Raw genomic sequence first — 57,671 nt, 5'->3', positions numbered from 1 at the left:
TCCCAGACCAGGTCGGCGCCGTGCCGCAGGTGGAACTCGGTCAGGCCGCCCTCACCGGTGTCGTGGGCGAAACCGCCGGCCGCCGCGCCCCGGTTCATCGCCAGCACCGCGTTCGCCGACAGCGCCCCGAAGCTCATCGCCGAGATGTTCAGCAGCGCCATGTCGTAGGGCTGGGTGCAGTCGGGCCCGCCGATCCGCACCCGCGGCGGCGGCGCGGCGGGGTCGACGGGCACCGGGGCGGTCGAATGCGGCAGGTACTCGTAGCCGACCTCGTTGACGTCCCGCTCGGTGCCGAACGCCTGGTCACCGTGGATGCCCTTGGCCCGCTGGTAGATCACCGTCCGGGTGTCGCGGTCGAACGGGCGCCCGTCGTAGTTGCGCTCGATGAAGTACTGCTGGATCTCCGGGCGGATCTTCTCCAGGGCGAACCGCAGATGCCCGAGCACCGGGTGGAAGCGCAGGATCGCGTGCCGCCGCTGGGTCACGTCATGCACGGCGAGCAGCAGCAGCGCGGCGGCGACCCCGACGCCGGCCCACCAGCCCGCCGACACGAACAACGCCAGCACCGACCCCACCGCGACCAGCGCGGCCAGGAGGAGAACCGTCGCAACCGGCAACATCGCGAACCGTGCCCTTCCTGCCCCGGATTCCGACCCGACGCCCCGTTGCGCCGATCGGTCTGATCGGGCCCGGTTCGCCAGTGTCCGCGGCAGGTCCGACGCTATCCCCGCTTTCCGCGGTTTCCGCCGGCCGGGCTGCGCCGACAGCGGACGGCCCGCCGCGATCAACATCCCTCGACGCACCATCGACACCGGTCGCCACCGGTCGCCACCCGTCGCCACCGAATCAACAGCGGCCGCCACCGGTCCGCTCTGCTCACGGCGAATCTGCCTCAGGCAGAGACCGCCCCGGGATGCGAGCGGCAGTGCCTACCGTGCCGCCATGGACGTCGTCGAGCTGGTCCCGGACCTCTACTTCCTGCGCTTTCCCGTCGGGCACGTCTACCTGTGGCGGGACCCGGACGGCCTCACCGTGATCGACGCGGGTCTACCCGGCTCCGGGCCGCACATCGCCGGGGCGATCCGCGGACTCGGCTGGCACCCGCGGGACGTCCGGCAGCTCGTCCTCACGCACGGTCACGTCGACCACGTCGGCGCGGCGGCCGAGATCGCGGCCTGGGGTGAGGTGACCGTGCTCGCCCACCAGGCGGACGTCCCCCTGGTCGAGGGGCGCGCCGCGGCCCCGCCGCCGGACCTCGCCGACTGGGAGCAGGCTCTGTACGACCAGGTCCAGGCCGGCCTGCCGGCCACCGATCCCGCTGGGGTGCGGGTCGACCGCCCGCTGGCCGACGGGGACGTCGTCGACATCGCCGACGGGGCACTGACCATCGCCACGCCGGGGCACACCGCCGGCAGCATCGCGCTCTACCTGCCCGGGCCGCGGGTGCTGTTCGCCGGCGACATCATGGCCCGCGACCCGCAGTCCGCCGACCCGCGGACGCCGGTCTTCCCAGGCGTGTTCAACGTCGACCGGGCCGAGGCCCTCGCATCCTTCGCCAGGCTGGCGGCGCTCGACGTCGAGACCGTCTGCTTCGGGCACGGCGAACCCCTCGCGGGTGATGCCGCAGCCTTCCTGCGCGCCGCCGCCGAACGCCTCTCCCGGCCCACATTGTGACCGCGGGCCTGGAAGGATCGGTCCCTGTGACGGAGCATTCTGCACCCTTACTCGACGTTCCCGGTGGCCCCGACTTCGGCCGGTTCGTGGAGAACCTGCGCGAGCTGCTCGACGTGGTGGCCGACACCCGCCCGCCCGCCGCGGTCGTGACCCAGGTCGCCGACCAGTTCGCGCAGCTCAGCGCACAGCTGCGGCAGTTCGCCGTCCCCGAGGCCGAGCGCGTCACCGGCATGCGGCTGGACCTCGACGGCCGCGGCCAGACGATGGTTCCCCCGGTGATCTGGGACGAACGGGGCGGCGACCGCGCGGTGGCCCGGGTGACGTTCGGGCGGCACTACCTCACCCTCGGCGGGGCGGTGCACGGCGGCGCCATCGGGCTGGTGTTCGACGAGGTGCTGGCCATGCTGGCCAACCACGGGCGGCCGTTCGCGCGGTCGCTGTACCTGAACGTCAACTACCGCGCGCTCACCCGGGTCGAGGTGGGGCTGCGGGTGGAGGCGACGGTCGACCGCGTCGAGGGCCGCAAGCTGTTCCTCAGCGGCCGGCTGTTCGACGGCGAAACCCTGTGCGCCGATGTTGAGAGCCTGTTCATCCAGCTCAGACCCACCGGGTAGTAGGCGGCGCGGCGCGCGCGGCGGCGCGGCATCCGCGCGAGACGGCGCCGCGCGCCGCGGTCAGGGACGGACGAGGACCTTCAGGGCGGCGCGGGAGTCCATGGCACGGTAGGCGTCGGCGACGTTGTCGAGGGTGACGGTGCGGTCGAACACCTTACCGGGGTTGATCGCGCCCTTCAGCACCTCGGGCAGCGCCTGCTCGAGGTAGGCACGCACCGGTGCCGGCCCGCCGGTGAGGTAGACGTTCTTGCCGAACAGGGAGCCGAAGCCGACCGGTGCCTCCTCGTACTGCGGCACGCCGACCCGGGAGATGATCCCGCCCGGACGGACCACGCCATAGGCCTGCTCGTAGGCCGGCATGTAGCCGACGGCCTCGATCACCACCGGGCTGCCCTCCCCACCGGTGAGGTCGAGCACCCTGGCGACGCCCTCCTCGCCACGCTCGGCGACGACGTCCGTGGCGCCGAACTCACGGCCCAGGTCGGTGCGGGAGGTGTGCCGCCCCATCAGGATGATCCGCTCGGCACCCAACTGCTTCGCGGCGAGAACCGCGGAAAGGCCCACCGCGCCGTCGCCGATCACCGTGACCGTCGAGCCGGGGGCCACCTTGCCCATGTGCGCGGCGTGCCAGCCGGTCAGGTAGACGTCCGACAGGGTGAGCAGGGAGGGCAGCAGTGCCTCGTCGACGTCACCCGGGATCTTCACGAGGGTGCCGGCGGCCTGGGGCACCCTCGCCAGCTCGGCCTGCACACCGCCCGCGCCGCCGCCGCCGAACCAGCCGACGTTGACGCACGAGGTGTGCAGGCCGTCACGGCAGAACGCACAGGTGTTGTCGGAGAAGGAGAACGGGGAGATGACAAGGTCGCCCACCGCCAGACCGGTGACCTCCGCGCCGATCTCCTCCACGACACCGATGAACTCGTGGCCCATCGGGACTCCCTGCTCGGCGGCGGGCATCGAGTGGAACGGGTGCAGGTCGGAGCCGCACACGCAGGCCAGCACCGTGCGGACGACGGCGTCGGTCGGTGCCTCGATCCGCGGATCCGGCACGTTCTCGACGCGGACGTCGCCTGCTCCGTACATGAACGTCGCTCGCATGTGCTGTCCGCCTCCTGGTCCGGGGCGCGGGCCGGGCCCGCGAGTCGCACCAATGTAAGAGTCCTCTAACATTGAGGTCAAAGCGGGATGGAACACATCAGCGCCAATGGATCAGCGCAGGTCAGGGCATGGGCAGCGGTCGAAGCAGAGGCAGGGGCAGGGGGCGTCAGCGGTGACCCGGCGAGCCGCCTATCACCACGGGGACCTGCGCGCCGCGCTCGTCCAGGCCGCGCTCGAGCTGGTCAGCGCGAAGGGGGTCACCGGGCTGTCGGTCGCCGCCGCGGCCCGGCGGGCCGAAGTCAGCGGGGCCGCGCCCTACCGGCACTTCGCCAACCGGGCCGAGCTGCTCTCCGCCGCCGCGACCTTCGCCGCCCGCCAGCTCTCCGAGCTGATGCGCGAGGCCACCGAGCGACCGGCGGAACCCGGCGACAGCGGCAGCGATCGCGACGGCGATGTTGGAGACGGCGCGGAGGTCGGGGTGGCACGCGCCGTCGAGGTGCTCGCCACGCTCACCCGGGTCTACGTCCACTTCACCCTCACCCACGGCGCCGGGTTCGAGCTGATCTTCGCCGACGAGCTCCAGGACGTACCCGACCCGCAGCGGCGCGAGGCCACCCGAGAGCTGCACGACCGCCTGCTGTTCCCCGCGCTGGCCGTCACCGGCGACCCCGACGCGGCCGGCCACCTGCTGCGGGCGCTGGTCGCCATCGCGCACGGCTACGCCTACCTGCCACGCGGCGGGTTCATGCGCGGCTTCGACACCAGCCCCGCCCGGGTGGCCGACGAGGCTGCCGCGGCCGTCCGCACGCTGGCCTGGTCGGCGGCCGCCGACCCGCCGGGAGGGCGCGGTGGGGACCGGTCGGTCCGCGGATACCGTTCACCGTAGGCATCCCACCTGACTTCGCGTCCCGAAAAGGAGAACCGGTGCCGACCATCTCCCCGAGCCACCGCGACCTGCTGGAGTCCGGCCACACGATCACCCTCGCGACGGTCGGAGTCGACGGGCTGCCGCAGGTCACCGCGATCTGGGCGATGCTGGACGGCGATCACGTCCGCACCTCGCTGCACCCCAGCCGGCAGAAGTACCGCAACCTCGTCGCCCGGCCGCAGGCGACCCTCTTCGTGATCGACCCGGCCAACCCGTACCGGACTCTGGAGGTCCGCGGAACCGTCGAGATCACCGAGGACACCGACCTGGCCTTCCTCAGGCGCCTGCTGGCGGTCTACGGCAGTGACCTGGAGCATTTCCCGGCGCCCGTCGACGGGCGGGTGGTGGTCACCCTCCGTCCCACCCGCGTCGTCGAGCTCGGTTAGCGAGCCCGGGCAGTCGACGGTGGGCGGTGCGTAGGCGGTGGGTAGGCGGTTCCGCGGAACCGCCCATCCCCCGCTGTCCGCCGACGCCCGCCGCCGGCTGGCTCACAGGACGATCGGCAGCTTGTGGTAGCCGCGGATGGTCGCGGTGTGGATCAGCTCCGCGCCGGACAGGTCGACATCCCAGCGTGGGAAGCGGTTCAGGATCTCCTCCAGTGCGATCCGGCCCTCGATCCGCGCCAGGGCGGCCCCGAAGCAGTAGTGCACGCCCTTGCCGAACGTCAGATGCGCGTCGATCTTCCGGTGGATGTCGAAGGTGTCCGCGTCGGGAAAGGCCCGCTCGTCCCGGTTCGCCGAGCCGGTCAGCAGGGTGACGATCTTCCCTTCCTCGACGCGCTGCCCGTACAGCTCGACCGGTTTCGCCGCCACCCTGATCTGGATCGGCGACGGCACCTCGTACCGCAGCGTCTCCTCGACCGCGTTCGGGACGAGCGACCTGTCGGCCACGACCTGGGCCCGCTGGTCGGGGTGCTCGGCGAGGACCTTCCCGAGCCAGCCGATCAGCCGGGCCGTCGTCTCGACCCCGGCCGCGTAGAGCATGCCGACGTAGTTGAGGATCTCGGCGTCGCTCAGCCCGCGTTCCTCGCCGGTGAAGACGTCGGTGAAGCGGGCCTGGATGAGGGTGGTGAGGAAGTCGTCCGCCGGGTTGGCGCGGCGGAACTCCAGGAACGGCGCGTACGGTGCGCCGATGCTGGGCAGCCGCTGCTCCTCCTGCGGCTTCTCCTCGGTGAGCCGGGCCGACTCCTCCACCTTGTCGCGCAGGCTCAGCAGGTACTCGTCGGGAATGCCGACGAGGGCGCCGATGACCCGCATCGGCAGGTGGCCGGCGAAGTCCTGCACCAGGTCGAAGCCACCGCTGCCGACCAGCGGGTCGAGGTACTCGGCGCACAGCTCCCGGATCCGCGTCTCCAGGACCTGGACGCGCCGCGGGGTGACGGCCCGGCTCAGGATGAGCCGGTGCATGTCGTGCTCGGGCGGGTCCTCGGCGATGAACAGCCCCGGCGGTGTCGGTAAGCCGGCCTTCACCATCTCCATCAGAATGCCCTTGGCCGAGGTGTAGGACTGCCAGTCGACGGAGGCGGCCTCGACGTCGGCGTACCGGGAGAGCGCGTAGAAGTCGTACCGCTCGTTGTAGTAAAGCGGCTGCTCATCCCGCATGCGCTTCCACACCGGGTAGGGGTCCTGGTCGATGTCGAAGTCGTACGGGTCGTAGTAGATCTCGGTCGCGGTGCTCACGCTGTGCTCCTGGCTCCTGTCGACGTGCGTCTGCGCAGGTGTGTGGGTGTGCGGTACCGGTCCCGGGGCCGTCACACGGGCTCGCACAGGGTCTTGATCTGGAGGTACTCCTCGAAGCCCAGCTGGCCCATCTCGCGGCCGATGCCGCTCTGCTTGTACCCGCCGAAGGGGACGTCCGGCCCGTAGTAGATGCCGCCGTCCACGATCATCGTGCCGGCGCGGATCCTGCGGGCGACCGCCTTGGAACGCTCGTGGTCGCCGGAGAAGACCGCGCCGGAGAGGCCGAAGATGCTGTCGTTGGCGATCCGTACGGCGTCGTCCTCGTCGTCGAACGGCAGCGCGACGAGCACCGGCCCGAAGATCTCGTTGCGGACGATCTCGGCGTCCTCGGGCATGTCGGCGAACAGGGTCGGCTCGAAGTAGTAGCCCTTGTCGAACCGGGACGGGCGCCGCCCGCCGAGGACAGGCGTGCCGCCGGCCGCCTTCGCCCGCTCGACGATGCCCTCGACCCGTTCGAGGTGGCGTGCGCTGTTCAGTGGGCCCATCACGTTCGCGGGGTCGAGCGGATCACCGTAGGGCACCATCGACAGCATCTGGGCGGCGAGCTGGACGCCCTCCTCGAACCGGGAGCGGGGCAGGAGCAGCCGGGTCAGCGTGGCGCACCCCTGGCCGGCGTGGACGCAGACCATGAAGGTGGACATCCCGATCGCGGTCGCGAAGTCGGCGTCGGCGAAGACGATGTTCGCCGACTTCCCGCCGAGTTCCAGGAAGCACTTCTTCACCGTCTCCGAGCCCAGCTTCATGATCCGTCGCCCGACCGCGGTGGAACCGGTGAAGCTGATCAGGTCGACGCGCGGATCGGTGATGAGCTCCTCACCCCGGTCGTTGACCGAGCTGGTGATGACGTTGAGGACGCCGGGTGGGATGTCGGTGTGCTCCGCGACGATCTTTCCCAGCGCGCTGGCGCACCACGGGGTCGTCGGCGCGGCCTTCAGGACGACGGTGTTCCCGGCGGCGAGCGCGGGGGCGACCTTCGCGAGGTTCACCTGGGTGGGCTGGTTCCACGGGGTGATCGCGCCGACCACGCCGTAGGGCTCCCGCTCCGTCCAGCGGCGGGAGCGGAACTGCTCGATCTGGCCGATGCCGTGCGCCTGCGTGAACTCGTACTTCTCCAGCAGGTCGGCTACCCAGCCGATCCCCTCGACCGGGCGGTCGAAGGTGGAGCCGGAGATCTTGCTCGGCAGGCCGACCTCGGCCGTCGACATCGCCTTGAACGGCTCGGCGTGCTTGGAAAGCGCATCCTGCAACTGGCGCAGGCAGCGCACCCGCAACGCCACGTCGGTGCTCCAGGCAGTCTCGTCGAAGGCCCTGCGAGCGGCCGTGACCGCCGCGTCCACATCGCCGGCGGAGGCGTCGGGCGCGACGCCGATCGCGGCCTCGGTGGCCGGGTTGATGTTGTCGTACGTGGCCCCGCCGTCCGCGTCGACGAGCCGGCCGTCGATGAGCAGTTTCGCGATGTCCAGGCCCGCGTAGGTCATGTCCTTGCTCCTGTCAGGTGAGGCGTGTGTCAGGCGAGCGGCGTGTGCTCGTGGCGGACGGCGTGTGCTCGTGGCGGACGACGTCGGAGACCGCCCATTCGGTCTGGCTCTTCACCGCGGCCGACGGCGGGCTCAGGCAGTCGGGCATCGCGACGGTTCGGCCGGGGCGGACGTCCGCCGACCAGGTGACCGCGTTTGTGCCCTCGGCCCAGGTCAGCTCGGCCCGCGTGCCGTGCACCGACCCGCTGCGTGGGCGATCCAGGACACTCCAGCCCTCCCGCCGCAGGACCTCCAGCTCGAGCGCCTGCACCTGCGGGTCCGCGAGGCCCGAGCAGCCCCGGTAGTGATCGGCGAGCCGCCCCGGGTCCCCGGACCGCCCCAGCACGGACTCGACGAGATCGAGATCGGCGAAGGCCCAGCCGGTGCCCTCCGGGAGAACCAGGCACACCGGCGCGAACCGGTGACCACCGAGGTGGCTGGCCCGCCACAGGTTCACCCCCGGCCGTGCCCCGGCCGCCTCCAGTTTCACGCCCAGCCCCGCGCCGAGCCGGCCGCAGCAGGCGTCACGGCGTCCGTGCCCGCACACCAGGACGTCGACCGCGGGGCTCTCCAGCGCCGACGGGGCCGGGTCCGCCGCCGCCGCGACCAGCTCGCCGACCGCGTCGTACAACGAGGACCCGACCGCGCTCTCGAACCTGCGGTAGCCGGTGAACCCGGACTCACCGGGCCTGCGGGCATGCAGAATCACCCGGCGTTCCTCCCCCACCGGGCGTTGCTGGGCGGGGACGACGGCCTGCAGCCGGTACCCGGGCGGGCCGACGATCGGCTCCAGGGCGGCGACCTGGGCGCTCTCGCCGACGTCCCGCGGCCAGGGCAGCGGGATCTCGACGAGCAGGAAACCCGGGTAGGTTCCGGCCGTGCCCGCCGGCGACATCGCCGCCACCCGCGCCCAGTCGGAGCATCTGATCTTCGCGTCGGGGTCGACGTCGGGTGGGCGGACCCCCGCGGTCACGTCCATGCCGTCAACCGACCGGGTGGGCGTTCGGTGCCGGAGCCATGACGAGGTTTCGGTGCGACGGCGGAACCGGCGGACTGGTTCGCCAGTCGGCGATCCCCTGGTCACCCGGCTGACCCACCGGCATTCCGCCCTCGTGCACCCAGGCCCAGTGGGAGTGGTTGAGCTCGTGGAGCGTGAAGCAGGCGTTCAGCGCGTTGTAGAAGCCCATGTTGTCCACGCTCTGGTTCACCGACTCCTTGATGAGCAGGGCTGCCATGGTGGGAATCGAGGCGATGCGCCGGGCGAACCTCAGCGCCGAGTCGTGCAGCTCGGCGCCAGGGAAGATCTTGGAGACCATCCCGAGGCGCCAGGCCTCCTCGGCGTCGATCGAGTCGCCGGTGAGCAGCAGTTCCTTGGCCCGGCGCGGGCCGAACTCCCAGGGGTGCGCGAAGTACTCCATGCCGCACATGCCGAGCCGGGTGCCCACCATGTCGGCGAACGTGGTGCCCTCCGCGGCCACGATGAGGTCGCATGCCCACATCAGCATCAGGCCCGCCGCGTAGACCTCGCCGTGCACGGCGGCAATGGTGATCTTCCGAAGGTTCCGCCAGCGGCGAGTGTTTTCGAAGAAGTGGTGCCACTCCTGCAGCATCAGCTTCTCGGCGCCGTTCCGGGTCCCTCCGTTCACCTTTGCCGAGGGATGCTGGTTCGGCCCCGCGAGCATGTCCTCACGGCCCTGGCGCGAGCCCATGTCGTGCCCCGTCGAGAACATGGGGCCGTGGCCGCCGAGAATGACGACACGGACGGTGTCGTCCGCCTCGGCGCGCAGAAACGCCTCCCCCAGCTCCACCAACAGGCCGCGATTCTGGGCGTTACGGGTCCCGGGACGGTTGAGCATGATCCGAACAATCGCCCCGTCGTCCAGCTCCTCGTAGGTGAGGTATTGGTAGCGCGAATCGACTACTGCGCGGCGTGAATCAGTAGCAGCACAGCTCGAATCGGTCACCGAGTATTGCGGCTCGCTCATGGATGCCCTTCTCTCCGGGCGGCGCAGTCCGCTCGTACCAGCCTGCCGACTCCAGAGGAGACAGGTCTCCCACCTGCCTCCTTACCGTCCATATTTACACTAGGTTCAAGTACATGTACTGTCAACCCGGTCGCGGGCAAGGTCGGCGTGGCCCCCATTTCCTACGGGCCATCGAGACGCCGACCCACCCCGGAGCAGACCTGGGCAGGAAGAATCGGAGGGCGCGGAGCATGACCGAGGCAGCAGCATTTCGCTACGACGGAAAGCGGGTTCTCGTAGTCGGGGGAGCCACCGGGATGGGCGCGGCGGCGGCCCGGGCGGTCACCGCGCTCGGCGCGGAGGTCGTGGTCATGGACCGCGCCCCGGTCGACTATCCGGTCGCCCGTCAGATCACCGTCGACCTCACCGACCCCGACGCACTGAACGCCGCGATCGACCAGGTCACCGGACCGCTGCACGCGGTGTTCTCCGCGGCCGGCATCGCCGGCGGGCCGGCTGTCATGCGGGTCAACTTCATCGCCCACCGCCACCTGGCCGAGCGGCTGGTCCGGGACGGAACACTGGTCCCCGGCTCGGCGATCTGCATGATCTCGTCGGTTGCGGGGCTCGGCTGGCAGAACCACCTGCCGCTGCTGGTCGATTTCCTCGAGACGCCCGACTACGCGTCCGCCGATGCGTGGGTTGACGGTCATGACGGCACCTGCACCTACATGTTCAGCAAGCAGGCGATCAACGCCTACGTCGCTCGCGAATCCTATCCGCTGCTGGCGAAGGGAATTCGGATCAACGCGGTCTGCCCGGGGCCGACGGACACCCCGCTCGCCCGTGCCAACACCTGGCTCGGTTTCGACGAGCAGTACCGCAAGGCGACCGGCACGGCGCCGTTGCGGGCGGAGGAGATCGCCGACGTGATGGCCTTTCTGAACAGTTCCGCGGCCGCCGGTGTCAGCGGCGTCAGCCTCCTGGTCGATTCCGGCCACGTGATGTCCTCGATCGGCGGATCGTGGGAGGCGGGCCGCCCGGTCATCGAGTTCCTGATGACCCAGCGGTCGGTCTGACCGACCCCGTTCAACAGAAGCGGCGGCCCACCGATTTCCGGTGAGCCGCCGCTTTCTTTTCTAAAGCCGCGGGGCGCTCGGATTTCTCGATGGGAACGGCGGCAGGTCGAGCAGCGACAGCACCCCCGGTTCGGCCGCGCAGACCCGGGGAACCGCGTTGACGACGCTCATCGCCGACGCCACGGCTACCGGGTCGCCCGCGTAACCGGCCGGTGAGGAGATCTTGAGGTCCAGTGTGATGCCGGGCAGGCCCTCGACGACCGCCCGGTAGCCGTCGCCGGAGAATCCCAGCTCCGCGAAGTCGTTCTCCCGCAGCTTCTCGACATGCTCGACAACCACCTTGGGCACGCCGCCGACCACGCCCTTGACCCGGTACCTGACCCCGGCGATGGTCCCGGCCGGGATGTGGCCTGACGCCACGTCGAAGGCCTCGTCGGCGTAGATGACCGTGTGGTCCTCGACGATCTCCTCGATCGTCACGCCGATGGCGTCGGCCAGCAGGTGCAACGTCGTCGCGTGGTAACGGGTGGTGACACCGGGCGCGAGGATGGGCGAGCGCGCCGCGTCCCGCTGGCCGAAGCCGAAGAACTTCGTGATGCCCTCCCCCTCCCAGTAGGCGTTGTTCATGAACTGGTACATGTGCACGCTGCTGACCTCACGGGCGAGTGCCAGCGCGGACAGCGCGAGGCCCGCGGTGCCGTAGCCGGGGTCCATCCCGACCGTGACGATCGACGACCCGCCGTCGAGGCAGGCCTGCTCCAGTTCCTTGTACAGGTCGTCGTCCTGCGCCTTCGGGTACACCAGGGTCGGCCACCACAGGTTCACGACGTTCTTGCCGGACCGAAGGATCCGCAGCAGGTCCCCGAACGTCTCGCTCGGGTCCTCCACCCAGTTCCGTCCGACGGTGAAGCAGACGCAGTCGGCGGGCGTGGCCAGCAGCGCGTCCTTGTCACGGGTCGCTGCCACGCCGAGCGGGCCTAATCCGCACAGTTCGCCGACATCCCGGCCGTCCTTGTGCTCGGAGTGGGCCCAGGCGCCCACCAGCTCCAGATCGGCGTGGCCGAGGATGCCCGCCACCGCCTCCCTGGCGACGGTGCCGGTTGTCCATTGGATGACGCGGTATGTCACGGTGTCCTCCGCTGTCCGAGGGGCTGGAGTGGTCCGAGGGGGCGCGCCGAGCTCACCGGTCAGGTGACGGCGCCGTCGATCTTCATCTGGATGATCTGCTCGTCGGTGTGCCCGAGCTCCCGGAGCAGGTCGTCGGTGTGCTCGGCGAACTGGGGGGCGCGCCGGGTGTCCGGCGGCTGGTTGTCGAACTGGACGGGGTTGGCGACCAGCCGACGCTCCTTGCCCTCGCTGTCGGGAAACGTGCTCAGGTAGCCGTTGGCGTGCATCTGCGGGTCGTCGAGGATGTCGAGTGGCCCCTGGACGGGGGCCCAGGGGCCTTCCATCGTCTGCAGATGGTCGATCCAGTGCGCGTATGGCTTCGCGGCGATCGCGTCGGCGATGTACTGGCCGGCCTCGGCGGAGTTGGCCATGAGCTTCTGCGCGGTCTCGAAACGTTCGTCGGTGACGAGATGCTCGATACCGAGGTGGTGGCAGACGTCCGCGAAATAGCGGAAGGCCTGTGGCATCGTGAAGTTGATCCATCGCCCGTCGGACGTCCGGAAGTGGCCCACCGTCGGGTTCAGCGCCACGTTCATCATGGTCTGGTTGAGCGGCACGGGCTCCTTCGCGGCACCGGTGAGTGCCGCGTTTCCCAGGTCGAGCGCGAAGGCCCAGGCCCCGACGCTCATGAGGGAGACGTCGACGACCGAGGGCTGGCCGGTGGTCGCGCGACCGTAGAGCGCGGCGGCGATGCCGCCGGCGATGGTCATGGCGCCCATCGAGTCGCCGTAGGCACCGGCGGGCATGCTGACGACCCGCGGGCTCTCCTGCGGGGTCACCCCCCAGGCGCTGCCCATCCGGCACCAGAAGGCGGAGCCGTCGTAGCCGCCCTTCTCCGCCCAAGGCCCACGCTGCCCGTGCGCGGACCCGCGGACGAAGATGATGTCCGGGTTCACCTTTCGGATGTCGTCGACCTCCAGCCGCAGCCGGCGGCGCGCGGCCGGGAGGAAATTGGTGAGGAAGATGTCCGCGTCACGGCACAGTTCGAGGAGGACGTCGTAGCCCGCGGGGGTGGCGAGGTCGAGGCCGATGCTGCGCTTCCCGCGGTTGGGATGATCCATGATCGGCTGGAATGTGCCGTCCTTCGGGTGGTTCACCATTCCCCGCTGGGCGTCACCTGCCACGGCATGCTCGACCTTGATCACATCGGCACCCCACTCGGCAAGAATTCCGCCTGCCGCAGGTGTGAACGTGAACTGGGCGACCTCAACCATCTTGACGCCCGCCATCGGCTGATGCACTGGCTCGAACTCCCTTCCCTAACGGCCTGAAAGCCTGCTGGACGCTGGTCGCCCCGGCCGCTCCCTCGACACCATAGTTAGACTGAGTCAAAGTATGCAAGGGTCGGCCGCACCCCGGGACGGGCGCGACGCCAGCTCGGCACCGGACCCCCGAGCTGCACCGGGCCCACCCGCCGACGACGGGGAGGCCCACGAGCCAGCCCTCGCGACCACGGCATCCAGGCCGAACCGGGTCGCACCTCGGAAGCAGGCGGACGCCGCCAGCCCTCCCCGCATATCGGACCTGGACAGAGGGTTGTGCGACCCGCGCCCACCTGTTAAAAAGTAGATCTCGCAAAATTTGACTCAGTTCAAAACTGAGATTCCTCCAGAGACGGAAACGGACAAACCGCGCCCGACGGGCCGGAGTGACCCGCAGCGTGCGGTGGGTCAGTGCGCGACGGGAACCCTGCCGTGGCCGATGAGCGCTGCCCAGAAAACACCGATGAGCCTGCGCCTGGCGTGTCCCGGGCCAGGCCAGCCGGAAACGAAGGAAACCGGCCGAAACGCCGGTTGGAGTGCTGCCGTCACACGAGTCTCCCGTTTCTTTTCTCAGGGAGAACACCGGGAAGGGAAGTCCGATCATGAAGAATCGCAGGGCACTCGCGGTGATCGCCGCGACCGGGCTGTTATCGGCCGCACTCGCCGCCTGCGGTGGTGGCTCCGACGACGGGGCCGCGGCGGACACCGCGGGCCTGACCGGTGACCCGATCGTCGTCGAAGTGATCACGCCGCTGTCGAGCGTCAGCCCGCCCGTCGAGGTCTACCACGGAGCGCTGGCCGCGGCCTCCGCGGTGAACGCCTCCGGCGGCATCAACGGCCGGCCGCTCACCGTCAAGGTCTGCGACGCCGGCGGCACCGACGGACCGGCGAAGGCCGTCGAATGCGCCCGCAACCTGGTCGCCGACAAGACGATCATCGCCGAGGTGGGCGACTACGAGGCCTACCAGGAGCAGGTCAACACGATCCTGGCCGCTGCCGGTGTTCCCAACATCGGCCCGCCGCCGCAGAGCCAGTCGGTACTGAACTCCAAGAACTCCTTCCCGCTCGCCGGGTCCGAGGGCGCGGCGCTGGGCACCGTCCTGGCCGACGCCGGAGCCAAGAAGATCCAGGTCGCCTACACCAACATCGCGCAGGCCGCCTCCGCGGTGCAGTTCAACGAGGTCTCCCTGGAACGCGGCCGCGGCTTGAAGATCACGGGCAGCATCCCGATCGACCTGACAGCCACCGACCTCACCCCCGCGGTGACCCGGGGAGCCGAAGGTGACGCTGTCGCCCTCGCCGCGATGCCCACGCACTTCGCCGCCTGGCTCACCGTGGCCCGCGGGGGCGACTTCGACCAGAAGATCTCCTCCAGCGCGTCCGCGCTCGTGCCCAGCGCGCTGTCCGCGCTCGGAGACAAGGCCGACGGCGTCCTCGTCTCCGCCGGGCTGCCCATCGTCACCAGCGACGAGCCGGGCATCGTCCGGTTCCGCGACGAGATGGCCAAATACCAGCCCGGCAAGATCATCGACCAGGTCAGCCTCTACGGCTGGCTCGACACCTGGGCGTTCGCGCAGGTGGCCCGCACGATCGACGGCCCCGTCACCCGCGAGTCCACGTTGAAGGCGTTCAGCAACCTCAACGACTTCAACGTCTTCGGCCTGCTGCCGGACGGCTTCTCCACCACCAAGCCCTTCGACGCCCTGCCCGGGATGCCCCGTCTGTTCAACCAGCAGATCGTCGAAGGCGTCGTCAAGGACGGCAAGCTCCAGCAGACCTCCGAGGGCTACGTCCCGATTTTCACGAAGCCATGACCGCGACCAGCGCGAGCGGCGGAAACCGAGGGGTAGCGCGACGATGATTCGCTTCGCCTTGCTCGGCCTCGGTCTGGGAGCCATCTACGCCCTTGCCGGCCAGGGCCTTCTCCTCGTCTATCGAGGCTCCGGCGTCGTGAACTTCGCGCAGGGCGCGTTCGCCGCGGTGGGCGCCCTGGCCTTCTACCAACTGCACATGGAGGCCGGTGTTCCGACCGCGCCCGCCGTCGTGCTGGCCCTGGCGATCTCGGGGGCCGTCGGCGCCCTCATGCACCTGGCGGTGATGCGCCCACTGCGCGACGCACCACCGCTGACCAGGGTGATCGCAACCCTCGGTGTGATGGTGGTGCTGCAGCAGGCGGGCCGCATCATCTTCGGCACCGAGGTGCACATCGTGCCGTCGTTCCTTCCCACCGACAGCGTCCACCCGTTCGGCGGGCCGGCGGTGGGCGCGGACCGCCTGGTCCTGCTCGCCATCGCGGTGGTGATCTCGGCGGTCCTGTGGCTGGTCTACCGGTACAGCAGGTTCGGCGCCGTCACCGCCGCGGTGGCCGAGAACGAGCGCGCGGCACAGCTCACCGGCCACTCGCCGGATGTGGTCGCCGTCATCAACTGGACGCTGGGTGCCATGCTCGCCGGGGCGGCCGGCATCCTCATCGTCCCGATCACCGGCCTCGACATCAACACGCTCATCCTGCTGATCATCCCGGCCCTGGCCACCTGCGTGGTCGCGGTTTTCGCGTCCTTCCCCATCGCCTTCGCGGCCTCGATGGTCATCGGCATCACCCAGTCCGAGATCACCAACTACGTGAGCGCCGCGGGATGGGGCGAGGCGGTCCCGTTCCTGGTCGTCGTGCTGGTGCTGGTCGTACGCGGCCGCGGGCTGCCGCTGCGCAGCCACGTCAACGAAGTGCTCCCCGAGATCGGGACCGGTGTGCTGCGGCCCGGCCGGGTAGCGGCCGCCGTCGCGGTGATGACCGTGATCATCCTGTCGACGCCGGACAACTGGACGGACGCCTTCACCACCACGATCATCGGCGCGATCGTCTGCGTCTCGCTGGTCGTGGTCACCGGCTACGGTGGGCAGCTCTCGCTGGCGCAGTTCGCGTTCGCCGGCTGGGGCGGCTACGTCGCCTCCCGCCTCGCAGCCGAACACGGGCTACCGTTCCTGCTGGTGCTGGTCATCGGCGTGGTCGCGGCGGTCCCCCTGGGCGTCCTGGTCGGCCTGCCCGCGCTGCGGACCAGGGGCATCCACCTGGCCATCGCCACCTTCGGGCTCGCCTACTCCCTTCAGGCGGTCCTCTTCCAGAGCGTTCCGCTGACCGGCGGGCTGGAAGGGACCGTCGTCGAACCCGCCTCGCTGTTCGGTTGGGACGTCGACCCGGTCAGCCACCCGAAGCGGTACGCCATCGTCTGCCTGACCGCCCTGCTGCTGGCCGCCGTGGTGGCCGGCAACATCAGGCGCGGGCGGGCAGGCCGCCGGCTGGTGGCCGTACGCGGCAACGAACGCGCGGCCGCCTCGCTGGGCATCAGCGTGTACGGGGCCAAGCTCGTCTCGTTCGCGCTCTCGGCGGCCATCGCCGGGCTCGGCGGCGTTCTGCTGGCCTTCCAGTCGAGCTATGTCGACTTCAACCAGTTCAACGTGTTCAATTCGATCGCCGTCGTCATCAACACGGTCATCGGCGGCGTCGGCTTCCTGCTCGGTGGCGTCATCGCCGGTGCCAGCACCTCGGGCGGGCTCACCTCCAAGATCTTCGGCGAGATCTTCCCGAACGGTGACATCAACCAGTACGTGACGCTCGCGCTCGCCGCGCTTCTCGCGCCCACGCTGATCAGCTTCCCCAACGGTTTCGCGGCCCGCATCGCGGGCTGGCGGCCCCCGGCGGCGCTCACCGCCCGCTTCGGGAGCGGTGCCAGCCGCTCCCGAAGCACCACCGGCACCGCGGAACCCACCGGCACCGCGGAACCCACCGGCACCGCGGAACCCACCGCAAGCGGCGGCGGGCGGCTGGGCACCGGCGCGGTCCCGCCCGCCGTCGCACACCGGGTGACGCCCAAGGTGCTGCGGGTGCAGGACCTCGCCGTCCGCTTCGGCGGCGTCCACGCGCTCGGCGGTGTCTCGATGGAGATCCGGCCCGGCGAGATCGTCGGGCTCATGGGCCCCAACGGGGCCGGCAAGACCACCTTCATCGACGCCGTCACCGGCTTCACCCGGCTGTGGAGCGGCACCATCCAGCTTGACGACGCACGGATAGACGCCCACAACCCGCGCCGCCGGGCCCTGCTCGGCATCGGTCGCACCTTCCAGTCGCTGGAGCTGTTCGACCAGCTCAGCGTGCTGGAGAATCTGCGCACCGCCGCCGACCCGCGCGACTCGGTCGCCTACGTCACCGACCTGGTGCATCCCAGGCGCACCCAGCTCACACCGGCGGCGCGCTCCGCGGTCGAGATGTTCGCGCTCGCCGACGATCTCGACCGCCTGCCGTCCGAGCTCTCCTACGGGCGCCGGCGCCAGGTGGCCATCGCCCGGGCGATCGCGGCCGAGCCCTCGGTCCTGCTGCTGGACGAACCGGCCGCCGGCCTCAACGAGTCGGAGACCCACGAGCTCTCCGACCTGCTGCGCCGGCTGGTGGACGAATGGGGCATCGGCATCGTCCTGGTCGAACACGACGTGCCCATGCTCAACCGGGTCTGCGACCGGCTGGTGGTCATGGACTTCGGCAAGGTCATCGCGACCGGGACCCCGGCCGAGATCCGCTCGGATCCCCGGGTGATCGCCGCCTACCTCGGCACGGAAGACCCGGAGAGCGCGGAGAGCGCGGAGTCCGCGGAGCACAGCGGTTCCGCGGAACCGCCCGAAGCGGTCCACTCGGCCCAGCCGGCAGCTGCGGCGGAGCCGGCCGCCAGCCAGGACGTCGCCGCGGTCGGCCGGGAACTCTCCAGGTGAGCGGAGCCCGGCAGACAGTGAATCCGATCAGGGAAAACGAAGGGCCGGTGTGAGCATGGAAAAAGAAGACATGATCCTCGTCAGTATCGACGATCATTCGATCGAGCCGCCGGACATGTACGAGCGGCACGTGCCCGCCAGGTACCGGGATCTGGCACCGAAGGTCATCCGCAACGACGCGGGGATCGACCAGTGGGTGTTCCAGGGCGTGGCGACGTCCACACCCTTCGGGATGGCCGCCACGGTGGGCTGGCCGGCCGAGGAATGGGGCCGTGACCCCGGGACCTACACCGAGCTGCGACCCGGATGTTTCGACCTGAGCGCGCGCGTCGACGACATGAACGCCAACGGCGTCCTCGCCTCGATGTGCTTCCCCAGCATGGCCGGCTACAACGCCCGGACGTTCGCCGAGGCGCCGGACAAGAAACTCTCCATGATCATGCTTCAGGCCTACAACGACTGGCACATCGACGAGTGGTGCGCCGGTGCCCCCGGCCGTTTCATCCCGATCGGAATGCTCCCGATGTGGGACGCGGAGCTCGCCGCGGCGGAGGTGCGCCGGCTCGCCGCGAAGGGCTGCCGGGCCGTCAGTTTCCTGGAGGCGCCGCACGCGCAGGGCTACCCGAGCCTGCTGTCCGGCTACTGGGATCCGATGCTGCGGGCCGTCGTCGACGCCGGCACCGTGCTCTGTCTGCACATCGGCGGCGGGATGGGCCTGCTGAAACTGCCGCCGGAGGCCCCGCCGGACCACTCGATCATCCTGTCGACGCAGATCATGACGCTGGTCGCGCAGGATCTTCTGTTCGGCCACGTTCTCGAGAAGTACCCGACCTTGAAGATCGCCTTCTCCGAGGCCGGGATCGGGTGGATTCCCTTCTACCTCGAACGAGCCGACCGACACGTGAAGAACCAGGTGTGGCTGCACAACGACTTCGGTGGGCGGCTGCCGTCGGAGATCTTCCGGGAGCACGTGCTGGGGTGTTTCATCACCGACCTCTCCGGGCTCAAGGCCCGGCATGACATCGGCATCGACATCATCGCCTGGGAATCCGACTATCCGCACACGGACACCACCTGGCCCGAATCGCCTGAACTGCTGTGGGACGAGCTGACCGAGGCCGGCGTGACCGAGCCGGAGACCCATCAGATCACCTGGCAGAACGCGTGCCGTTTCTTCGACTTCGACCCGTTCACGACGATTCCGCGTGAGCAGGCCACGGTCGGCGCGCTGCGGGCCCGGGCCCGGGCCGCGAACGTCGACACCACCCGCATGCCGAAGGACGAGTGGCGGCGGCGCAACGAAGCGGCGGGGATCGGGGTGCTGGCCCGATGAGTCAGCTCGCGGGCAAGGTTGTCGCGGTCACCGGGGCGACCAGCGGATCGGGCCTGGCTGTGGCCAGGCGCTTCGCGGCCGAGGGTGCCTCGGTGGTGCTGCTGGCCCGGGGGCCGGACCGCCTCAAGGCCCTCGTGGACGAGCTCGGGCCGAGCACCGTGGGCCTGCCGACCGACGTCGGCGACCCGGACAGCGTGCGGAGCGCCTTCGGCGCCATCGAGGAGCGGTTCGGGAAGCTCGACATCCTCATCAACAACGCGGGCCTGCACCGCCCGTGCCCGTTCGACGAGCTTTCCGACGGCGACATCATGGCCCAGGTCCGCGCCAATCTGCTGGGCCCGGTCTACACCTGCCGGGCGGCGATTCCGCTGCTGCGGGCGGCCGGCGGCGGCGACATCATCAACACCTCGTCCGAGGTGACGATCGAGGTCTTCCCCTTCGAATCCGTGTACCGCCTCACCAAGGCGGGGCTGGAGGCGCTCGGCCAGGCCCTGAACCTGGAGTTCGAGAAGGAGGAGATCCGCGTGACGACCCTCATCCAGGGGGTCGCCCTGGGCGAGGGCGGCGGGTCGACCGACTGGGAGAACCACGGGGCGCACAGCGACATCGTGTGGCCGAGGTTGCAGGAGGAGGGAACCATCCGCCGGGTCATGGGCAAGCACGGCGGCCAGACCGTCGAAAGCGTGGCCGACGTCCACGTCTTCATCGTCACGCGGCCACGCGGCCAGAAACTCGACGTCATCCGCGCCCGCAGCTACTAATGAGCCTTCCCCATCTCGACGCGGACTCGCGGCATCCGTGAAGTGGGCCGTGAGATGGAAAGGCTCAGTGACCGTCATTCAGGAGAAGCAGTGGCTGATTTCCACGATGCCGTTCCGGTTGACTGGATCGGGCCGGGCGAGACCGCGACCGTCATCGTCGACGGATTCCCGGTGGCCGTCGCCAACGTCGACGGCGAGTACTTCGCCTTCCAGAACCTCTGCCCGCACCAGGGCAGCGTGCTGGGCGGGCGCCCCCTGGACCAGGGGTGCTTCATCATCTGCCCCCAGCACGCCAGCCGTTATGACGTCCGGACCGGCGCCTGTGTCCGGCCCTCGTCCTCGGACGGGTTCAACCAGGATCTGATGGTGTTCCCGACCCGGGTCGAGGACGAGGTCGTGCAGATCCAGATCTGACCCGCATCTGGACCGGCCCCGGGGCGCCGGGCCCGCGGCGCGGCGGTGACCGCACCGGGCCCGGCGCCCCTTCGTCGCCGAGCGCCGAACCTGTGTCCACCACGTCCTTTTTTCCGCCGCTCCGCGTCGAAACCCGGCTCCGGTGGGCTGGCCGGGCGGGTGGCACCCCGGCCGGCCAGCCACCCGCGGGTCAGGCCGCGGCCGCCCCGCCGAGGTAGGCGCCCTCGATCCGGCGGATGTCCCGCGTCGCCTCCTCGGCCGTTCCCGACCACACCATCCGTCCACGCCTGAGCACGCAGGCCCGGTCAGCCACCGCCAACGCCTGGCGGGCGTGCTGCTCGACGAGCAGAACACCGGCGCCGCGGTCGGCGGCCTCACGCAGCGCACGCATGAGACGCGCAACGATCTTGGGTGCCAGGCCCAGTGACAGCTCGTCGGCGAGGAGGACGGCTGGTTCGGCCGCCAGGGCCCGGGCCGTCGAGAGCATCTGCTGCTCGCCCCCGGACAGCAGGCCGGCCCGGCGCCGGAGAAGCCGCTCCAGTTCGGGAAACAGCTCAAGCGCCCGCTCGACGGAACCGGGGCCGATCCGGAGGTTGTCACGCACCGAGAGCCGTGAGATGACGGAGCGTTCCTCGGGAACGACACCGAGACCGCCACGCACGCGGTGGTGCAGAGGCGCCCTGGTCGGCTCGCCCCTCCACCTGATCTCACCACCGAGCGCGGGCAGGGCACCGGAAAGGGTGAGCAGGGTGGTGGTCTTCCCGGCCCCGTTCGGGCCGAGCACGACGGCGATCTCGCCGGGTCGGACGTCGAGATCGACATCCCATACACAGGGGACCCGTCGATACCCGGCGGAGAGGTTCTTCGCCTGGAGGACGGGAGGCGGTTCCGCACTCATCTCATTCCACTCTCTCGATGGCAATATTTAAACCAAGTTGAATTATCGTGAGACCTCCTTTCTAACAGCTCAACCCAGGCCAGACAACCCTCCGCCAGCCCCCTCACCCGACCCGGCAGGCCGTTCGGATGAGATCTCCAGCTACCCGCCATCAGCCAGAAAGATCATGCGACAACTCTTGCGTACTTAGACTCGGTTTAACTAAGCTCGCGAAGGTGGGCGCACGGCGCCGACCGCATGCGCGGCCCGCGGCTGATCGGCCGGGCGTCGCAACGGGCCAGCACCGCACCGGCCAGGGGCGGAGCGGGCCGACACCGAGCTCACCGGGGCCCTGCGGACCCGAACCGGACCAACCGGACCCGAACCGACTCCTCCGAGACGGGGACTACACAAGGAGCCACCGCACGTGAGCTTCACGATCGATCTGAGCGGAAAGACGGTCATCGTGACCGGAGGCGGGCAGGGCGTGGGCCGCGCGAGCTGTCTGGCCCTGGCCGCCGCCGGCGCCAGGGTCGTCGTGAACGACTTCGTGGCCGACCGGGCCGAATCCGTCGTCAAGGAGATCGAGCAGGCCGGCGGCGCCGCGGCGGCCAGCCCGTTCGACGTCTCGGACTATCAGGCGGTGACCAGGTCGATCGGCGACGCCGGCATCGACATCCTGGTCAACAACGCGGGCAACGCGGGGCCGGCGATCGGGGACCCGACCGCGCCCGCGTCGGGCGGGCGCGGCCCCTCGGTCAGCCTCGGCGAGTTCACGAACACCGAGCCGGCCGACTGGGAGCGGTACTTCGCCGTGAACCTCTACGGCGTCATGAACTGCACCCGGGCGGCACTCCCCCACATGATCGCCACTGGTCACGGCCGGATCATCACGATCGTCTCCGACGCCGGCCGGGTCGGCGAGCCGCACATGGCCCCGTACGCCGCGGCCAAGGCGGGTGCGGCGGGGTTCACCCGGGCGATCGCCCGGGAGGTGGGCCGGGACGGGATCACCGTCAACAACATCTCGCTCGCCACGGTCGACACCGTCGGGCTCGCGGACATGGCCCGCGAGTCACCTGAGCTACAGCGCCGCGTCGAACGCCAGCTGCGGCGCTACATCGTTCCCCGGCTCGGGCAGCCTGACGACGTCACCGGGCTTGTCACGTTTCTCGCCAGTCCCTCCGCATCCTGGATCACCGGTCAGACCTACCCCGTCAACGGCGGTTACTCAGTCAACCAGTGACAGGCGCGGCACCAGCCCCCGAAGGGACAGGGAACAATCATGGATCCCGAACTCTCCCCCGACCAGCGGCTTCTCAGGGAGACCGCCGAGCGGTTCATCGAGGCGAGTCTCCCGCTCGCGAAGCTGCGCGAGCTGATCGAGGCGGGCGGTGAGGTCGACCCGGCATACCGGCGTGAGGCGGCGGAGGTGGGCTGGTTCGCGTTCCTGGCCCCGGAGTCCCTCGGCGGCGGGAGCGTCTCCGATGCCGGTGTGCTGGACACCGTCGTTCTCGCCGAACTGCGCGGCCGCTACCTGCAGCCGGGTTCCTTCATCGACACGAACCTGGCCGTGGCGACGCTGAGCCGCGAGGGCTCCGAGGAGCAGCAGGCGAAGATCCTGCCCGACCTCATCGCGGGCGAGGCGGCGGTCGCGTGGGCCGTCGCCGACCCGTCCGGGGACTGGTCCGGCCCCGCGGGAGTCCACGCGCAGGCGGTGCCCGGGGGGTATCGCCTGACGGGGCGCAAGGGGCTGGTGGTGGAGGCGCAGTCGGCGCAGTGGCTGCTCCTGACGGCGAACACGCCCGAGGGGCCCACCCAGTTCCTGCTCCCGGTGTCCACACCAGGCGTCGGGGTGGAGGAACTCCGCGGGCTCGACCTGACCCGGCGGCTGTGCGAGGTCCACCTCGACGGCGCCGTGGTGGACGGCTCCGCGGTGCTGGGCAGGCCAGGGCAGGCCGGTGCCGCCGTCGACGCGCAGATCCGGCTCGCCGCGGTCCTGGGCGCGGCGGAGTCCGCGGGCGCCATGCAGTACCTGTTCGACCTCACACTGCAGTACTGCAAGGACCGTGTCGCCTTCGGCCGGCCCATCGGCTCCTTCCAGGCGATCAAGCACCAACTGGCGGACAGCAGCCTGGCGCTGGAGATGAGCCACGCCGTGGTGACCGCGGCCGCCCAGGCGGTCGCGGCACAGGACCGCGGCGACCAGGAGGCCGCGCGCGCCGCGCACGCGGCGAGCCTGGCGAACGCGTTCGTCTCGGACGCCGCGATCGAGCTCGCGCACAACTGCTGGCAGCACTTCGGCGGCATCTCCTACACCTGGGAGCACGACTTCCATCTCTACCTGCGTCGCCTCACCGTCGACGCGGCGCTGTACGGCTCGCCGACCTGGCACCGGGAGCGGGTCTGCCAGCTGTCCGGTGTCTGAACGCGGCGGTGCTCGACGGGAACCCGCGGCCCGACAGGAACCCGAAGGAGGCGTAATGGCGAGCGAGACAGCTTTTGGAAGACCGGATCCCGACGAACCGGATCTTGAGGAGTACCGGCTGCGGGCCCGGCAGTGGCTGGCGGCCAACCTGCAGCACCGTGAGGCGGGGCCGGCCGGTGTGGTCCGCGGCGGGGGTACCCACAGTGCCGAGGAGTACCTGCCGGAACGCGCGCTGCAGCGGAAGATCTACGAGGCCGGGTACGCGGGCATCAACTGGCCGAAGGAGTACGGCGGGCAGGGGCTCAGCGACGCCCACGCCCGGGCCTTCGCGCGGGAGGCCGCTCCGTACCGGATGCCCGACCTCGGCCACGCCGGCGGCACCACGTACGGCCCGGTCAGCCAGACACTTCTGCGGCACGCCTCGCCGGACTTCCTGGCCCGGCACGTCCCGCGCATCCTCGCCGGCGAGGAGCTGTTCGTGCAGCTGTTCTCCGAGCCGGACGCCGGCTCGGACATGGCCGGCATCACGACGCGGGCGGTGCGCGACGACGAGGGCAGCGGCTGGCTGATCACCGGCTCGAAGGTCTGGACCAGCGGCGCCTCCTACGCCGACTACGGCCTGTGCCTGGCTCGGACGAACTGGGACGCGCCGAAGCACCGCGGGCTCACCTGGTTCGCGGTCCCGATGCGTGGCAAGGGAATGTCCATCCGGCCCGTTCGCGAGATCACCGGGGCGGCGGAGTTCTGCCAGGAGTTCCTCGACGAGGTCTGGGTGAGCGACGACGAGGTGATCGGCGAGGTCGACCAGGGCTGGACGGTCGCGCAGACCATGCTGCTGGTCGAGCGCGGCGCGGGGCGCGACGACCCGGTCAACATGCCGGAGACCGACCCGGCCGGGATCGACCCGTTCCTCGTCGATCTGGTCCGGGCCGCCGGGCGGGCGCAGGACCCCGTCGCCCGCCAGGCGCTCGCCCGGATCCACACCGCGGACTGGGCCCGCGGCCAGCTGGGCCGGCGCATCACCGGCCTGCTGCGGACGAGCGACAAGCCCGCGAGCGGCATCGCCTCCTACTGGAAGCTCGCGGCCGGCGTGTACAACCCCCAGCGGGCCCGCCTGATGCTGGAAATCGGGCAGGGGCAGCCGCTGGTGTGGCGGGACGACGCGGGCCAGCGGGCGGCACTCGAATATCTGAACAGCCGGGTGTGGTCGATCGCCGGCGGCTCCAACGAGATGCAGCGCAACGCCATCAGCGAACGAGTCCTCGGCCTGCCGCGGGAGCCGAGCTTCGACCGGGGCCGGCCTTTCAGTGAAGTCCAGCGCAGTGCCCGGGAGTGGCTCGAGAAAAACTGAAACCTGTGGCGGGCCGCACGCACCACGGTGTGGCGTGGATCTCGCGCGTGTTCCGCGGCTTCGGTGGCGGGCGGCGACACGAGGAGGCGGGTCATCTCCGTGCGCATCTCGGTGGTCTTCCGGCGGGTACCACACAGGTATACTCCGGACGGTGAGCATTTCGAATGAGCCGCGGCGCCGGGCAGGGCTTCTGCAGGAGCGTTCGCGGGAGACCCGGCGTCGGCTGGTCCGTTCCGCGCTGCATTTGTGGACGGAGCGCGGTTTCGAGACCGGTATCGAGGACACGAAGGTCGAGGAGATCTGCCAGGCCGCTGGCGTGACCAAGGGGACGTTCTACTTCCACTTCGCCCACAAAGAGGACATCCTGCTTGAGATGGGTGTCGAGACGGCAACCATCCTCAACGACACGGCAAATCGTTGCGTCCGGGCGGACCGCGGTATCAACGACTCGCTGCGTACGGTCATGAACGCGCTCGCCCGCAACATCAAGGGAACCCCGCCGGCCGCGGTGAGCCGCGCCCTCGCCGAGTTCCGGCGCCCGAACCGGTCGGCCTCCTCCTACGAGGGCCCGGCCTTCGCGGAGGCATTCGAGAAGCTCTTCGCCAAGGCCCAGGAGAAGGGCGAGGTGACCGGCCAGATCGAGGCGTCGGAGATGGCGCAGATCCTGGAGGCCCTGGTGGTCGACTCCATCATGGAATGGTCCCAGGGCCGGCTCAGCCGGCTCAACCAGGCCCTTTACCGGCGCGCAGCCATCGTCGTCGCCGGGCTGCACCCCGACAACGCGCTCCCGCTCTGACCCGCCCGGGCTGACCACACGCCCGCGGGTAAGGCCGTCCGCGACGTTCCGGATGGCATTCACTGGCATTGGCCAGCACACACCGACGGACCCCCTCCCGGCTTTGGGCTGCCTCGGGGCCGTCGACGGTGCCGACGCGTGACAATCCCGCGGGCACGACCGGCCTGAAGGCGAGCGAAATCCAGGGCCCCGTAGCCCCACTTCAACGCTGTGGGGTGGCGTCGGCATGCACACCAGAGTTAGACTGAGTTCAAATCTGGTGATCAGGATAAGTCTCCTGGAGGAACGTTGCCTGACAGCCCCCAGCTTGGGACGCGCGGAATCTATGTGGCAGATCTCGAGCAGAGCCTCGACTACGGGATATTCGACGCGGACCACCACCTGTACGCACCTTCGGACGCGGTCACTCGATACCTGCCGGCCGAAATGATCGACCGCGCGTGGCTGCCCGGAGAACCCCGGATGCTCACCGAGGAAGAACACGAGGAAGACGAGGCCGCCGACCACGAGCGCCGGACGCTCGGCGTTCACTCCCAGCCCGAGGGCGGCCACGGCGGTGTCGACATCACCGAGCTGCCCGCGATGGCGGGCAGCATCCCCATTCCGGGCGCCATGCTCAACAAGCTCAACCCGATGAAGGATCTCGACCAGCTCAGCCGCGCCCAGCTGGTGGAACGGTACAACGCGATGCGCCCGGCCTTCGAGAAGAAGGATCCCCGACTGGCGTTGATGGATCTGCAGAATGTCGAGCTCGCCGTCCTGCACGCGGTCGGCACCGGCTGGGAGAGCGCGTTTGCGCGCGGCGACATCGAGGCCGGGTACGCGGTGAACCGCGCGTACAACGACTGGCTGTGGGAGGACTGGGGCTACGCCCACGACGACCGGATCCTGGTCCCGGTCCCGATCCCGCTGCTCGACGTCGACCGCGCGGTCGCCGAGCTGCGGAGGGTCCTCGACCGCGGCGCCCGGTTCGTCGACCTCCCACCCGGGCCCGCCTTCGGCCGCTCACCGTTCGACCCGTACTTCGACCCGTTCTGGTCCCTGGTGAACGAGACCGACACCCGCGTCGCGGTGCACCTGGGCGGCACCTACGCCCGGCACGGGGCCGAGTGGAGCGAGGATCCGAACGGCCGCTACCAGCATTTCGACGGCTTCCAGTGGGTCTCCTACTGGGGCGACCGGCCGATCATGGACACCGTCACCGCCATGGTGTTCCACAACCTGTTCGGCCGCTTCCCCAACATCAAGGTGCTCATCGCCGAGTTCGGCACCGTGTGGCTGCCCTACCTGCTGCGCAAGCTCGACCACGCGATGCTGTTGGGCCGCCGGCCCAAGTGGGGCACGCTCCCCGGCCGGCCATCGTCGATCTTCAAGGAGCGCTGCGTCATCGCGCCGTTCCCCGAGGAGAACGTCTCCAAGGCGATGGACGTCGTCGGCAGCGACTGCCTCGTCTTCGGGTCGGACTTCCCGCACTCCGAAGGCATCCCCGACCCGATGCAGTACGTCTCGCAGATCAGGCACCTCGACGACGCCACCGTCCGCAAGATCATGCGCGACAACCTCAGCCGGTTCCTGGGCGCCTGACGGCCGTGCCGGTCGTCGCACCGGCCCCGACGAACACGCGGTGGGTACCGGGCGGGGCAGAGAGGCCCGGTACCCACCGAAGGCGCGGAAGAAGGTGAACACCGATGCGCTTCGCGATGCGCTTCGACTTCCGGAACCCGGCCTTCGCCGGGACCACGACCGCGGAACGCTATGCCGCGGCGCTGGACATGGCCGCCTGGGCCGACCGGCTGGGCTGCTCCAGCATCACCGTGTCAGAGCACCACGGCTGCGCCGACGGATACCTGCCGAGCCCGGTCACGATGCTGGCCGCGATGGCCGCGCGCACCCGATCCGTCCGGTTCAGCATCGCGGCGCTCATCGCGCCGTTCCACGACCCGCTGCGGCTGGCGGAGGATCTGATCGTCCTGGACAACCTGAGCCGGGGCCGGGTCGACGTCGTCATCGCCGGAGGGTACGTGCGCGAGGAGTTCGACCTGTTCGGCGTGTCGACCCGGGACCGGCCCCGGCGGGTCACCGAGGTGGTGACGACGCTCAAGGCCGCGTTCACCGGGCTCCCCTTCGACTACCGCGGCCGCCGGGTCCACCTCACACCCGCCCCGTACCGGCCCGGCGGCCCGTGGATCTCACTCGGCGGGAGCAGTGAGCCGGCCGCGCGGCGGGCCGCCCATATCGCCGACGGGTTCATTCCAACGGACCCGACGGTCTGGGAGTTCTATCGCGACGAGGTGCAGCGGCTCGGGCGACCCGACCCGGGCCCGAGCCCCATCGGCGCGACCCGGACCGTCGCCCTCGCCGAGGACCCGGAGAAGGGCTGGGACCAGATGGGTCCCTGCTTCCTCTACCAGACGAACGCCTACGGGGCCTGGCAGGCGCAGGATGACGGGGGCAGCCCCTACCGCACGCTGCCCGACGTCGACGCGCTTCGCGCGACCGGGCAGTACCGGGTGGTGACCCCTGACCAGCTTGTCACCGAACTGCGGGCCTCGAGCAGCCCCTTCGCCAACTTCCACCCGCTCTGCGGCGGGATGCCGATTGACCTGGCCTGGTCCAGTCTGCGGTTGTTCGAGCACGAGGTGCTGCCGCGGCTGCGCTGACCCGCCCACACTGATCCACCCGCGGTGCCCGCTGGTTCGTCCTGGCCCGACCAAAGGAGAACACATGCCCGAACCGACATCCGCGCCGGCTCCGGCGGCGGCACTGCCCCTGAGCGGGGTCACGGTGCTGGACCTCACCCGGCTGCCGCCCGGCGGGTTCGCCACCGTGCTGCTGGCCGACCTCGGCGCCGACGTCATCCGGGTGGAGTCGCCGAAAGGGCGGCAGTTCGACGGTCCCATCGGGCTCAACCGCGGGAAGCGCTCGCTCGCGCTCGACCTGCGGCACCCGCGCGGGCTGGAGGTCCTGCGAGCACTCGCCGCGCACGCGGATGTCCTTGTCGAGAACGAGCGTCCAGGTGTCCTGACGGAGCGCGGGTTCGGCTACGAGCACGCGGCGATCGAGACGCCGCGCCTGGTGTGGTGCTCGATCACCGGCTACGGCCAGGACGGCCCCTACGCCCAGTGGTCCGGGCACGACCTGTCCTTCGCGGCGCACTCGGGGCTGCTCACCGCGCTGAACCCGCAGCAGCCGTGGCATCCGGAGCTGATCCTGTCGATCCCCGTCGGCGCGCTCATGGCCAGCGTCGGGATCCTCGCCGCGCTGCGTGAGCGGGACCGCACCGGTACGGGCTCCCAGCTCGACATCAGCCTGTCCGAGGCGTCCACCTGGCTGCTCTCGTCCGCCGACGGGATCATCGACCGCGGGCCCCGCGGTGTCCCGTTCGGACCCGACCGCAGCGTCTACGAGTGCGCCGACGACACCTGGGTCGCCGTCACCGCCGCGGAGCCGCGGACCTGGGACGCACTGTGCAAGGGGATCGGGCTGCCGGACCTGGCGGGCTCCCTGCGCCGCTGGGAGGACCCGCACGCCGTGGCCGACCGGCTCGCCGAACGGTTCCGGACCCGGCGGGCCGAGCACTGGGTCGCCGAGCTCGGGCCGCTCGGGGCCAGCGTGGTGCGGGTGAACCGCGGGCCGGATCTGCCGAACGACCCGCACGTGGCGGCCCGCGGGCTGCTGCGCAAGGTCGGTGATCTGACGGTTCCCCGGTCCCCGGTCCGCATCCGGGATGAATCCGGCGAACGTCCGCCCGGCCCGACCTACGCTCCGCCGCCGGTCGGCGAACACACCCGCGCGGTGCTGGCGCAGGCCGGGCTGAGCGACTCCCTCATCGACGAACTGCACGCCTGCGGCGCCGTGGGCCGCCGCTCCTGATCCGGGTTGGCGGGCCCGGCCCGCCAACCCGGCCGTCGCCGGTCAGCCGGTCAGCCCGCCACGTGCTCGGGCTCGGTGAACCGCTGCCAGTTCCACTGCACCACCGACTCGAAGGGGCCCGCGAACACCGGCTCGACACCGCCGTTCTTCCAGCGTGCCTCCAGCAGCGGGCGGACGGCGGCCCCGACCGTCGCCGGGTCGGAGTCCAGATACGCCACGGTGACCCGGTGCGTCTGGTCCACCTGGTGCGAGGTCTGGTAGCCGGGTGCGGTGCCGTACAGGTAGACCCCGGCCACCCCGGGCACGGTCAGCAGGCTGTCCACGCCGGCCCCGCGGAACTCACTGTCGTACTCCTCGGCACGGGCCGGGTCGAGTCGTTCCACGACGAGGTAGACCCCCAGGTTCGGGCGCCACGGGACAGCCTGGTCGGAGATGAGGGTGCGCGCCGCGGCACGTGGTTCGAGCAGCTTGTACGCCCCGAGCATCAGGAACGGGCTGGGCTCGATGAACCTGCCTGTCTCGTTCAGCCTCTTGTTCAGGGCCTGGAACTCCGCCAGATTCTGCTCGACCGGATCGGACAGCAGGTACGAGACGAGGTTCTCGGCATCGACCAGATCATCGGACTGGGCGGCCCGCTGGGCGCGGCAGGCTGCCGTTGAATGCCAACGCTGCGCGTTGACAATGCCTGGCACCGTGAACTGCTCCGGCATGTGCCTGGTCGCATGCCACTCGAGGTACTCGGCCTCGGAGACACTCTTTGGAAGTCCAGTCAGCGCGATGAATCCAACCTTGACTCGGTTCAACGGAACACCTTCCGGGGCGACGCTGTCGGATGTGGTCTGATAGCTCAGGTCAGTCTTTTCAGCTCGGGTAGCCGGTCGGGCGGGCACAGGACGCCGTCCGCTGCGAGCCTTTCCATTTCGGCCGGGGAGAGCCCGAGCCCGGCGAGGATCTCCACCGCCTGGGAGCCCACCGGCCCGGGGCTGGCGCCCACGACGGGCGGGGTCTCCGACAGCCACTGGCCGATGCCGGGCCGCGGGACGTCCGCACCGTTCGGGCCGCGCTCGAAATAGACCACGCCGCGGCCGTGCAGGTAGCCGACCGCGTCGTCGATGGGCACGTGGTGGTGCGCGCCGATGCCAGCGTCGACGAGCCGGCCGACCCAGTGCGCGGCCGGCTCGCCCGCGAACCGTGCGGCCAGCCGCGCGGCGAGTGCTCCGCCCGGGTCTCGCCAGGTCTCCACGTCCCCGCCCGGCTCCGCGGTGCCGCCCGGCTCCGCGGTGCCGCCCGGCTCCGCAGTGCCGCCCGGCTCCGCAGTGCCGCCGGGCTCCGCGGTGCCGCCGGGCTCCGCGGTGGCGTCCAGGCCGACGGCACGCAGCAGCCCATCGACGTCCCGTTTCCCGGCGGCGAGGAAGAACCAGCCGTCCTTCGCCTGGTAGAAGCGCGTCAGGGCGGTCGCGCCGTACTCGTTGCGCAGCGCGTCCGGCCCGCCGCCGCTCGCCGCCTGGGCCTCCGCCACCAGATGGACCGCCTGGTGGAAGGTCGACCCCTGCACCAGCGACGCCCCGACCTGCTGGCCGGCGCCGTCGCGCAGGCGCGCGAACAGGGCGACCGCCGCCGCGTAGGCGCCGAGGATCCCGGTGTCCGCGTCGTTGACGGGGGTCGGCTGGTAGAGCGTCCAGCCGAAACGCGCGCCGTAGCGCCAGCTCATGCCGGTCGCCGCGTTGCACTGGTTCTCGTAGCCGCGACGGTGCGCCCAGGGCCCGTGGTGGCCGTAGGCGGTGATGGAGCAGTGCACCAGGCCGGGGTTGAGCACGCTGGTCCGCGCGTGGTCGATGCCGTAGCGGGCCTGTGACTTCAGGGTGAAGTTGGTGACCAGCACGTCCGCGTCACGGATCAGGTCGGTCACGAGCCGGCCGCCCGGCCCGCTCCGCGCGTCCAGCAGGATCGTGCGCTTGCCGCGGTGGAGCTGGCCGACGATGCCGTCGGTCACCGCCGGCGTCGGGTTACCGATCTTGATGACGTCCGCGCCGAAGTCGGCGAGCACCCGGGCCGCCGTCGGGCCGGCGACTGCCTGGCTGAGGTCGAGGACGGAGTGCCCCTCCAGCGGAAGATCCACTGGGCGCGGCCGCGGCGCACCAGCTCGCGCCGGCGACATCCCGGCCCCGGAGGCGGCAGGCCCGCGGGCGGCCCGCTTCCCGGCCCAGTGCCATTCACGCAGTTCGGCGAGCACGGCGTCGCGGTCCTGGTCGGGCAGGTGCCGGGGCCTCGGCGCGGCGGGTGCCCGGCCCAGATCGAAACCGCGGCCCGGCATCACTATCGGCCCGGCGAGCGGGTCGTCCAGGGTGACGACGGCTCCGGACAGGCGTGCGTGCTCGCTGGCGACCCACTGCGCGGGGGTCCGGACCATGGACACCGGCATCTCGGCCCTGGTCGCGACCTCGTCCCACCAGGCCGCCGGACGGCTGCGGACCAGGTCGGCGAACATCGCCATCGCCCGGTCCCGGTGCTCCCGCGAGAAACCGCGGGTGGTGACGTCGATCAGGCCCTGGCGTTCCCACTCCGGTGCCACCCCGGCGGCGACGAGCAGCGGGATGACGAACTTCGCATAGGGCGACAGGTCGATCATGCCGCCGTCGGCGCACTCGTAGGTGAGGTCGCGCAGCAGGTGGCCGTCGCCCATCAGCGGGTTCTCGTACACCCGCATGCCCAGCATCGTGCTGTAGGCCTCGGCGAACGCCTCCGCCAGCGGGACCGCGACCAGCTGGCCCCGGCCCGAGCGTTCCCGTGCGATCAGCGCCATGACCACCGACACGGCGCCCATCAGCGCCCCGAAGTTGGACGCGGTGGTGATCGGGCTGAACAGCGGCGCGGCCGGGTCCTGCACCCGCACCCGCCGGCGACCCGACGGGTCCCAGTGCTCACTCAGCGGCCGGTAGCCGGCCACCGCCGTCTGGATCACTCCCTCCCACGCCGTAAGTGTGGCCTTCTCGTCATCGCCGGCGAAGCCGGGCAGCGAGCAGTAGACGAGCCGCTCGTTGGAGGCACGGGTGGCACCCGGGCCGAGGCCCAGGCGGTCCATCACCCCGGGCCGGAAGTTCTCGACGAGCACGTCGGCACGGGCGACCAGGTCCAGCGCGACCGCCCGGTCGGACGGCCGCTTCAGGTCCAGCGTGAGGCGCCGTTTGCTTCGGTTGACGTAGGCGTCGAGCGGACCGGGCTCGGCCGCGGTGCGCGGCGAGTCGACGTGCACGACGTCGGCACCGGCCTCGGCCAGCAGAAGCGCGGCGACCGGGCCGGCGATCTGGTGACCGAAGTCGACGACCCGGATCCCCTCGAGGCCGGCGGTGCCGGTCAGGCCGGGCATGCTAGTTGACCCCGCGGTCGTGGCCGGCCCAGTAGGGGGCACGCAGCTTGAACTTCTGCAGCTTCCCGGTCGCGGTGCGTTCGAGGGCCGGCCGAAGCTCCACGCTGGTCGGGCACTTGTAGTGCGCCATCCGGACCCGACAGAACTCGATCAGTTCGGCGGGGGTGGCCGAGGCGCCGGGGCGCAGCACGACCAGGGCCTTGACCGTCTCCCCCCACTTCTCGTCCGGGACGCCGATCACCGCGGCCTCGGTGACGTCCGGGTGCTGGTAGAGGCAGTCCTCGACCTCGATCGAGGAGACGTTCTCGCCGCCGGTGATGATGACGTCCTTCTTGCGATCGGTGATCGTGAGCAGCGGGCCGTCGAACGTGCCGCCGTCGCCGGTGTGGAACCAGCCGTCCCGGATCGCCGCCGCGGTCTGCTCAGGCTGCTCCCAGTAGCCGTCGAAGACATGGTTCGAACGGGCGAGGACCTCGCCGGACGCATCGGTACGCAGCCGCACCCCCAGCGCCGGGGCACCGGCCTGCGCCAGCAGCCGGGCACGCTCGCTGGCCGGCAGCTTCTCCCAGCCGCGCCGGGCCCGGTTGACGGTGAGCAGCGGCGCCGCCTCGGTCAGCCCGTAGATCTGGATGAACTCCCACCCGAGCTGCTCCTCCACCCGGGCGACCACCGCGCTGGGCGGCGGCGCCCCGGCCACCACGATCCGCACCCGGTCGCGGCCCGGGACCGCGCGGCCGGCGGCGACCCGCGCGGCCGCGGCATCGAGGATCGAGGCGACCACCGCCGGGGCGCCGCACATCAGCGTCACCCCGTCCCGCTCGACCCGGGTGAGGATGTCCTCCCCGTCGATCTTCCGGATCACGACGTGCGTGCCGCCCATGCCGGTCACCGCGTAGGGCATCCCCCAGCCGTTGACGTGGAACATCGGCAGGGTGTGCAGCAGGACGTCGTGCTCGGTGACGGTGGTGTGCCAGCCGAACGAGGCCGCGTTCAGCCAGCAGGTGCGGTGGGTGAGGCGGACGCCCTTCGGCCGGGCCGTGGTGCCGGACGTGTAGTTGATCGTGCAGACGGCGTCCTCGTCGGGCTCCCACTGCGCCCACGCGGCGGACGCGGCGGCGTCGGTGGGGTCCGCCGGGGCGAACAGCTCCGCGTCGGACACCCCGTCCAGCACGAGCCGGTGCGGGACCTTCACATCGGCCAGCGCGTCGGCGTGGTCCGGGTCGACCAGAAGCAGCTCGGCGCCCGAATGGCCGACGACGTAGGCCACCTCCTCGGCACCCAGCCGGTAGTTCACCGGGACCAGTACCCGCCCGCTGCCCGAGACCCCGAAGAAGGCGGTCAGGAAGCGGCCCGAGTTGGGCGACACGATCGCCACCCGGCCACCCACCGGCACCCCGAGCCGGGCCAGACCGGCCGCCACGCCGCGGGCGCGTGCCGCCAGCTCGGCATAACTCAGCCGGCCCAGTGAACCCGCCTGGCCCGGCTCGTCGACCAGTGCCAGCGCACCCGGATACACCGTCTCAGCCCGGTCCAGAAAGTCTCTGACCGTGAGCGCGACCTTCATGGGCGTCCTCCCTCCACACGACCGGGTTGACAGTACAGGTACTTCAACCTAGTGTAAATATGGCCATCCTGAACAGAGACTGTCACACCACTATGGATCTCTCTTCGAGAAGGCTTGAGGCATTCAGCAAAGGCCAGAAAATTCAGCCGCCACGGCGTCGGCGTGATTCACGCGTCGTCGGCGTTTCAGCATTCGGTCGAGGGCAGGGGTTCTTCGTGGCAGAGCGGATTCCGCTGGTGGACTATCTGGTTCTGGGCGGCGAGCCGCAGCTGGTCGCCCAGGAGTGCGAGCAGTGTTCGGCACGCTTCTTCGACCGCCGCAACGCGTGCGCGTCGTGCGGAGCCGCGGCGTTCCGGGCCGTCACGGTCCCGCGGGAGGGAACCGTCCACACGTTCTCGATCGTGTCGATGGCTCCGCCTGGTGTCCCGGTGCCGTTCGTCGCGGCCGTCGTCGACTGCGGCGGAACCAGGGTGCGGGGCTGCCTCGTGAACGTCGAGCCGCGCCCGGAGAACGTGACGCTGGGCATGAAGGTGCGGCTGACCACCGTGCCCGTGGGCGCGGACAGTGCGGGGGTCGAGGCCGTCGGGTACGGCTTCGAGCCGGTCTAGACAGCCCACGGGTCCCCCGAGTCACGGCATTGGCACCGCCACCGGCGCCGGGCTCGTCGAGAAGATCGGAAGGACGGCCATGGCCCAGGATGTCTGGATCCTCGGGATCTCGATGACCAGGTTCGGCAAGCACCGCGACAAGGACAACATCGACCTCGCCGCCGAGGCCGCGGCCGCCGCGCTCGCCGACGCGGGCGTCACCATGCGCGACGTCGGCGTGCTCGCCACCGGCAGCCTGACCGGCGGCAGCTCCAGCTTCGGCCAGCTGCTCCAGAAGCAGATCGGGCAGACGGGCATCCCGGTATTCAACGTCGCCAACGCCTGCGCCACCGGCGCGACCGCGCTGCGGGTCGCCATCATGGCGATCAGGGCCGGCGAGACCGACATCGGAATGGCCGTGGGTGTCGAGAAGCTCGCCGGCGCCGGGCTGCTCGGCGCGCCGGGGCAGGCGCCGGCGGGCGACGGCACCTGGTCGCGCCGAGGGCGGTTCGGCGCCGTCGCGCCGCTGGAAGGGCGGGTCGGCACCGACAGCATGCCGGGCGTGTTCGCCCAGATCGGCCTGGAGTACGGGCACCGCTACGGGGGCGCGAGCTTCGAGCTGTTCGCGAGGATCGCCGAGAAGAACCACGCGCACTCGACGCTGAACCCACTGGCCGCGTACAGCCGCCGCTTCACCCTCGACGAGATCATGAACGACGTCATGATCGCCTACCCGAACACCCGCCCGATGTGCTCGGCGAACTGTGACGGCGCCGCCGCGGCGGTCGTCGTCAGCGGCAGCAGGCTGCGCCGGATGTCCCCCGAGCAGCGCAGGCGCGCCGTGAAGGTCAGCGCGTCGGTACTGACCAGCGACCCGTGGCAGGACGGCTGCCAGGTGCTGCCGGATGTCAACACCCTTACCCGCTCCGCCGCCACCCAGGCCTACGAGCAGGCCGGCATCGGGCCGCAGGAGCTGGACCTCGTCGAGCTGCACGACTGCTTCGCCACCGCCGAGCTGGTGCACTACGACAACCTGATGCTCTGCGCACCGGGCGAGGCGGTCGGCTTCTTCGAGTCGGGTGCCACCTGGCGCGACGGGAAGACACCGGTGAATGTCAGCGGCGGGCTGGAGTCCAAGGGCCATCCGATCGCGGCCACCGGCATCGCCAACATCTGGGAGATCTGCCACCACCTGCGCGGCGAGGCCGGCGACCGGCAGATCGCCGGCGCCCGGGTGGGGCTCGCCCATGTCATCGGGCTGGGCAGCGCCTGCGGCGTGCACGTGCTGGAAAAAGCCGCCGCCTGATGCCGCCCGCCCAGGACGGACCGTCACCGCCCCCGTCACCCACACCCCCGTCGCCCCTCTCCCTGTCACCCGTTTCCCCGTCGCCCACGCCACCGCAGGTCTCGCCGACGCTGGTGACCCCTGCGGTGATGCCGGCCGCGGCGGCGGCGGTGCCGGCCGCGGCGGCGGCGGTGCCGGCTGCGACCGGCGCCAGCCTCGTCGTCCTGGCGACGGCCGCAGCGGCGTTCTCCATCGCACAGACCGCCGTCGTGCCCGGGGTCGGCGTCCTGACCGACGCCCTGAGCACCACCCCGGCGAACGTCGCCTGGGTGTTCAGCGCGTACCTGGTCGCGGCCGCGATCCTCACCCCGGTCATCGGCCGCCTGGGCGACATGTACGGCCGGCGGCGTTTCCTGATCGTCGCCCTCGCCGTGTTCACGGTGGGCAGCGTGCTGTCGGCACTCGCGGGCAACATATGGCTACTGGTAGCGGCGAGGACGGTGCAGGGCGCCGGCGGCGGCATCTTCCCGCTCTGCTTCGGCCTCATCGGCGAGGCGTTCCCCGAACACCGCCGCCCCGGAGCCATCGGACTGATCGCGGCGATCGCCGGCATCGGCGCCGGGGTGGGCCTGCTCGCGGGTGGGCTGCTCCTCGACCACGCCAGCTGGCGGTGGATCTTCTGGCTGGGCGCGCTCATGTCCGCCGCCGCGGCGGTCGGCGCGCTGCTGCTGCCGAGCTCCGCGTCCTCCCGCTCCCCCGGCCGGGTGGACGTGCCCGGTGCGCTCCTGCTCTCCGTCGGGCTGACCGCCCCGCTGATCGCGCTGACGCAGACCTCCGCCTGGGGCTGGGGCAGCCCCAGGACACTCGGGCTGATGGCGGCTGGCCTGGCCGTCCTCGCGCTGTTCGTGCTGTTCGAGCTGCGAACCGCCGATCCGCTGGTGGACGTTCGGCTACTGGTCCGGCCGATCGTCCTGGCCACGAACTTCGCCACCCTGCTGGTGGGGTGCGCCATGTTCGGCGCGTTCGTCCTGGTCCCGCAGATCGCGCAGGCGCCACGCTCGGTCGGCTACGGCTTCGGACTGGACGCCACCGGCACCGGCCTGCTGCTCCTGCCCGCGTCGCTGGCGATGCTGGTCACCGGCTCGTACGCCGGCCGGGTCAGCGGGTGGCTCGGGCAGCGCACCCCCCTGATGGGCGGCTTCCTCACCGCCGCAGGCGGCATGGCCCTGCTCGCCGTGGGCCACGGCGAGCAGGCCGTCGTCGCGGCGCTGACGACCGTGGTCTTCACCGGCGTCGGCCTCGGCATGTCGGTGGTTCCCAACATCATCGTCGAGAGTGTGCCGGCGCAGGCCACCGGCCAGGCCACCGGGGTGAATGCGCTGGTGCGCTCGGTCGGTGCGGCGTTGGGATCACAGGTCGTCGCCACCCTGCTCGCGTCGAGCACGAGCGCGGGCCACCCGCTGCCCACCGACGGCGCCTTCACCCGGGCGTTCTGGATCGCTGCCGGCGCCGCCATCTGCGCGTCATGCGCCGCCGTGCTGATCCCTCGTCGTGGCGGGCGAGATCAACGCTGACCGGGGAGCAGGGTGACGAACAGTGCCTCCGCATCGGCCGTGACCGAAGCGCCGTCGTAGAGCGCCCCGGTCAGATACCGCTTACGGCCCTCCTCCCGGTCGAACCGCACCTCCACCCGCAACGGGACGTCGATGGGGGTGATGCCGCGGAAGTTGACGTGCAGGTAGGCGGTGCGGGCCACCGGCCGCCCGCCGGCGTTCGAAAGGCGGCCCATCAGCTCGTCGAACAGCAGCGGGACGGCGCCGCCGTGAACCGCTCCGAAACCGCCGAGATAGTACCGACCGAACGTGACGGAACCGGTTACGAGGACATCGTCGGCGGCCTCGACCCGTACGGCCGGGACAAGGGGCTGCGACCGACCCGGAATTCCTGGACGCCTGCGCCGCTGCCGCGGTCAGGTCACACGATGATCGGGAGGTTTTTGAGCGAGGTCGGGAAGTCTTCGAGTAAGCAACGTGGCCCGAACCCGGCCGCCGAGCTGGCCGGGCAGCTCGAGAAGCGGGATCCACCGGAAGTCGGATACCTCTTCCTCGTTCGGGGATGTGGCGACCGTCTGGTCCACCGCCAGCAGGAATCGAAAATCGTAATGAGTGTGCTCGGGTTCCACTTTGATCGGATTCGCCGGTATGACGTGCGCGTGCAGGTCGACCGGCCGTTCGAGAACGGGGCTCACGCTCCCACCGGAAATCCCCGCCTCCTCGGCCAGTTCCCGCATCGCCGTCGCCAGCAGCGAGTCGTCCTCCGGCTCGATGTGGCCACCGGGCAACAGCCAGCGCTCGAGCCGGCGATGCCGGATCTGCAGGACCCGCCGGTCGGGGGTGACCACGACCGCCCCGCAGGTCACATGGCCGGGCGTGGTCGCCCTCGAGGCCAGCGGCGCCTCGCTGCCACGCGCCGCCTCCAGCAGCGCGGCGAACGCCTCCGCATCCGTCGGGTACATGTCGAGATAGGCGCTGATCGTGTTGGCGATCTCGTCGTTGGTGACGGGCATCTCGTCCACTCCCGGTCGGCGCATCACAGCAGGTACCAGGAGATGATTTCATGCCCGGCCGACGACCCGTGAAAGCCCGGGAATCCGGCCGTGCGCTTCGGTCAGATGCGCCAGGAAACACTGCCGGGGGTGGCGTCGTCGAACCGGATGACATCGAAGTCGGCGGTGACATCGAAGGCAAGCTGCACAGTTGTCGGATCATCGGAAAAAGGTTCCGAAGGCCCCATTATCGCCGATTCCGTCCACAGTGGGGCCGCGATCGTGTTCTCCGGCCCCAGCGCGGAGAAGGCGTAGAGGTCAGGCCACACGTAGTTGCCACGCACCTCGACCGTCACGTCCACGAGCAGATACGTGCCGTTGTCCGGCGTCCGCTGGAACTCCTCGGAGGGCGCGGTGGACTGCCTGTGCACGTTGTCGACGGTCAGCTCGACGACGGTCGGCTGGTCGCAGCCCAACACCTGATACCTGAGCACGACGGTCTCCCCCGCGGCGACGACGGGGTCGTCCTCGTCCGGCGAACGCCGCGCCGAGTCGGGTACCGAGCCACCCGTGGCTCCGTAGCAGGCATCCGACCCGGACACCTCCACGCCCTGCATGTCCGAGCTTCCGAAATAGCCATCTTCCGCGAAGTCGACCCCGCAGAAGAGCGTGAGTGCGCTCAGCGCGACGGCGGCAACGCTCAGCACGGTGACGACGATGAGCAACCAGCCGTGCCAGCGGGCCGGGCCCGGCGCCGGTGGCTGTGGCGGATACCAGCCGTAGGGCGGCCACGGGCCCGGCGGCGGTGCCGGTGAGGGCGATGCCGGTGACGCCGGTGACGCCGCATCCGGCCCCAGAACTGGTGGTGCCGCAGGTGGCGGCGGTGGCGCCATGGGCGGTGTGGGCGGAACCGGTGACGGCGGTACCAGCACCCACGGATTCACCGGGCCGCCGGAACCGCCGTAACCGCCCGGGCCTGCCGGTTCCCGGCGCTCCCCTGAATCCTCGCCTGAGTCCCCGCGCTCGTCCGCCACGCCCCGCCCCTCGGCCTGGAACCCGGATTCCCCGAGCCCCGAAACTAGATCGCCGAGATTATCAGGATAGATCGGCACAGATCCGTCAAGGTGGCCGGTCCGCTAATCGGGCAAACTGAGTGTTCCGTTCGCCACGGGAATCCGAACGTACGTTGTGGGAATGGCTGAGCGTCAGACCGCGCGACGGTTCCCCGTCCCACACCGGGCGACCGTGCTGCGCACGGAGCGTCTTACCCCGCACATGGTGCGGGTCGTCCTCGGCGGCCCCGGGCTAGCGCGCTTCTCCGCCGGTGACTTCACCGATCACTACGTCAAGCTGCTCTTCCCGGTGCCCGGGGTGACCTACCCGGAGCCGTTCGACATCCAGGCCGTGCGGGCCGAGATGCCGCGCGAGCACTGGCCACGGACCAGGACCTACACCGTGCGCGCCTGGGACCCGGGCAGTCGCGAGCTGACCATCGACTTCGTCTGGCACGGTGACCGGGGCATCGCCGGGCCCTGGGCCGCCACCGTCACCCCCGGCGCGGAGATCCTGTTCAACGGCCCGGGCGGCGCCTACTCCCCCGGCGCGGACGCGGACTGGCATCTGCTGGCGGGCGACGAGAGCGCGCTGCCGGCGATCGCCGCCTCGCTGGCCCGGGTGCCGGCCGGCGTGCCGGTGCACGCGTTCGTCGAGGTCGCCGGGCCGCAGGACGAGCAGACCCTGGACGTACCGGACGGCGTCGAGGTCCGGTGGCTGCACCGCGGGGAACGGCCGGTCGGCGCGCTGCTGGTCGAGGTGGTCACGGCGCTGGAGCTGCCGGCGGGGACGGGGCAGGTGTTCGTCCACGGTGAGGCGGGCGCTGTGAAGGCGCTGCGGCGGCTGCTGCGCGTCGAGCGCGGGCTGCCGCCGGAGTGGCTGTCGATCTCCGGCTACTGGCGGGCCGGGCACGACGAGGACGGCTGGCAGTCCGGCAAGCGGGAGTGGAACGCCCAGGCCGAGGCCGAGGAACAGATCGCGCTCGCCACGCGCTGACGGGTCAGAACAGCGCTAGCGGGTCAGAACCTCGCCAGCGGTTCAGAACAGAGTCAGCGGCTGCGCCGGGATCGGTTCGGGCAGGGCGTCCAGCTCCGGCAGCCGGGCCCGGACGTCGTCGTGGAAACGCCGCGCGAGTCCGGGCGCGTCGGCGTTGTCCGGGGTGTGGATGAACATCGTCGGCGACCGGCCCTCGCGCAGCCAGCCGACGACGACGTCGACCCAGGGCCGCCAGCCCGCGACTGTCTGCTCGGTGTCGTCACGGCCCAGATAGCGGACGATCGGCCGGTCGGTCAACGCGACGGACCGCGACGGTACCCGTGGCTTCTTGCTCCAGGCGTCCCGCTCGGCGTCGCTGGTCGGCGGGCTGGCGAAGAACGCCGTGGTGTCGAAGGGGATCCACTCGGCGCCCACGGTGCGCAGCGCCGCTTCGAGCAGGCTCGCCGCCCGGGGGCTGGCGAAGAACTCCGGATGGCGGACCTCCACGGCGTACCGGTGGCCGTCGGGGAGCCGGCTCAGGAAGCGGGCGAGCAGCGGCACGTCGACGGGCCCGAAGGCGCCCGGCAGCTGGATCCACACCGCGTGCGCGCGGGCGCCCAGGGGCTCGATCGCGTCCAGGAAGCCGCGCAGGGCCTCGTCGACGTCGGTCAGGCAGCGGTCATGGGTGATGATCTTCGGCAGTTTGGCCAGGAACCGGAAGTCCTCGCCGGTCTGGCGCGCCCAGGTGGCCACGGTGTCCCTGGTCGGGGTGGCGTAGAAGGTCGTGTTCCCCTCGACGGCGTCGCACCAGCTGGCGTAGGCGCGCAGGCGCTCGTTCGGCGGCAGCGGATGGGCCAGGAAGCGCCCCTGCCAGGACCGGTGGGCCCACATCGCGCATCCCACGGCAAGACGCATCGAGCGAACCCCTCTGTCAGCGACCCCCACGGCACCGCGCCGGACCCGGCCGGACCGCACTGTATCCGTCCAGTTCTGACGCGGTGCGGTGCGGCCGTGCGGTTCCGCGGAACCGCACGGCCGCGGCGATCGGTCAGGCCGTCGGCACCGGTTTGGCGCCGCGACGGCTGTTGATGCCGAAGGTGGTGATCGCGGCCACCGCCGCGGCCCCGGCGCACAGGGCGAACAGCTGCTTGTAGCCGTCCAGTGACGGGAGCTCCGCGGAGCCGACGGCGACCGTCCGCGCCGCGAGGATGCTGCCGCCGATGGCGCTGGCGAGCGAGCTGCCGATCGACCGGAACAGGGCGTTCAGGCCGTTCGCCGCCGCGATCTCGGTCGGCGGCGTGAAGGCGTTGATGAGCGACGGCATGGCCGCGTAGCCGATGCCCGTCCCGATCCCGACCACGGCGTTGCAGACGATGATCTGCCACAGCTCGTCGGTGAACACGATGCGGGTGCACCAGCCGACGGCCACGATGACGGCTCCCAGCGCGAGGGTCTGCGCCCCGCCGCGCAGTGCCACCAGCCGGGCCGCGACCGGCGCGAGGAACAGCATGCCCAGGCCGCTCGGCAGCATCACGAGGCCGCCGACGACCATGGACGAGCCGAAGCCGTACCCGGCCTGCTCCGGCGCCTGCACGAACGACGCCGTCCCGATCATCGAGGCGAAAAGCGCGAAACCGAACAGCATCGAGGCGATGTTCGTCATCAGCAGCGGCCGGCGCAGGAACGCGACCATGTCGACCAGGGGATCGCCGATCCGTCGCTCGACCACGCCCAGCACCACCAGCAGCACCACGCCGAGCACCAGCAGGCCGATCACCCAGGGCGAGCCCCAGCCCCAGTTGGAGGTCTCGGCGAGTGGGAGCATCAGCGCGACCAGGCCGGCGCTCAGCAGCGCGGCGCCCACCAGGTCGACCCGGCCGCCGGTGCGGCTGGGCGCCTCGGGGACGAAGGCCAGCACGGTGAGGAACGACAGCGCGCCGCCGACGACCAGGATCCAGAACAGCACGTGGAAGTCCGCGTGCTCGGCGACCAGACCGGCCAGCGGCAGGCTCAGCGCGGCTCCGACGCCGAGCATCGAGCTGATCAGCGCGATGGCCGAGCCGACCCGCTCCTTCGGCAGCAGCGAGACCAGCAGGCTGATCCCGAGCGGGATCGCCGCCGTGGACAGGCCCTGGATGGCACGCCCGACGATCATCAGTGCGACGTTGCTGGTGACCGCGTCGATGAGGGAGCCGACAGCGAGCGTGGCCATCGCGATCAGCAGCATCCGGCGCTTGCCGAACATGTCACCGAGGCGGCCCATCACCGGGACGGCGACGGCGGCGACGAGCAGCGTGGAGGTGAGCAGCCACTCCACGTTGGTGTGGGTGGTGTTCAGCTCGGCCGGCAGGATCGCCAGCACCGGCACCAGGATCCCCTGGGACATGGACACCATGAGGGCCGCGAAGCCGACGACGGCGAGCTCGAGGGTCGCCCGGCCGGAGGTGGTGTGGGCGCGGATCTCCGCCTCGGCCCGAGCGGCGGTTGTGGCCTGGACGGCTGTGGCCCCGACGGTGGTCGCCGCCGGCGCGGACGCCTCTGTCATGCCTGGTCCTCACATCGATCAGTAGCGGAATAATTTCCTCCGTTTACGCTAGCACGACCGGAGGATGCGCCTCCGGTTGGCCCTGGTGGCCGAGCTGGGAGCAGGGTCTACAGCAGACAGGAGGAGGATCAGGGCGATGCCATCGACAGAGCGGCCATCAACAGAACGGCCATCGACACCGCCGCACCGGCTGCGCGCCGACGCGCGCCGCAACCGCAGCGCCATCCTCGCCGCGGCCACCGCGGCGTTCACCGCGGACGGGCCCAACGTGCCCATGGAGGAGATCGCCCGCCTCGCCGGCGTCGGCGTCGGCACGCTCTACCGGCACTTCCCCGACCGGGAGACGCTGACGTTGGAGGTGGCGCGCGACAGCGTGAGCGAGATGCTGGACCACGCCCGCCGGGCCAAGGCCGAGGAGCCCACCGCCTGGGGCGCGCTCGTGCGCAGCCTCGGCGGCTTCCGCGCGCTGAGCCTCACGGTGCGCATGCCCGGGCTCTTCTCGGAGGCGACGGCCGCCGCGATCGAGGCCGACGAGACGATCAGGCGGATCCGCGCGGAGCTCATCGAGATCACGGACACGCTGGTCCGGGACGCACAGCGGGAGGGGGCGCTGCGCCCCGACGTCGGCGGCGGCGACGTCACCCACCTGTTCACCCTGCTGCTCCAGAGCACAAACGGATCACCCTGGCAGCCTGACGAGATCGCCTTCGAGCGGGCCCGCGGGATCATCCTCGACGGCCTGCGGGCCCGGCCCGACGCAGCCACCGGCGGCCCACCGCTGCCCGGCCGACCGCTGTCCACCGCCGACCTGGACCCCCGCACGGAATGACGGGGCCGGGAGCGACGGGGCCGGGAGCAAGGTAACTCGGGGCGGCCGGGGCTCCGGCGTGCTCGTTCGTGGTCGTTACTCGACCTGTAGCGCGATGCGCAGGAGATCCCGTTCCGGGGGCAGTTGGGCGCCGGCGTCGATGCGCACCTGGTGCAGGGTGCCCGTCCACGGGAACGGCGGGCGGTAGCCGTCGCTCACCGGCAGCCCGCGGTCCTGCCCGAGGTGGATCGACGCGCCGCCGTGCTGCCAGACGCGAACTGCCCGCGCACACCGGTGTCGGCACCACCGTCGCCAGCCCCGCCACCGGTGCCCGGCGTGATCCCGGCCGGCCAGTGGACGATCATCGGCACCCGGGTGCCACCGAGCCAGGTGTAGCGCTTCCACAGCCGGAACGGCGTGTTGCCGGCCCAGGCCCAGCCCCAGGCGTAGTGCGGGTAGTGGCGCTGCCCGCCCCAGTCGTCGAGACGGCCCAGGTTGTCGGCCAGATCGTCGACCACCCGGTGGGTGAAGCTGTGCTCGTTGGCGGTTCCCGACACCCCGCCCTCGGCGCTCGCGCCGTTGTCGGACATCACGAACAGCAGCGTGTTGTCCAGGACGCCGAGCTTCTCCAGCGCGTCGACGACCCGGCCGATCTGCGCGTCGGTATGGCTCAGGAAACCGGCGTAGACCTCGTGCATCCGGGCGAAGACGCGGCGCTCGTCGGCCGGCAGGTCAGCCCAGGCCCGCACCCAGGACGGGCGTTCGGTCAGCGTCGTCCCCGCGGGGACGACGCCGCTGGCGAGCTGCCGGGCGAAGACCTCCTCGCGCCAGCGGTCCCAGCCGTGATCGAAGGCGCCGGCGTAGGCGTCCGCCCAGGAACGCTCGACATGATGCGGAGCGTGCATCGCGCCGGGGGCGAAGTAGAGGAAGAACGGCTTGCCCGGCGCCGACTGCTGCTGGTTGACCACCATCCGGATCGCCTCGTCAGCGAGGTCCTCGGTCAGGTGGTAGCCGTCGGAGGGCCCGGCCGGCGGCTCGACGTAGGAGTTGTCGCGGACCAGTTCGGGCGCCCAGTGGTTGGCGTCGCCGCGCAGGAAGCCGTAGTAGCGCTCGAAACCCAGCCCGAGCGGCCACCGGTCGTACGGCCCGGCCGAGCTGCGCTCACCGCCGGGGACGAGGTGCCACTTCCCCACCGCCATCGTGTTGTAGCCGGCTCCGCGCAGCAGCAGGGGAAGCGTGGCGGCCGAGCGCGGGATGCGGGCGGTGTAACCGGGAGCCCTGGTCGCGAGGTCCGCGAGGAAGCCCATGCCCACCGCGTGGTGGTTGCGCCCGGTGAGCAGCGAGGCGCGGGTGGGCGAGCACAGTGCCGTGGCGTGGAACCGGTTGTACCGCAGTCCCCCGGCGGCCAGCCGGTCGACGTTCGGCGTGGAGAACCCCGAACCGTAGCTCCCGAACTGCGCGAACCCCAGGTCGTCGAGCAGGATCACGACCACGTTCGGCGCACGATTCGCCACCGGAGCCCCCATTCCACATAATGCCGACCAAGAATGTCGCAAAGAGCGCGGTCGTCAGCACACCCCACAGCGGCCGACGCAGTCAAGCGCGGCCGTCCTCCGCGGGAAACCGGATTCTTCCCCGGCCTGAAGGCCGGGGCATCCTCCCGGAATCTCGGTGATCCGTGATCGCCGCGCGTGACCGGACCCGTCCCAGGGCGGCGCTGCCCCGGGCGCCGGGTCAGATCGTGACCGACCGCTCCCTCTCATCGACGTCAAGGGCGGCGGCGATGCCGTCCCACAGCTGCAGGCGTGCCCGCAGGGCGCGTCTCGTCACGGCGACGCACTCCGACCAGCGGGCGTCGTCCTCACCGCAGAGATCCGCCAGCATCTGCATCGCCATCGGCGTGTGCTGCTCGCCGTCGACCTCGATGTGCCGGGCGAGATAGTCGTGAAAGGTACGCAGGCGGATCTCGTTGTTCGAGATCACCTGGGCGAACATGTCCGGAATCAGGTCCTCGCGCCCGAAGGCGAACGCCGCGGCCTGACAGTGGACCGGCGTCTCTGTGATGATGCTCCAGGTCTCCTCCATGAAGCTCGAGGCGGGTGCCGGCACCTCGGCGAGCACCGCGGCCTCGGCGATCGGAACCCCTGCCCTGACCGCCTCCAGCAGGCGATCGATCCCGTCGGTCCGCGCACCGGCCTCGATCATTCCGATCCGGTAGAGCTCGAAGTGACTTATGTAACCGGCGTCGAGCTCGTCACTCTCCTCCACGAGGACGATGTCGTTGATCAGCCGGCGGCTCGAGACGGGCCCGCTCGGAACCCAGGGAAGGTCGATGCAGGTAAGGGAACGCTGCAGCGACGTCAGCAACGACATGAAGTCCCAGACCGCGTAGACGTGGTGCTCCATGAAGATCTGGACGTCACGAATAGTGCGAATACGCTGGTAAAGCGAGTGCGCCGTGACCTCGAGACGACTCTGATTGATCATCTCCCGTATGCTGTCGATGCTGGAGTGCTGTTTACCCCACGAGTACCGTGACATCTGTCCCTCACTAGGTCGAACTGGCTGTGGCGGCGGCGGTGTCGTTGACGCGGCCGGGATGCGCCGGCCTGCGCGACCCTTGTCAGAGACGGCGGGCGACAAGCAGGTGGACGTCCAGCTCGAGCGGCCGGGCGTCATCGAGCGCGAATCCCTCCTCGGCCAGCAGCTCGGCATAGCTTTCCCGGGAGCGCTCTCGTCCGTGGCCCATGACCGCGAGCATGTGCAGGTCGAACCCGGCGGCAAGCGACGGCGCGGCGCCGGCGGGGGGCAGCAGGCGCTCCACCACCAGCAGGGTGGCCCCCGGCCGCGCCGCCTCGTGTATGCGCCCGAGGATCCGCCGGCAGTCCGCGTCGTCGAAGCCATGGAGGATCCGGGAGAGAACGTAGGCGTCTCCCCCCTTCGGCGCCCGCGCGAAGAAGTCACCGGAGACGGTCTGACAGCGATTACCGAAGGGCTGGAGGTTCCGCTCGGTGGCCGCGCTGCCCACCACGTGCTGCGCGTCGTAGAGAACTCCCCGCAACGACTCGTCCGACCGCAGGATCTCGGCGAGCAGACCGCCGGTACCGCCCGCGACGTCCACCACCGTGGTCTGCGCGGGAAACGCGTGGGCCGCCGGTACACGTGCGAAGAAGGAGGCACCACCGGCCATCGTGGCGTCGTAGCGAGACGCCGTCTCCGAATGCGCGGGAAGGTAGTCGAAAAGGCTCCTGCCAAAAACCTTCTCGAAGCCTGAGATGCCGGTGGTGAGCGCGTTCAGCAGCTCACCCCAGGCAGCGTAGAACTCGCTGCCGTAGAGAATTGTCAATGCGTTCAGCGAATCCGCTGTGTCCGATCGCAGCAGCTCTCCGACCGGGGTCAGGGAGTAGCCACCCGCGGAATCGTATGTCAACACGTCGAGGTCGACGAGGAAACGTAGGAGACGAGTTACCGGATCGACCTGGAGGGCAAGTTCGGCTGCCAGGTCGGCCGCGTTCCGAGGCCCGCCGGCCAGCCGGTCCGCGATGCCGAGTGCCGCAGCCGCGTGTATCGCCTGGGTTCGCCAGTACCCGGTTGCCAGCTCGATCAGGGTACGGGCACTGGTGGAGTCTGTCGTCACCGGAGCTCCCGGGTTAGCAGGTGGTTTTCCGTCATTTCCGTTCGGCGACCAGCCGACTGAGGACCGAGCGCTGGATCTTCGCGGTCGACGTTCGTGGAAGCTGGTGGAAGGGCAGCTCCACGGGCTCGGCCATGTCCGGGAGCCCGTCGATCGCCCGCGCCCAACGGGCCCGGTCCAGCGGTCCGTCATCACGCGTGCACACGACCGGGACGGGCTCGCCCTCGGGTCCGGCGACGATCACGATCTCCCGCAGCTCGGTGAGGCGACCCATGAGAATGTCCTCGGCCTGCAGGTTGCTGGGCATCGACGCGATCTGGTCTACCTCGCGGTCGATCAGGTAGAGCAGACCTCGCCGGCTTCGGTAGCCCATGTCGCCGAGCCGCCACCAGCCGTCGCGGAGCTGGCTCGCGAAACGCTCGTCCTCGCCGAGGTAGGTCAGCGCGCGGCCGCGGCTGCGCACCTCGAGGTGGCCCGCCTCACCCGGCCGGACCCGCCGCCCGTCCGCGCCGACGACCCTCAGCCTGATGAAGCCGGGCAGTGTGAGCCCGACGCAGCGCCCGTCCGCCTGGGCGGCTCCGCGACGGGTGAACCATCGGCCGGCCACAGGTCCCGTCTCGGACTGCCCGTAGAACGCGAGCATCAGCGGCCGCCGGTGTTTCGAGGCGGACAGGAGCTTGGCGACGGTCCGCGGATGAATCGCGTCGAACGTAGCGGCATAGTATTTGATGCTCGACAGAGGCTGGCCGGGCGCGTCGACCAGATCCTCCCAGTCGATGAAGGCGTTGGGATGGGTTTCGATGAATCCAGGCCTGGTCCGGACGAGTAGTGGCCCGACGGTCTCGGGAGCCGAGTCCGAGGCGATCACCAGCGGATTTCCGTAACGCAGGAAGACACCGAGAGCGTGGTAGAAGCGAGAATGCACGAAGGTCAGACAGAAAGCCACCTTGAGGCGTTTCCTGACCGGCGAGGCGATCGCCAGCTGCGGAATCAGCCGATGCCAGAGCGCCCCGGCACAGTGCACCACCAGCTTGGGAATACCGGTGGTTCCCGAACTGTGCGTGATGAGCGCCGGCTCCCTCGGGTGCAGCAGCACCGGATCCCGCGGCGGCGAGCCCGCGTACCCGCCCAGGCGGACCACCGGCGCCGGCGCGCCGCTCTGATCGCGAAGCGGGTGGTCGACGGCCCCGTTGCGGACAGCCCCGTCGTCAAGGACGGCCCCATCGTCGAGGACGGCCCCGTCGTCGACGATGGCGCCGTCGTCGACCAGGACGCTGCCCCGGACCACGAGCTCCTGCGCCGCGAGCGGGCCGGCGAGCGTCTCCGTGTCGGTCAGCAACCACGGCCGGTCCAGCCGACGGATCAGCTCGGTCGCGATGTCTCCGGGCAGAGCAGGCGCGAGCAGGGCGGGGACGGCGCCGATCCGGGCCGCCGCGCAGGCGAGGAGCGCGATGTCGAAGTTGTTCTGTTTGTAGATCGCCACCCGCTCGGCGGGCCGGATGCCGATCGCCCAGAGGCGGGCAGCCAGGTCCGCGACCAGGGTGGCGAGATCGCCGACAGTCGCCTGCGGAGCGTCTGGCGCGCAGCCCAGGGGCTGGTCGAGACTCACGGAAACAGCGGGATGTGCGTCAGCGGCCTGATCGAACATGCGGCCTATGTAGAAAGCACGCACTCCTGTGTTGAGATCGGCGGACACGTTGCGTTCATCTCCTGAAGATCGCTCAGCTGAGGCCGGCCGGATCTGGACCGAGCCACGTTGTCGAGGCGGGCGTCGCGGTGGGATGCGGGACTCCTGGCCGGCCGGACGGGCTGGAGCCCGGGCTGGCGGGCGGGTTCTCGGCGGCGAAGAGGCCACTGCGCAGCTGGAAACGGCGGAGCTTTCCCGAGGCGGTGCGTGGGAGGGCGGGCACGAGATGGACGGTCCGGGGAACCTTGAACGGCGCGAGGCGTTCACGCGCAAAACCCACCAGATCCTGTTCGAGCCGGCTGCCGGACTCGTCCGGCCGGCGCGGCACCACATAGGCCCGCAGCCGGGTCGCGCCGGTCTCGTCGGGAACCGCGGCCACGGCGACCTCGGAAACAAGCGGATGTGCGCCGAGAACCCCCTCGATCTCCAGAGGTGACACCGTGATCCCGCCGACCATCTCGAGATCGTCAAGCCGCCCGAGATGAACGAAGGTGCCGTCCGGGTTACGCATCCCGCGGTCGTTGGTCGCGAGCCAGCCTCCGCGCAGGGCCGTCGCGGTCTGTTCCGGCCGGTTGAGGTAGCCGATCATGAGGGTCGGCCCGGTGACCCACAGCTCACCCACGGTTCCGTCGGGGCACGGCCGGCCCTCGGGATCACGCACCTGAACCGTGAAGCCGGGCACCGCACGCCCGACCGTGCCCGGAACGTTGGCTTCGACGCCGTTCGCCACGAAGGCGCACCCCACCTCCGTCTGCCCGAGCTGCTCCAGGACCGGGGCGCCCAGCAGGTCGGACGTACGCCCACCGAGTTCGAGGCTCAGCCGTTCGCCGGCGGACACCGCCGCCCGGACCGAGCCGAACGAGGCAGGTTCCGCCGAACGCCCCAGGCCCGCGAACGCCGACGGGACGGCGTACAGCAGGGTCACCCCGTGTCGGCTGACCAGCCCCTCGACGGCCTCCGGGCCGGGACGTTCTCGCAGGAGCACGACCGACCCACCCGAATACAGCGGGAAGACCAGGGAGTTGCAGAGGCCATAGCCGAAATAGAGCTTCGACACGGACAGCGTCACATCGGTCGGCCCGGAGCGCAGCAGCGCCTGGCCGATGTTCTGATGGTAGAAGCGGGGGTTCCCCTGCCGGAACATCGCCCCTTTCGGGGATCCCGTCGTACCGGACGTGTAGGTGAGATAGAGCGGGTCGTCGGTATGCACGACCGGCCCGGCCTCGGCCTGGTGTGCTTCGGCCAGCAGCTGATCACCACTGCGCACCACGGTGGCCGTGAACCGGGAGCAGATCTCCTCGTCCGCGACGACGATCCGCGCGGCGCAGTCGTCGGCCATGAATCCGTGGTCGTCCGCGGTCAACAACGGGTTGACCGGGACGGCGGTCGCTCCGCACCGCACGGTTCCGAGGAAGGCCGCCACCCAGGCGGGGCCGTCGGACAGCGCGATCAGCACCCTGCGGCCGGGCCCGGCGCCATGCCGGACCAGCACCTGACCGACTCGCGCTGCCAGGTCGTGTAACTCCCCGTAGGTGACCACCTGGTCCTCGAACAGGAGGGCCGGTCGGTCCGTCCAGCCCCGAGACCGCGCCAGGTCCGCCAACTCCGCGGCCAGGTTCCTGGGAGGCCGCCCGTTCATCGCGGGGCTCCGGAGAACGCGCGCTGCCCGGAGACGGCCCGGCCGGTCGCCGGGCTGGCCACCGCGCGGACTGTCGTCGCCGCCTTGAGCAGCATCTCGTCCAGTTCCTCGCCGGGATCGGAGTCCAGGACGATCGCGCCCCCACTGCCGACGTGCCAGACGTCGTCCACCAGAACCGCGGTGCGGATGACGATGCTGAGGTCCGCTGTTCCGTCGCAGCCAAGAAAGCCCAGCGCCCCTGAGTAGATACCACGGGCGTCGGTTTCGAGCGTGTCGATGATCTCCATTGTCCGCAGCTTCGGGGCACCGGTCATGGAGCCCCCCGGGAAACAGGCCCGCACACAGTCGATCACACTTCGGTCGGTTCGCAGCCGTCCGCGCACGGTCGATACCAGCTGATGCACGGTCGCATAGGTCTCGGTCGCCATGAGGCGCGGCACGTGCACGCTGCCGATCTCGCAGACCCGGCCGAGGTCGTTGCGCAGGAGGTCGACAATCATCAGGTTCTCGGCTCGCGTCTTGGGGCTCGTCCGCAGTTCGTGACACAGCTGGATGTCCTGCGCGGCGTCCTTTCCCCGCGGCGCCGTTCCCTTGATCGGCTTGCTTTCCACCCAGCGATTTCTGTCGATACGCAGAAATCTCTCCGGTGAGGAGCTGGCGACCTCGACCCCGGCGAGCCGGAAATAGGCCCCATAGGGCGCCGGGTTCCATCGCCGAAGTGCGAGATAAGCCACCAGCCCGTCGTCCACGGCCGGCAGGTGCACCATGTTGGTAAGGCAGATCTCGTAGCTCTCCCCAGCCACGAGCTTGGCCTGACAATGATCGATGTCAGCAAGGTATCGGGCTCGGTCACGGCTCAGGTAACCATTGACCAGCGCCTGGTCGAGAGGCGGCGGATTCGACGTCCCGGCCGCCGAAGTGGGACGAACCTCCTCGGAATCACTGAGCAGCGCCAGGCGCGCGGCGGTCGACTCGATCCAGTCCGACGCGCCGTCCGCCTCCAGAGCCAGCAGGTAGGTGGTTTTCTCCTCGTGGTCGATGGCAATCATCCGGTCGACGAACATCCAGGCCGCGTCGGGCGCGGCCGAACGATGAGCGTTCGTCGCCCCGAGATCCGCCTTGAGTTCATAACCGAAGTAGCCGACATATCCGCACCGCAGATCGAAGGGCAGGTCCGGGCCTTCGATCTGCCGCTTGGCCAACGCCTCCTCGAGATAGTCAAAGATTGTTCCGGGTACCAGGCTGACCTCGCCCCGAGAACACACCGAAACGTGCGGATCACCTACCTGGTAGGACACCACTTCGCCCAGCGGGCCACTGGCGTCGCCCAGGAAGGAGAATCTGGCGAGCCCTTCGGGGCGATAGGAGCTGTCGAGCCAGAACGCGTCGGGCGACTCCCCGTACAGTTCACGGAATGCCGCCGGCGCGTCGGCCGCACCCGGCAGCGTGCGGACGTTCAGCCGATGAAGCCGGCCGGTCCGGAGCGCAGGCACGGGACCGGGCTGTGCCCTCCCGTCGTCCTCACGGCGCCGCGGAAGCACCATGGCCCTGCCGGCCGGCAGGGCCGCTCCCCGCCCGCCAGCACTTCGACCCGGCCGTGCGAGCTGCTCTGTCAGGGCACGAAAGTTCGCCAACAGCTGTCTTCCGTGCTCTGTCGCGACCGACTCCGGGTGGAACTGGACGCCCCACAGGGGCCGGGTACGGTGCTCGACAGCCATGATCACATCGTCCTCGGCCCAGGCGACGGCGCGCAGGGCCGCGGGCAACGGGTCCGCGAGGGCCAGGGAGTGATAACGCACCGCGAGAAAGGTGCTCTGAATGTTCCGGAAGAGCCCCGTTCCGTCATGGCGGACCGAACTGAGAAATCCGTGCCTTGGTTTCGGCGCCGGCTGGACCCGGGCTCCCTCGTGCGCCCCGATGCCCTGGTGGCCCAGGCAGACCCCCAGCACGGGCGCCTCGGCCTGCGCGATGACCTGTGCCGAGATCCCGAAATCCCGGTCGACATCCGGACGCCCCGGACCGGGCGAGATGATCACATTGTCGTAGACGTCCAGCCGACCGAGCTCCTCGAGCGAGGTGTCATTGGTGATGACCGCCGGCTCCACTCCGTTTACCTCGGCGACGAGCTGGAACAGGTTATATGTGTACGAATCGAAGTTGTCGATCAGCAGGGTTCGCACCGGATTCCCCTAGCTCTGGACGTGAAGAGGCCTGCGTCGAATCACGCGGACCATGCGGCCGGCAGCCCGGACTGGCCCACGATTTCCCGGCGGGAGCCGGCGGACATGGGCCAGGATCACGAAAAGAAGGACATGCCACACGCAGGACTTCCACCCCAGACGTTCCTTGGATCCGAGGAGAAGCCAGCTACCGTGGCCGACGAAAACGCAGGCGAGTGGATATCTCGCGGAACGGCGTTCGCCCAAATGCAACCCGGGCGAAGCTTATAGCCCGGGTTCCCTGGATGCAACAGCGTTCGCGAATGTCACCCGAAATACCAGGTCAGCGGCCATGGCCGTACGGATGTCGTGCATGTGCGCCGCCGGGACCCGCAGCCGGCCCAACCCACCGGGGGACGTGAGACAGGTCACCCCGCCCGTCATCAAGGACGGCGAACCAACGCTGATGCCCTGCTGGGGGCACCTGTTCTTCCATTTCTGCCGGACCGGCAGGTGTGGCGCCCGCTTTCACCCGACGGTTGACATGCTCCGGACTCGCTCTCGTAATGTCATGGCGCCGCTCTGAGGACTTCGGGCGGGCTGCGACATTCCGCGGAGAGGAAGATCATGACGACCCCTGCCCGGAAGAAAGAGCAGTACCCGGTGCTCGTCGTCGGTGCTGGGCCGGTCGGCCTGGCGACCGCCCTGGCTTTACGTTCGTTTGGTGCGCCGGTGACCCTGCTCGAAGCTCGGGAGGCGGACGCCACCCGGCCGGGCAGCCGCGCGCTGTATGTGCACGGTGAATCGCTGCGGTTGCTTGGCCTGGCCGACCCCCGCCTCGCTGCCGACCTCAGCGAGCACGGCATCCTCTGGACCGCGCGGCGCACGCTGTTCCGGGGCCGGGAGGTATACGCCAAGCAGTACCCGCGGCCTCGGGCCGGTCGTCCTGTCCCCTACACCAGCCTTCGTCAGGTGGACACCGAGGGCTTTCTTCGCGCGGCGTGCGCACGGGCTGGCGTCGACATCCGGTGGGGCTCGCCCGTGGTCCGGCTCGACGCCGCCGACGACGAGGTCACGGTCGAGGTCGAGAGTGGCCGGTCTTTCACCGCCCGCTATCTCATCGGTGCGGACGGCCCCCGGTCCACGATCCGGCGGCTCGCCGGCGTCGGTATGCGGGGCGAGAGATCCGAGGGCTTCCATGTCACGGTGGACATCGCGGACACCGGGCCCGATGCGTTGCCGCCCGAGCGGACCTTCCACTACGAGCATCCCGGGACCGATGGCCGGCATCTGATGCACGTGCCGTTCCCGAACGGCTTCCAGCTCGACCTGCAGTGCCGTGGTTCCGACCGGGCCGAGGACTTCGACTCGCCGGAGGCGCTCGCGCGCTGGCTACCGAAAGTGGTCGACGGCAGATATCTCGAGTCGGTGCTGTGGACGGCGACCTACCGGTTCCAGCGGGTCGTGGCCGACTCGTTCGTCGACCCACATGGCCGGATCCTGCTCGTGGGCGAGGCGGCCCACCTGTTCCCACCGCTCGGCGCCCGCGGCATGAACAGCGGTTTCGCGGACGGAGACGAGGCAGCCCGGGCCGTCGTCCTGGCCCTCGCCGCGAGGTCGGCCGGCCAGGCAGACGAGGCGGTGCGCCGGTTCGCGACGACCAGGCGGGCCGCCGCGCTGCGCAACAGCCAGGCCGCCGGCACCGCGCTCGTCCACCTGCAGGCGACCCGGCCGATCCTGCGGACCCGGCAGCGGACCGCCGCGGCACTGGCGCCATGGATACCGTCCTGTGGCACGTGGCTGGAACGGGCGGTGTACGGTCCACGCCGTCTGGCCACCGACACCGCACCGGTAGGCAGGTACTGAGTGACCAGCGACCCGGGCCATGCCCCACCGTGGACGCGCGGCGCGTCCGAGGCCGACCCTCGCGCCGGCCGGCCGGCCACGACGACACCGGAGGGCCTGTACCTGTGGTCGGCCTCCGGCCTGCGCCGAGGCACCGAGGAGGCTGGCACCAAGCTGCTCGCCGCGGACTCCTGGCTGGTCTCGGAGGGGCGAGCCCGAACCCTGGACCGCCACCGGGAGAGGTTCCTCGCCGCCTGCCGGGCCAGTCGTCGGGGCACCGCCGAGGCGGACGAGGACATCGCCTTCTTCTGGACCGCTGCCATCACGCAGATCCCTCGCGGGGGCAGTTGGTTCCCGCGGATCGAACTGGTGGACCTGGCAGGACACCGCCGGCTGCGGGTCCGTATCCGCCCGGCACCGCCGCTCGGCACCGGGGTGCGGGTATGGGGCGCGCCCGTCCCTGATCCGCGCACCCGGCCGCGGGTCAAGGGCCCGGACCTCGACCGGCTGGCCGACCTGCGGCGAGCAGCCGGCGACCAGGGGGCGGACGAGGCTCTGCTGGCCACCAGGAGCGGCCTGATCGTCGAGGCGGCCACCAGCAGCATCTGCTGGTGGGAGGGCGACGCTCTCTGCGTTCCCGACCTCCGTTTTCGCGCATTGCCGGGGATAACCATCGGCCTGGTCCTCGAAAGAGCCCGCCGGATCGGCCTTGAGATCCGGCCGAGCCGCCGGCGCGTCGAGGAGCTCGCCGGCCGGGAGGTGTGGCTGCTCAATGCGCTGCACGGGATCCGGCCAGTGACCTCCTGGGTCGGCACCGCGCTCGAGGCCGGTCCCGCCGTCAGAAGCGAGCAATGGCAGCGATGGCTTACCGGCCTGGTACAGGCCCTGCCAACGAGCCGGGTGCAGGACCCGTGCGGCGACCCGACACGGAAAGGAGATGCAAGGCCGACGGATGGTCCAATGAGCAGTGCCGCGAATGGTCCATCAAGATAGACCACCCGAAAGAGCGGGTGTAGTGTGACCATCACCAGGAGGTGACAATCTGGACCCTGCCAGCTCTACGCCCGGCAACCCAGCACCACCCAGGCGTGGAAGTTCAAGGAAAATTGCAGGCCACAGCCATCTTTTTCTCTCGCCAGCCCTATTCCTGGCACATTTTTTCTCCTTCGCATTCGGCTGGCGCTGGCCGATCGGCACCGGCCTGCCAACGGCCCACGTTTCAGGAGACTCCGATTCCCGATCACCCTGAGAAGCGAAACGTCAAGGTCTGCATAATTGGCGCCGGTCCTGCCGGGCTGCTTCTTGCTCGCCTTCTTGAACAGTGCGGCATTGCCTCCGTGGTTCTGGAGCGGCGCAGCCGGGAACACGTTGAGAAGCGTGTGCGGGCCGGCCTTCTTGAATGGTCCACCGTCGAGGCTTTCCGAGCGGCCGGTGTAGCGCACCGCCTGGACCGGCAGGGCATGGTGCATGACGGAATGGAGCTTCGCCATGATGGCGCGGCCTTCCGCCTCGCGTTCTCCGAGCTCACCGGCGTCCCGATGGTCGTCTATGGCCAGCAGGAGATCGTCAAGGACCTGATCGGAGCCCGGCTGGAGTCCCAGGGCGAGATCCACTTCGGTGTCACCGATGTGCGGATCTGCCAGGTGGGCGTCGACGGCTCCCTCGTCCAGTGCACCCTGGGCGGAACCCCGGTCGAGATCTCCTGCGAGTTCCTTGCCGGCTGCGACGGCCATCACGGGGTATCCCGGGCGGCGATCCCCGCGCAGCGGCGTAGCGCACACCAGTGGGCCTACCCCTTCGCCTGGCTCGGTGTCCTCGCCCAGGCCCCGCCGCTCTCCCCGGAACTGATCTATGCCGTGACCGATCGGGGCTTCGCCCTGCAGAGCATGCGCTCGCCGGATGTGAGCCGCCTCTACCTCCAGGTACCACCGGACGAGCCGATCCACCTGCGCAGCGACGAGGAGATCTGGCACGAGCTGGATCTACGCCTTACCGGCGGAACGGGCAAGCTGCCGACCGGGACCATCACGGAACGGGTGCTGGTCGGGCTGCGCGCCCACGTGGAGGAGCACATGCAGTATCGGACCCTGTTCCTCCTGGGCGACGCCGCGCACATCGTGCCGCCGAGCGCCGCGAAGGGGCTGAACATGGCCGTCGCGGACGCCCGCCTGCTCGCCGAGGGACTGGACCACTGGTATCGCTCGGGGCGTCGCGATCTGCTCGACGGCTACCAGAGCCGCTCACTGCGGCGTGCGTGGCATGGGCAGGAGTTCTCCGAGTTCATGACCTCGCTTCTGCACGTCTCGCCCGGAGAGAGCGCGGCCGAGGGCCGGATGAGGCGG

Annotated in this window: 49 protein-coding genes (1 of these 49 running past the window's edge); 25 read left to right on the top strand and 24 right to left on the bottom strand. The window is 70.4% G+C overall.

Annotated elements, in window-relative coordinates; all coding sequences use genetic code 11:
- Window positions 1–620, bottom strand: partial view of an FMN-binding glutamate synthase family protein gene (locus FREUN1FDRAFT_RS06610; protein WP_006539203.1) — the 5' portion only. The gene continues 994 nt to the left of window position 1, outside the view; 620 of the gene's 1,614 nt are visible here — the first part of the coding sequence; the start codon lies at window positions 618–620; the stop codon falls past the left edge of the window.
- A 322-nt stretch (window positions 621–942) separates the two neighbouring features.
- On the opposite strand from FREUN1FDRAFT_RS06610, the gene FREUN1FDRAFT_RS06605 reads away from it, so the two are divergent.
- Both FREUN1FDRAFT_RS06605 and FREUN1FDRAFT_RS06600 read left to right on the top strand, forming a co-directional pair.
- A complete protein-coding gene (locus tag FREUN1FDRAFT_RS06605; RefSeq protein WP_006539202.1) occupies window positions 943–1,674 on the top strand; it encodes an MBL fold metallo-hydrolase in 732 nt (243 codons plus the stop codon).
- A 26-nt stretch (window positions 1,675–1,700) separates the two neighbouring features.
- On the top strand, window positions 1,701–2,288 hold the full coding sequence (locus FREUN1FDRAFT_RS06600; RefSeq protein WP_006539201.1) for a PaaI family thioesterase: 588 nt from the start codon (window positions 1,701–1,703) through the stop codon (window positions 2,286–2,288).
- 60 nt (window positions 2,289–2,348) lie between these two features.
- Here the strand turns inward: FREUN1FDRAFT_RS06600 and FREUN1FDRAFT_RS06595 are convergent, their stop codons facing one another.
- The gene (locus tag FREUN1FDRAFT_RS06595) at window positions 2,349–3,386 is read right to left on the bottom strand and encodes an alcohol dehydrogenase catalytic domain-containing protein (protein ID WP_006539200.1); all 1,038 of its coding nucleotides are present in this window, start codon (window positions 3,384–3,386) and stop codon (window positions 2,349–2,351) included.
- 172 nt (window positions 3,387–3,558) lie between these two features.
- Here FREUN1FDRAFT_RS06595 and FREUN1FDRAFT_RS44970 point away from each other — a divergent pair, with 172 nt between their 5' ends.
- Both FREUN1FDRAFT_RS44970 and FREUN1FDRAFT_RS06585 read left to right on the top strand, forming a co-directional pair.
- Window positions 3,559–4,272: a TetR/AcrR family transcriptional regulator gene (locus tag FREUN1FDRAFT_RS44970; protein ID WP_006539199.1), complete on the top strand. Its 714-nt coding sequence runs from the start codon at window positions 3,559–3,561 to the stop codon at window positions 4,270–4,272.
- Between the two features lie 38 nt (window positions 4,273–4,310).
- A complete protein-coding gene (locus FREUN1FDRAFT_RS06585; protein WP_006539198.1) occupies window positions 4,311–4,700 on the top strand; it encodes a PPOX class F420-dependent oxidoreductase in 390 nt (129 codons plus the stop codon).
- Window positions 4,701–4,802: 102 nt separating this feature from the next.
- Here FREUN1FDRAFT_RS06585 and FREUN1FDRAFT_RS06580 read toward each other — a convergent pair whose 3' ends face one another.
- The 4 genes from FREUN1FDRAFT_RS06580 to FREUN1FDRAFT_RS06565 all read right to left on the bottom strand — a co-directional run bounded on the left by FREUN1FDRAFT_RS06580 (window position 4,803) and on the right by FREUN1FDRAFT_RS06565 (window position 9,555).
- Entirely contained in the window at window positions 4,803–5,993 is a 1,191-nt protein-coding gene (locus tag FREUN1FDRAFT_RS06580) for a cytochrome P450 (protein WP_006539197.1), read from the bottom strand.
- A 71-nt stretch (window positions 5,994–6,064) separates the two neighbouring features.
- Window positions 6,065–7,531 (bottom strand): aldehyde dehydrogenase family protein, encoded by a 1,467-nt coding sequence (locus FREUN1FDRAFT_RS06575; RefSeq protein WP_006539196.1) that lies wholly within the window; start codon window positions 7,529–7,531, stop codon window positions 6,065–6,067.
- 13 nt (window positions 7,532–7,544) lie between these two features.
- Window positions 7,545–8,549: a sucrase ferredoxin gene (locus tag FREUN1FDRAFT_RS06570; RefSeq protein WP_006539195.1), complete on the bottom strand. Its 1,005-nt coding sequence runs from the start codon at window positions 8,547–8,549 to the stop codon at window positions 7,545–7,547.
- A gap of 4 nt (window positions 8,550–8,553) precedes the next feature.
- Window positions 8,554–9,555, bottom strand: coding sequence for an enoyl-CoA hydratase (locus FREUN1FDRAFT_RS06565; protein ID WP_006539194.1), 1,002 nt, complete (start codon window positions 9,553–9,555; stop codon window positions 8,554–8,556).
- 230 nt (window positions 9,556–9,785) lie between these two features.
- Here FREUN1FDRAFT_RS06565 and FREUN1FDRAFT_RS06560 point away from each other — a divergent pair, with 230 nt between their 5' ends.
- The gene (locus tag FREUN1FDRAFT_RS06560; protein ID WP_006539193.1) at window positions 9,786–10,613 is read left to right on the top strand and encodes an SDR family oxidoreductase; all 828 of its coding nucleotides are present in this window, start codon (window positions 9,786–9,788) and stop codon (window positions 10,611–10,613) included.
- 60 nt (window positions 10,614–10,673) lie between these two features.
- Here the strand turns inward: FREUN1FDRAFT_RS06560 and FREUN1FDRAFT_RS06555 are convergent, their stop codons facing one another.
- Window positions 10,674–11,741 carry a hypothetical protein gene (locus FREUN1FDRAFT_RS06555; protein WP_006539192.1) on the bottom strand — a complete coding sequence of 356 codons (1,068 nt, stop codon included), beginning with the start codon at window positions 11,739–11,741 and terminating at the stop codon, window positions 10,674–10,676.
- A gap of 59 nt (window positions 11,742–11,800) precedes the next feature.
- Window positions 11,801–13,021, bottom strand: a complete 1,221-nt coding sequence (locus tag FREUN1FDRAFT_RS06550) for a CaiB/BaiF CoA-transferase family protein (RefSeq protein WP_006539191.1) — start codon at window positions 13,019–13,021, stop codon at window positions 11,801–11,803.
- 623 nt (window positions 13,022–13,644) lie between these two features.
- On the opposite strand from FREUN1FDRAFT_RS06550, the gene FREUN1FDRAFT_RS06545 reads away from it, so the two are divergent.
- From FREUN1FDRAFT_RS06545 to FREUN1FDRAFT_RS06525, 5 genes are all read left to right on the top strand, one after another.
- Window positions 13,645–14,856: an ABC transporter substrate-binding protein gene (locus tag FREUN1FDRAFT_RS06545; RefSeq protein ID WP_006539190.1), complete on the top strand. Its 1,212-nt coding sequence runs from the start codon at window positions 13,645–13,647 to the stop codon at window positions 14,854–14,856.
- Window positions 14,857–14,899: 43 nt separating this feature from the next.
- Window positions 14,900–17,803 (top strand): ATP-binding cassette domain-containing protein, encoded by a 2,904-nt coding sequence (locus FREUN1FDRAFT_RS06540; RefSeq protein ID WP_006539189.1) that lies wholly within the window; start codon window positions 14,900–14,902, stop codon window positions 17,801–17,803.
- 55 nt (window positions 17,804–17,858) lie between these two features.
- Window positions 17,859–19,136 (top strand): amidohydrolase family protein, encoded by a 1,278-nt coding sequence (locus tag FREUN1FDRAFT_RS06535; RefSeq protein WP_035950380.1) that lies wholly within the window; start codon window positions 17,859–17,861, stop codon window positions 19,134–19,136.
- Window positions 19,133–19,897: an SDR family oxidoreductase gene (locus FREUN1FDRAFT_RS06530; protein WP_006539187.1), complete on the top strand. Its 765-nt coding sequence runs from the start codon at window positions 19,133–19,135 to the stop codon at window positions 19,895–19,897. Before FREUN1FDRAFT_RS06535 ends, FREUN1FDRAFT_RS06530 begins: the two co-directional genes overlap by 4 nt.
- Before the next feature lie 90 nt (window positions 19,898–19,987).
- Window positions 19,988–20,311 carry a Rieske (2Fe-2S) protein gene (locus tag FREUN1FDRAFT_RS06525; RefSeq protein ID WP_006539186.1) on the top strand — a complete coding sequence of 108 codons (324 nt, stop codon included), beginning with the start codon at window positions 19,988–19,990 and terminating at the stop codon, window positions 20,309–20,311.
- 190 nt (window positions 20,312–20,501) lie between these two features.
- Here FREUN1FDRAFT_RS06525 and FREUN1FDRAFT_RS06520 read toward each other — a convergent pair whose 3' ends face one another.
- Window positions 20,502–21,209, bottom strand: a complete 708-nt coding sequence (locus FREUN1FDRAFT_RS06520) for an ABC transporter ATP-binding protein (protein WP_006539185.1) — start codon at window positions 21,207–21,209, stop codon at window positions 20,502–20,504.
- A 406-nt stretch (window positions 21,210–21,615) separates the two neighbouring features.
- Here FREUN1FDRAFT_RS06520 and FREUN1FDRAFT_RS06515 point away from each other — a divergent pair, with 406 nt between their 5' ends.
- The 7 genes from FREUN1FDRAFT_RS06515 (at window position 21,616) to FREUN1FDRAFT_RS06485 (ending at window position 29,636) form a co-directional block, all read left to right on the top strand.
- Window positions 21,616–22,434, top strand: coding sequence for an SDR family NAD(P)-dependent oxidoreductase (locus FREUN1FDRAFT_RS06515; protein ID WP_006539184.1), 819 nt, complete (start codon window positions 21,616–21,618; stop codon window positions 22,432–22,434).
- A 39-nt stretch (window positions 22,435–22,473) separates the two neighbouring features.
- Window positions 22,474–23,616 (top strand): acyl-CoA dehydrogenase family protein, encoded by a 1,143-nt coding sequence (locus tag FREUN1FDRAFT_RS06510; protein ID WP_006539183.1) that lies wholly within the window; start codon window positions 22,474–22,476, stop codon window positions 23,614–23,616.
- 55 nt (window positions 23,617–23,671) lie between these two features.
- Entirely contained in the window at window positions 23,672–24,967 is a 1,296-nt protein-coding gene (locus FREUN1FDRAFT_RS06505) for an acyl-CoA dehydrogenase family protein (RefSeq protein ID WP_006539182.1), read from the top strand.
- Between the two features lie 151 nt (window positions 24,968–25,118).
- Window positions 25,119–25,763 (top strand): TetR/AcrR family transcriptional regulator, encoded by a 645-nt coding sequence (locus FREUN1FDRAFT_RS06500; protein ID WP_006539181.1) that lies wholly within the window; start codon window positions 25,119–25,121, stop codon window positions 25,761–25,763.
- Between the two features lie 327 nt (window positions 25,764–26,090).
- Window positions 26,091–27,347 (top strand): amidohydrolase family protein, encoded by a 1,257-nt coding sequence (locus FREUN1FDRAFT_RS06495; protein ID WP_232295069.1) that lies wholly within the window; start codon window positions 26,091–26,093, stop codon window positions 27,345–27,347.
- A 104-nt stretch (window positions 27,348–27,451) separates the two neighbouring features.
- Window positions 27,452–28,423, top strand: coding sequence for an LLM class flavin-dependent oxidoreductase (locus tag FREUN1FDRAFT_RS06490; protein ID WP_006539179.1), 972 nt, complete (start codon window positions 27,452–27,454; stop codon window positions 28,421–28,423).
- A gap of 64 nt (window positions 28,424–28,487) precedes the next feature.
- The gene (locus FREUN1FDRAFT_RS06485; RefSeq protein ID WP_006539178.1) at window positions 28,488–29,636 is read left to right on the top strand and encodes a CaiB/BaiF CoA-transferase family protein; all 1,149 of its coding nucleotides are present in this window, start codon (window positions 28,488–28,490) and stop codon (window positions 29,634–29,636) included.
- 50 nt (window positions 29,637–29,686) lie between these two features.
- On the opposite strand, the gene FREUN1FDRAFT_RS06480 is transcribed toward FREUN1FDRAFT_RS06485, so the two are convergent.
- The 3 genes from FREUN1FDRAFT_RS06480 to FREUN1FDRAFT_RS06470 are packed head-to-tail and all read right to left on the bottom strand — an operon-like array spanning window position 29,687 to window position 34,567.
- Entirely contained in the window at window positions 29,687–30,439 is a 753-nt protein-coding gene (locus FREUN1FDRAFT_RS06480; RefSeq protein ID WP_035950377.1) for a hypothetical protein, read from the bottom strand.
- Window positions 30,440–30,483: 44 nt separating this feature from the next.
- On the bottom strand, window positions 30,484–33,003 hold the full coding sequence (locus FREUN1FDRAFT_RS06475) for a CoA transferase (RefSeq protein WP_006539176.1): 2,520 nt from the start codon (window positions 33,001–33,003) through the stop codon (window positions 30,484–30,486).
- A 1-nt stretch (window position 33,004) separates the two neighbouring features.
- Complete coding sequence (locus tag FREUN1FDRAFT_RS06470; protein ID WP_006539175.1) at window positions 33,005–34,567, bottom strand: AMP-binding protein; 1,563 nt, start codon at window positions 34,565–34,567, stop codon at window positions 33,005–33,007.
- Window positions 34,568–34,782: 215 nt separating this feature from the next.
- Between FREUN1FDRAFT_RS06470 and FREUN1FDRAFT_RS06465 the strand changes: the two genes are divergently transcribed.
- The 3 genes from FREUN1FDRAFT_RS06465 (at window position 34,783) to FREUN1FDRAFT_RS06455 (ending at window position 38,013) form a co-directional block, all read left to right on the top strand.
- Entirely contained in the window at window positions 34,783–35,175 is a 393-nt protein-coding gene (locus tag FREUN1FDRAFT_RS06465; protein ID WP_006539174.1) for a Zn-ribbon domain-containing OB-fold protein, read from the top strand.
- Between the two features lie 79 nt (window positions 35,176–35,254).
- Entirely contained in the window at window positions 35,255–36,460 is a 1,206-nt protein-coding gene (locus FREUN1FDRAFT_RS06460) for a thiolase family protein (RefSeq protein WP_006539173.1), read from the top strand.
- 113 nt (window positions 36,461–36,573) lie between these two features.
- Complete coding sequence (locus tag FREUN1FDRAFT_RS06455) at window positions 36,574–38,013, top strand: MFS transporter (RefSeq protein WP_232295068.1); 1,440 nt, start codon at window positions 36,574–36,576, stop codon at window positions 38,011–38,013.
- Here FREUN1FDRAFT_RS06455 and FREUN1FDRAFT_RS47935 read toward each other — a convergent pair.
- The 3 genes from FREUN1FDRAFT_RS47935 to FREUN1FDRAFT_RS43520 form a co-directional block, all read right to left on the bottom strand.
- Window positions 38,004–38,381 carry a PaaI family thioesterase gene (locus tag FREUN1FDRAFT_RS47935; RefSeq protein ID WP_369809773.1) on the bottom strand — a complete coding sequence of 126 codons (378 nt, stop codon included), beginning with the start codon at window positions 38,379–38,381 and terminating at the stop codon, window positions 38,004–38,006. The genes FREUN1FDRAFT_RS06455 and FREUN1FDRAFT_RS47935 overlap by 10 nt on opposite strands.
- Before the next feature lie 27 nt (window positions 38,382–38,408).
- The gene (locus FREUN1FDRAFT_RS06445) at window positions 38,409–39,005 is read right to left on the bottom strand and encodes an NUDIX hydrolase (RefSeq protein WP_006539170.1); all 597 of its coding nucleotides are present in this window, start codon (window positions 39,003–39,005) and stop codon (window positions 38,409–38,411) included.
- A 101-nt stretch (window positions 39,006–39,106) separates the two neighbouring features.
- A complete protein-coding gene (locus FREUN1FDRAFT_RS43520; protein WP_157474387.1) occupies window positions 39,107–40,096 on the bottom strand; it encodes a hypothetical protein in 990 nt (329 codons plus the stop codon).
- Window positions 40,097–40,178: 82 nt separating this feature from the next.
- Here FREUN1FDRAFT_RS43520 and FREUN1FDRAFT_RS06435 point away from each other — a divergent pair, with 82 nt between their 5' ends.
- A complete protein-coding gene (locus FREUN1FDRAFT_RS06435; RefSeq protein WP_006539168.1) occupies window positions 40,179–41,033 on the top strand; it encodes a siderophore-interacting protein in 855 nt (284 codons plus the stop codon).
- A gap of 42 nt (window positions 41,034–41,075) precedes the next feature.
- Here the strand turns inward: FREUN1FDRAFT_RS06435 and FREUN1FDRAFT_RS06430 are convergent, their stop codons facing one another.
- Both FREUN1FDRAFT_RS06430 and FREUN1FDRAFT_RS06425 read right to left on the bottom strand, forming a co-directional pair.
- On the bottom strand, window positions 41,076–41,927 hold the full coding sequence (locus FREUN1FDRAFT_RS06430) for a DUF72 domain-containing protein (RefSeq protein WP_006539167.1): 852 nt from the start codon (window positions 41,925–41,927) through the stop codon (window positions 41,076–41,078).
- Between the two features lie 133 nt (window positions 41,928–42,060).
- A complete protein-coding gene (locus tag FREUN1FDRAFT_RS06425; protein WP_006539166.1) occupies window positions 42,061–43,557 on the bottom strand; it encodes an MFS transporter in 1,497 nt (498 codons plus the stop codon).
- A 136-nt stretch (window positions 43,558–43,693) separates the two neighbouring features.
- Between FREUN1FDRAFT_RS06425 and FREUN1FDRAFT_RS06420 the strand changes: the two genes are divergently transcribed.
- Window positions 43,694–44,386 carry a TetR/AcrR family transcriptional regulator gene (locus tag FREUN1FDRAFT_RS06420; RefSeq protein WP_006539165.1) on the top strand — a complete coding sequence of 231 codons (693 nt, stop codon included), beginning with the start codon at window positions 43,694–43,696 and terminating at the stop codon, window positions 44,384–44,386.
- A gap of 75 nt (window positions 44,387–44,461) precedes the next feature.
- On the opposite strand, the gene FREUN1FDRAFT_RS47350 is transcribed toward FREUN1FDRAFT_RS06420, so the two are convergent.
- The 7 genes from FREUN1FDRAFT_RS47350 to pabB form a co-directional block, all read right to left on the bottom strand.
- Entirely contained in the window at window positions 44,462–44,584 is a 123-nt protein-coding gene (locus tag FREUN1FDRAFT_RS47350; protein WP_255348193.1) for a hypothetical protein, read from the bottom strand.
- Complete coding sequence (locus tag FREUN1FDRAFT_RS06415) at window positions 44,581–45,879, bottom strand: arylsulfatase (RefSeq protein WP_006539164.1); 1,299 nt, start codon at window positions 45,877–45,879, stop codon at window positions 44,581–44,583. Before FREUN1FDRAFT_RS06415 ends, FREUN1FDRAFT_RS47350 begins: the two co-directional genes overlap by 4 nt.
- 220 nt (window positions 45,880–46,099) lie before the next feature.
- The gene (locus FREUN1FDRAFT_RS06410; protein WP_006539163.1) at window positions 46,100–46,906 is read right to left on the bottom strand and encodes a DUF3050 domain-containing protein; all 807 of its coding nucleotides are present in this window, start codon (window positions 46,904–46,906) and stop codon (window positions 46,100–46,102) included.
- Between the two features lie 82 nt (window positions 46,907–46,988).
- A complete protein-coding gene (locus FREUN1FDRAFT_RS06405) occupies window positions 46,989–48,002 on the bottom strand; it encodes a methyltransferase (RefSeq protein WP_006539162.1) in 1,014 nt (337 codons plus the stop codon).
- Window positions 48,003–48,033: 31 nt separating this feature from the next.
- Window positions 48,034–49,695 (bottom strand): class I adenylate-forming enzyme family protein, encoded by a 1,662-nt coding sequence (locus FREUN1FDRAFT_RS06400; protein ID WP_006539161.1) that lies wholly within the window; start codon window positions 49,693–49,695, stop codon window positions 48,034–48,036.
- Between the two features lie 25 nt (window positions 49,696–49,720).
- A complete protein-coding gene (locus FREUN1FDRAFT_RS06395) occupies window positions 49,721–51,325 on the bottom strand; it encodes an AMP-binding protein (protein ID WP_006539160.1) in 1,605 nt (534 codons plus the stop codon).
- Complete coding sequence (gene pabB, locus FREUN1FDRAFT_RS06390; protein ID WP_006539159.1) at window positions 51,322–53,505, bottom strand: aminodeoxychorismate synthase component I; 2,184 nt, start codon at window positions 53,503–53,505, stop codon at window positions 51,322–51,324. The genes FREUN1FDRAFT_RS06395 and pabB overlap by 4 nt, the downstream gene beginning before the upstream one ends.
- 606 nt (window positions 53,506–54,111) lie before the next feature.
- On the opposite strand from pabB, the gene FREUN1FDRAFT_RS06385 reads away from it, so the two are divergent.
- The 3 genes from FREUN1FDRAFT_RS06385 to FREUN1FDRAFT_RS06375 all read left to right on the top strand — a co-directional run.
- Window positions 54,112–55,350 carry an FAD-dependent oxidoreductase gene (locus FREUN1FDRAFT_RS06385; RefSeq protein ID WP_006539157.1) on the top strand — a complete coding sequence of 413 codons (1,239 nt, stop codon included), beginning with the start codon at window positions 54,112–54,114 and terminating at the stop codon, window positions 55,348–55,350.
- On the top strand, window positions 55,351–56,322 hold the full coding sequence (locus FREUN1FDRAFT_RS06380) for an aminotransferase class IV (protein ID WP_006539156.1): 972 nt from the start codon (window positions 55,351–55,353) through the stop codon (window positions 56,320–56,322).
- A 239-nt stretch (window positions 56,323–56,561) separates the two neighbouring features.
- A partial coding sequence (locus tag FREUN1FDRAFT_RS06375; protein WP_083828583.1) for a 4-hydroxybenzoate 3-monooxygenase occupies window positions 56,562–57,671 on the top strand: 1,110 nt, incomplete at its 3' end.

Source organism: Parafrankia sp. EUN1f, assembly GCF_000177675.1.
Taxonomy (GTDB): Bacteria; Actinomycetota; Actinomycetes; order Frankiales; family Frankiaceae; genus Parafrankia.
This window is presented reverse-complemented; position numbering and strand designations above follow the sequence as displayed.

Coding starts and splice junctions, on each gene's coding strand:
- FREUN1FDRAFT_RS06385 (WP_006539157.1), top strand. CDS start 54,112: ATGACGACCCCTGCCCGGAAGAAAGAGCAGTACCCGGTGCTCGTCGTC.
- FREUN1FDRAFT_RS06395 (WP_006539160.1), bottom strand. CDS start 51,325: ATGAACGGGCGGCCTCCCAGGAACCTGGCCGCGGAGTTGGCGGACCTG.
- FREUN1FDRAFT_RS06425 (WP_006539166.1), bottom strand. CDS start 43,557: ATGACAGAGGCGTCCGCGCCGGCGGCGACCACCGTCGGGGCCACAGCC.
- FREUN1FDRAFT_RS06530 (WP_006539187.1), top strand. CDS start 19,133: ATGAGTCAGCTCGCGGGCAAGGTTGTCGCGGTCACCGGGGCGACCAGC.
- FREUN1FDRAFT_RS06460 (WP_006539173.1), top strand. CDS start 35,255: ATGGCCCAGGATGTCTGGATCCTCGGGATCTCGATGACCAGGTTCGGC.
- FREUN1FDRAFT_RS06410 (WP_006539163.1), bottom strand. CDS start 46,906: ATGTCACGGTACTCGTGGGGTAAACAGCACTCCAGCATCGACAGCATA.
- FREUN1FDRAFT_RS06485 (WP_006539178.1), top strand. CDS start 28,488: ATGCCCGAACCGACATCCGCGCCGGCTCCGGCGGCGGCACTGCCCCTG.
- FREUN1FDRAFT_RS06445 (WP_006539170.1), bottom strand. CDS start 39,005: ATGCCCGTCACCAACGACGAGATCGCCAACACGATCAGCGCCTATCTC.
- FREUN1FDRAFT_RS06510 (WP_006539183.1), top strand. CDS start 22,474: ATGGATCCCGAACTCTCCCCCGACCAGCGGCTTCTCAGGGAGACCGCC.
- FREUN1FDRAFT_RS06490 (WP_006539179.1), top strand. CDS start 27,452: ATGCGCTTCGCGATGCGCTTCGACTTCCGGAACCCGGCCTTCGCCGGG.
- FREUN1FDRAFT_RS06475 (WP_006539176.1), bottom strand. CDS start 33,003: ATGCCCGGCCTGACCGGCACCGCCGGCCTCGAGGGGATCCGGGTCGTC.
- FREUN1FDRAFT_RS06540 (WP_006539189.1), top strand. CDS start 14,900: ATGATTCGCTTCGCCTTGCTCGGCCTCGGTCTGGGAGCCATCTACGCC.
- FREUN1FDRAFT_RS06570 (WP_006539195.1), bottom strand. CDS start 8,549: ATGGACGTGACCGCGGGGGTCCGCCCACCCGACGTCGACCCCGACGCG.
- FREUN1FDRAFT_RS06435 (WP_006539168.1), top strand. CDS start 40,179: ATGGCTGAGCGTCAGACCGCGCGACGGTTCCCCGTCCCACACCGGGCG.
- FREUN1FDRAFT_RS06560 (WP_006539193.1), top strand. CDS start 9,786: ATGACCGAGGCAGCAGCATTTCGCTACGACGGAAAGCGGGTTCTCGTA.
- FREUN1FDRAFT_RS06505 (WP_006539182.1), top strand. CDS start 23,672: ATGGCGAGCGAGACAGCTTTTGGAAGACCGGATCCCGACGAACCGGAT.
- FREUN1FDRAFT_RS06575 (WP_006539196.1), bottom strand. CDS start 7,531: ATGACCTACGCGGGCCTGGACATCGCGAAACTGCTCATCGACGGCCGG.
- FREUN1FDRAFT_RS06605 (WP_006539202.1), top strand. CDS start 943: ATGGACGTCGTCGAGCTGGTCCCGGACCTCTACTTCCTGCGCTTTCCC.
- FREUN1FDRAFT_RS06420 (WP_006539165.1), top strand. CDS start 43,694: ATGCCATCGACAGAGCGGCCATCAACAGAACGGCCATCGACACCGCCG.
- FREUN1FDRAFT_RS06430 (WP_006539167.1), bottom strand. CDS start 41,927: ATGCGTCTTGCCGTGGGATGCGCGATGTGGGCCCACCGGTCCTGGCAG.
- FREUN1FDRAFT_RS06520 (WP_006539185.1), bottom strand. CDS start 21,209: ATGAGTGCGGAACCGCCTCCCGTCCTCCAGGCGAAGAACCTCTCCGCC.
- FREUN1FDRAFT_RS06545 (WP_006539190.1), top strand. CDS start 13,645: ATGAAGAATCGCAGGGCACTCGCGGTGATCGCCGCGACCGGGCTGTTA.
- FREUN1FDRAFT_RS06565 (WP_006539194.1), bottom strand. CDS start 9,555: ATGAGCGAGCCGCAATACTCGGTGACCGATTCGAGCTGTGCTGCTACT.
- FREUN1FDRAFT_RS06470 (WP_006539175.1), bottom strand. CDS start 34,567: ATGAAGGTCGCGCTCACGGTCAGAGACTTTCTGGACCGGGCTGAGACG.
- FREUN1FDRAFT_RS06595 (WP_006539200.1), bottom strand. CDS start 3,386: ATGCGAGCGACGTTCATGTACGGAGCAGGCGACGTCCGCGTCGAGAAC.
- FREUN1FDRAFT_RS06535 (WP_035950380.1), top strand. CDS start 17,859: ATGGAAAAAGAAGACATGATCCTCGTCAGTATCGACGATCATTCGATC.